The following is a 41238-nucleotide window of genomic DNA, read 5'->3' as shown; positions in this document are numbered from 1 at the left end:
ACGTTTCATAGAGGGGGACGGATTCCTGAGCTAGTGGAGGTGGCTCAATGCCGTTTGCTCTATCTACCACCTTATTCGCCAAACCTCAACAAGATAGAGAAATGTTGGTCGTGGTTGAAAGCCCGCATTCGCCATTGCACGTGAGCAGTTTGATTCTCTCGATGATGCCATGGATTCCGTTATAAAAGCTGAGTCCTAACCACCTTGACTAATGCTATAGATAGATAAATCCTGGGAATTTGGGTAGTATAAAATGGATTAATCTAGGGTTAATAAGTAGGCAATTAATGGTTAATTAAGTTGTAGTAATTATCCCAGACTTGGGTAAATTACAGCTGGTTCACCAGTCGCTTAATACATTGCCCTCACCCTAAATCCCTCTCCCAGGGGGGGGGGAGAGGGACTTGGAGAGAGGAATAGATTGGGTATAATAATACTCAAAGTTTTGGATAAAGTTGATAGAGATGAAACTTAGCTTTTGTATAATTGCCAAAAATGAAGCCCATCAGTTAGGGGAATGTTTACAGACGGTGGGAAAGTTAGTAGATGAAATGATAGTGGTGGATACAGGTTCTAGAGATGGAACGCCGGAAGTTGCTAAAAATATGGGGGCGAGAGTGTATGAGTTTAGCTGGTGTGATGACTTTGCGTCGGCGAGAAATGCGGGTTTAAAATATGTGACAGGTGATTGGGTTTTGGTGTTAGATGCTGATGAGCGATTAATGGAGGGAATTATCCCTCAAATTAGAGGTTTAATTAACCAGGAAGATTATTTGCTGATTAACTTGGTGCGACAGGAAATCGGGGCGGTGCAGTCTCCTTATTCTTTGGTGTCGCGACTGTTTAGAAATCATCCGGATCTGTATTTTTCTCGCCCTTATCATGCTTTGGTTGATGATAGTGTGATGGAGATTTTGCGGCGGGAACCTCAGTGGCGGATCGGTTCTATNCCAGAAATAGCGATCGCTCATTATGGATATAGTTCGGATGCGATCGCGGTAAAGAATAAACAACAAAGGGCTWGTGAAGCTATGGAAAGCTATTTAAAACAGCATCCCGATGACCCTTACTTAGCGAGTAAATTAGGGGCTCTGTATGTGCAATTAGGTAAACTCTCAGCAGGTATTGACCTGTTAGAAAAAGGGCTAAAGCAGGCATCTGGAATTGAGGGGGGGACTATGTATGAATTGCATTATCACCTAGGAATTGCCTATAGCAAAAGGGGACAACTAGAGGCGGCGGAAGCACAGTATCAAAAGGCGATCGCGGTTAATGTATTCCCTCAATTAAAAATAGGGGCTTATAATAATCTGGGAAATCTGCTGAAAGGTAGGGGCAACCTAAAAGCGGCGCTTTGGGCCTATGAAACGACGATAGAAATTGACCCATTATTTAGCTTAGGTTACTATAACCTGGGCATGACTCTACGGGCGATGGGAAATTCCCAAAAAGCGATCGCATCTTATCAAAAAGCGATTTCTCTTAACCCTCACTATGGGGAAGCCTACCAAAATTTAGGGGCGGCGTTGTTAGGTATTGGCAACATTCCCGATAGTCTGAAAGCCTTTGAAAGAGCGATAAGCGTATATGAACAAACCAACCCCCCGGAAGCCAAACGGCTCAAAAAAACCTTGTCAGAAATGGGATGGCGACTATAGACTTCTGCACTATGGGGGAAATTTGATACTACAATGCAGCAACAGAACTAGGATGGGTATGATGTGAAAGTCTCTATCAAGGGTTCTAAAAGGTCTGGGTAGGTCACAAGACTTATCTCAAAAGCTAATCATGTTAGGAGTCATGCAATAGTGCGACCCGTTAGCCTGAAAATAGGGAAAATCCCCTAGGGGAAAGGCTGCAAGGGGATATTAACCCTTGACAACTGAATCTCGCTTGTTGGTGCGGAAGTCTGAGAGGTCCCAATATGGGAAGTATCAGAATCAAAAAATATCCAAGTCCAACCCTCCAAGTGCCGGAGTGAAAACAGTTCCCCACGGTAGCGACTGGTCATCAATCCGTGAAGCGGGAATTGGGCGTAAACCCTTTTAAATGGGGATTTAAGCGCCCTGTAGCTGGCTATGAGTAGGGAAACGAACTTCTGCGAGAACTACCGTTAGACTCCAAATTAGGCGGGTATACGCTGCCTTATATGTATGGGGCAAGAAAGCGTTGTTGTTGCCAACGTTAACAGGTTATTTCTGTAGGGAATAACTCGGCACTCAAAAGGCCCCCGGTAGAAAGGAAGACTCTAAGGCCAGAAACCAAAGCGATTTTCGGAACGGGATAACCTCTAAGTTGCTCTCGGTGGGTTTTTAGCCTATTACTGAGTAGTCAACCAAGGCGGATAACTGGGTATTCCAGGCGGCTTAGGGGAGGGATTGTGTCAGAAGCGAAGGCCCTGACTATAAATCGGGGATATGCAGACGGACACACGGAATTGATTGCTGTGCTGAGTGAGTGAGTTGCTGTGAAGAAGACTAAAGCCAGTCTGATAGGGACGAGGATGGTATGCGTAGATGAGTCGTTGTTGACGGTGAAGGGGGAGATGAAAGGCCGCCGAAACTGTTGGCAACGTTGTCTATGGAAGCTGCAACAACGGATTTACCGCGCCTCGAAACGGGGTGATATTAAGGTGGTCCGTAAACTCCAAAAAATGCTGATGCGTTCGGCTTCTGTGAGGTATCTTGCTAGTGATAGTTGTGATGGGGGTTCTATAGCTGTTCAACAGTGTTTGATGCAATGGGCTTTGGAACCGGAATGGCGGGCTCGTTGGGAGTTGGATGATGCTGTTGGCTCTCATTTTTCATCGGTTGGGGAACTGTTGCAGGCGATCGCTAAAAGTCTGGAAAATGGCCATAAGTTGGTCTGGGTTATTGATTTAACCAGGCTTTGTCAACCGAGAATATTGGCTCAAAGGTTGCCGGATTTACCGCGCTCTATGGGTCTGAATAAGGCTCGGATTGATGGGGCTTTGGGGTGTTTATTAGATGCGATCGCTTTGGGAGAGTTAAACCACCAATTGAGTCGGTTAATTAGGGGACTGAGCAACCCGGAAACTACTCTGATTCGATTCGGCGAAATTATGGTGATTTTAGATGGTGACATGAGGAATATCAACATCTATCAAAAAGCCGTCAGTGAGTGGCTAGACAAATTGGAAATTCCCCAAGTTTCTGATTTTTATGCTGTCACGAACACGGCTAATTGTGTTGAGGAAAACTCTCCGGGTTTTGACCTGTTGGGGTTTCATATTCGCCAGTTTAAAAATCATCATCGCCGAGGGTTAAACTATTATACTACCATCAGCCCTAGTCGAGAATCTGCCCATCAACACTATCGAGAATTGGCGACGATAGTTAGTAGCCATAAAGCCAGTCGTCAAGGGGATTTAATTAACCTGCTGAATCGGAAAATAGCGGATTGGTTTAGTCAATATCAAGGTGCTAATAACCGCAAAATTCATCGAAATTTAGATAGGTTAATTGACCGGAAATTGCGGAGTTGGGCGAAACGTCGTCACCCGGATAAACCTAGGAATTATTGGCGGCGAAAATACTGGCAAGTTACGGAAACAGGTGGCTGTAGGTTTGGCTGTTTCCATAAGGGAAAATGGGTGAGCCTTCTTAAACATAGAGTATAACAGCATGGCTTGATTCTGAGGAGCCGTGTGAGGTGAAAGTCTCATGCACGGTTTTGGAGACGAGTAGGCTGGGTGACTGGCTTGCTTAGTTTAACTGAGTAATCAACGTACACCTATCGGAATTGTGGGTGCATCAGGTTATGGTGGGGTGCAACTGGTGCGCTTATTACAGGATCACCCCCTGGTTGAAATTGTTTATTTGGGAGGAGAAAGTAGCGCCGGAAAACCTTTTTGTAGTTTATATCCCCACCTGGGTCATCAGGTGGAGTTGATGATTGAACCAATTGATTTGGATAAAATTGCTAGTCGGTGTGAGGTGGTGTTTCTATCTTTGCCGAATGGTTTGGCCTGCGAAATGGCTCCGCAACTGTTAGAAAAAGGCTGTTATGTTCTGGACCTGTCTGCTGATTATCGGTTTACTAATTTAAATACCTATACCAAGTGGTATAACAAGGAAAGAAGCGCTGATCTGGATGTGGCTAGGACGGCGGTTTATGGTTTGCCTGAACTATACCGAGATGCGATCGCCTCAGCGCGATTAGTGGGCTGTCCTGGCTGCTATGTGACCGCTAGTTTGTTGGCTTTATCCCCCCTATTAAAACAGGGGCTAATTGTCCCGGATAGTGCCATTATTGATGCTAAATCGGGGGCTTCTGGCGGGGGACGACAGGCTAAAACTAATATGCTATTGGCGGAAGCAGATGCCTCGGTTTCAGCCTATGGTATTGGTGGACACCATCGCCACACGCCGGAAATTGAGCAAGTTTGTAGTGATTTGGCTGGACATGATGTGACGGTGCAGTTTACCCCCCATTTGATGCCTATGGTGCGGGGTATTTTGGCGACGGTTTACGCTAACTTGCGCGACCCGGGTTTGGTGCGAGAAGATTTGCTGACTATTTATAAGGCGTTTTACCGCAATTCTCCCTGGGTTAAGGTTTTACCTGGGGGAACTTTCCCCCAAAGTAAATGGGCCTGTGGCACAAATCTTTGTTACATTGGTATTGAGGTGGACCAACGCACCGATAGGGCGATCGTGATTTCTACCATTGATAACCTGATTAAGGGTCAAGCGGGACAGGCGGTTCAATGCCTCAATATTATGAAGGGATGGTCGGAAACTCTGGGACTACCTCAGTTGAGTTTTTATCCGTAAAATTCACGCTTGGGGCGGGTTAATCAGTCTCTCACCCGCCCTAAACTTTTACCCGGCGTGGCGGGTTAATAACACTGGACAGTTGGCGTAAACTCGCACATAGTCGGATAGGGAGTTTCCGAGTAGGCGATCGATATCAATGAAACTCTTGGCCACGGTGGGGCGGCGATCGGGAGAACCCAGCAACAGCAGATCGGCGTTGAGGTCTTCTGCGATCCGGCAAATTTCCGGGCCGGGTTTTCCGGTTCCGGTTACACAACGATAACTAACTCCCATTTGTTTGGCTTGGGCGACAGCCGGGGCTAAAACCGGGTCGTTTTCCGCAGTGGCGGTGTAATCTTCTGCTGATTTGCCACTGAGATCTTTATTAACATGGGCGATAATTAGTTGTGCGCCCTGGATTTCTTTAACAAAGTCGATCGCCGTTTTTAGGCATTCTTGGGCTTCTGGGGATGAATTATAAGCTACCATGACCCGCCGTAGCTTCTTGACATAGGTATCGTCTTTGACCAACAGCATGGGTCGAGATGTGAGTTGGAAAACGTATTGACTGACTGAGTTTTCTAAGACGGCTTGCAGTCGTCCTAACCCCCGTGAACCCATAATAATTAGATCGGCGTTTTCTTCGTCTGCTACCTGACAAACAATATCTTTGGGATCGCCTTGTTTGAGTCTAGGATTAACTCGGTTGGGATCGACTTTCACGGATTGGACGGCCTGGGCGAGGATTTTGCCTCCTTCTTCTAGTTTGACGGACATTCCCTCGGCCGTGACTTGGCTGGGCACTACATGGAGAAGGGTGATAGATGCCTGTTGCAGAGATGGTAAATCCATCAGCATATTTAGCATCTCTTCGCACAGTCCACGACCCGCAACAGCAACTAAAATTTTATTGATCATAGGTTTTGCCCAAAATTCAAAACAACGCTCATTATCAAACGCACTATTATATAACTTAGGACAAAGCGGCTGATTAACTGATAATTTGTAGAAATGTAGCGTTTTGGAACGAATTGTAAAGTGTCTCGATTAAAATATCCTAGTTCACAAGATCAGCCGACTATGGCCTCAAATTGGTTTGAGTATTTGGTGGAAGTGTTCCCACATCAAACTGATTATGCGGGGGTGGTTTGGCATGGGACTTATGTGGGTTGGATGGAGGAAGCCCGCATTGGGGCGTTGCGGTCTGTGGGGGTTGGTTATGATCAGTTGGTCGCTTTGGGGTTTGAGTTGCCTGTGGTTGACTTGGAAATCCGCTATCATCAATTTGTACACATGGGCGATCGCATTAAGGTTAAAAATCGTATTTCTGGCCTAACTAAAGTTCGTATCCCCTGGGAATTTGAGATTGAGTCCCTAGACGGTAGACAACGATATGTTAGCGCCACTACTACTCTGGTGGTTATCGATCGCCAAACTGGCAAAATTAGACGACAATGGCCCCCTCTTTTAAATCAGGCGATCGCTAAACTCATCGATAATGGTTAAGTTACGCTACCCTGGGAAATTGGGGCGATCGGTAATTCTACCCGAAATTCTGCCCCCTCGCCAGGAATAGAAGATAAAATCAACTGTCCGTTATGTTTTTCTACTACAATTTGATAACTGGTAGCTAGTCCTAATCCCATACCTTGACCCACCGTTTTGGTCGTGAAAAATGGGTCAAATAAACGAGATTGTAACTCCGGTGCAATCCCCATACCATTATCACGAATCCGAATCGCTACCCGGTTAGGATTAACTTGTTCTGTAGTTATCCAAATAGTCGGAACCCAGTCGGACTCATGGGCTTGACTGTCAGCCGATTGTAAGCTATCAATAGCATTATTAATTAGATTCATGATTACTTGATTAATTAATCCAGCATAGCAGGTTATAAACGGCAAGTTTTCCGCCTTTTGTTGAATAACTTTAATCTCAATATTATGATTATTGCCCGGCAATCTATGCCTGATTAAATGCAAAACACTGTTAAGGCATTCATGCAAATCAATCGATTTCATTTCAGCTTCATTAGTGCGGGAGAAAATTCGCAAGGCTAACATAATTTGATCAATGCGTTTGATACCTGTTTTCAGAGATCTGATTAATTTCTGAAGATCCTCTAAGATAAAATCTAGTTCCAGTTTTTCCGCTCGGGCTAAAATTTGGGGGGAAGGATGGGGATATTCTTATCGATATAAATTAATTAACTCGATTATATCTTCAACATATTGATAGGCGGGGTCAAGGTTTCCAGAAATAAAATTAATCGGATTATTAAGTTCATCAAAAATCCCCGCTACCAATTGATTTAAAGCTACCATTTTTTCCTTTTAGATTAGTTCGATCTGGGTGGCTGCTAACTGCTTTTAGGTGGCTTTTAGTTGCTGATTTTGAAGCTATAAATCTCTTGGCAGATTTTGGATTTTGAGTTGATTGTGAATCCTCGCCATCACTTCTTCTACTTGAAAAGGTTTGGTGATATAATCCACTCCTCCTACTTGAAAAGCCTTAATTTTATCTTCGATTTGATTAATAGCACTCACAAAAATAATCGGGATTTACGAAGTTTCTGGATTATTTTTTAAGGCTTCACAAACTTGATAACCATTGATGCCTTGCATATTGATATCAAGTAGAATTAAGTCCGGTTTTAAAGCCTTAACTGCCATGAGTGCCATCTTACCGTTAATGGATTTACGCACCCGAAATCCAAACTCCATTAACATAGTTGATAATAACCTAATATTTTCTGGCACATCATCAACTATTAAAATGTCGGCTGATGCCAAATTCTGATTATTCATAATCCATGGCTTTTGATAATGTAAAGAATTGATTATCGTTAGATCAGACTGGGATGATTTACCAGATTTTATCGGCTGCTATTAACTCCATTAATAAACTTTCGGGGACAGGTTGAGAAAATAAATAACCTTGGGCAAACTCACATTCTAAACCTCTCAATAATGACAGTTGTTCGGAGGTTTCTACCCCCTCAGCAATTACCCCCATTTTCATGGTTTTAGCAATATTAACAATCACGGGAACTAAGCCGCAACTTGAACCGTTATTATCCATTCTTTGAACAAAAGATTTGTCGATTTTGAGAGTGTCAACTTGGAAATTATGCAGATAGCTTAAAGAAGAATATCCCGTGCCAAAATCATCAATACTTAGTCTGACGTTTTGCTTTTTAAAACCTTCCAGAATAGCGACGGCTGTTTTCGGGTTATCCATAATTGCGCTTTCTGTGATTTCTAATTTTAAGCAATGGGGGTCTAGTTGAGTGACTTCTAAAAGTTGTTGTATCTGCTGACTTAGATCCATGTTCGCAAACTGTCTGGCTGAGACATTAACACTGATAAACATCGAATCATTAATCAGTTTACTTTTTTGCCAACTTCGGAATTGTTTACAAGCCTTTTCTAAGACTAAATTGCCAATGGCATTAATTAAACCTGTTTCCTCGGCTATGGGAATAAATAAGACGGGGTGAATCAATTGTTTTTGGGGATGTTGCCATCTAACTAAGGCTTCAAAACCTGCGATTTTTCCAGTTGTTAGATGAATTATTGGCTGATAATAAACCAGAAATTCATCATTCTTAATAGCTCGCCTTAAATCGTTTTCAATTTGTAGCTTTTCGGAAACATTGTGGTGCATACTGGGGTCAAATATATGATATTGACCTTTGCCTAAATCTTTGGCTCGATACATTGCTGTATCTGCATCTCGCAGCATATGTTCGGGTTTTTGATAATCTAAATGTGACCAAGATATGCCAATACTTACATTAATAAATACTTCTTGATTGGGGAGGAAAAAAGGATGAGAAAAACTCTCAAGAACTTTTTGAGCCATGGCTTTTGCTTCCGCCATATCCTCGATTTTATTAACCATAATCGCAAATTCATCACCTCCTAAACGAGCGAGGGTGTCTTCCGGTTTTAGCAGGGATTTTAGACGCTTGGAAATAGCAATTAAGAGTTGATCACCTACGGAATGTCCGAGGGATTCATTAATCATTTTAAAGCGATCGCAGTCTAGCAACAACACCACAAAATTATAATTATGATGTTCCTGTTTGACATCAATACCATCAGCTAGACGTTCCAAAAATAAGGCTCGATTTGGTAAATTAGTTAAATCATCACGAAAAGCCATATCCCGAAGTTTACTGTTAGCGATTTCTAATTCTTGAGTGCGCTGTTCAACTCTGGCTTCCAGTTGGGTATTTAACACTTGTAATTGCTGTTGAATGCGGCGGAGAGTCAGTTGATTTTTTACCCTGATTAAAACTTCCTGAAATTTAAAAGGTTTACTAATATAGTCTACTCCCCCCACTTCAAAGGCTTTTACTTTGTCAAAAATATCGTCCAAAGCACTCAGAAAAATGATGGGTACTTCGGCGGTGTATGGCTCCGATTTAAGCTGATTACAAACTGCATAACCATCTATATCTGGCATCATAATATCTAACAGGATTAAATCAGGTAATTTATTATTTACCTCCTGTAGTGCGGTTTTACCATCGATCGCCTCACGAACTTTATACCCTTTTTTGCTAAGAATTCGTGACAATAGATGCAAATTTCCTGGGGTATCATCAACAATCAAAATATCTGATTCTTGGTAGTTATTTGGGTGGTTATCACTCATAATGTATTTTAACCTAGGTTGTGGGATAAGCTAGTGAACCCACATGGTCAAGGGATTGATAAATAGCAAATATTAACATTGTACTCAACCCAGTTGTTTTTTGGGGTCTATGTTGCTTATTTGGGTACGGATACGCCAAACAGACACCAAGATACCATAGTCTACTGCATTAATTAGCTTTCCCGAGTCAGTTTCAACCCTAAGGCTGATTGAACCTAGTTACTGCTAATACCGGGTGTCTAAATACCCAGGACTGATTCAATGATCTAGTCACCTCAAAAACCACCTTGATTACCTAGTTATCCAGGATAACCATTGAGTTGGATTGTCGCCACAACCTGTCCATGATCTGATTTCCAGGGTTCTATTGATTCATCACTTAGGCTTTGGTCTACTAGATGATCGTTGAATAAGGCAACATAACTAACCCTCCCAACTTGGCGGGAGTTTTCTACAACTAATTCTTGACTCACCAAAATATGATCCAGGGTTTCATAATAACCATTATACATATAAGTATAGTAGCAGTCTCGGTAACTTTGCCTAGCCTGAATATCCTTGACACTGTAAAGCCGTAACTCATCCTGGTTGTGGTTTGGTTTAAATCGGGTTTTTTTCCAAGAAATATCCCCCGCCATAATTTTGGTGGTAATGGCTAAATCACTATCGTTAAAGTCTCCTAAAAGAATAATCGGATTTTGACTGTGGCTCCAAGTCTTGAGCATAATATATCGTAAAGCCGTAGCTTCGGCGGCTCTACGCAGTAAAGACCTGACTTTTCCTTTGGCTTTTTCTACGGGGTCTTGGCTATCTACTCCTTCGGTAATTTGGGGACGCTGGGATTTTAGATGCACCACAAAAACTGTACATTGTAGGCGGTCTTGGAGTTGAATATTAACTGCTAAAACTGGTCGGGAAAAATGGTTGATGGGAATAATAGTTCCTTCTATATCTATTTGAGACTCTGGGGGGAATTTATCATAAATTTGCCAGGATATAATTGGTAATTTGGAACAGAGACCTACTACGGGTTTATCCACACGGGGATTAGTGGTAATTAAATGAGCATTATGATAGGATTCGGTGGCGGCGAGAATTTCTTGTAGTGCTTCGGGGTGGAAGATTTCTTGAAATCCGATGATGTCGGCTTGCATGGTTGCTAACTGATGAGAAATCCAGGCTTTTTTTTGTTGGTAAAGTTCTGGGGTATATTGTCGGATTTCGTAATAAGTTTGATTGGGTAAAACTAAGTTATATAGGTTAAATGTGCCTATTTTAAAGATGTTTCGGGGGATAATTGCTGGGGATTTTACGGGTTTTTTAAAGGTTAAATATTCCAGAAATATTGCCCAACTAGCGATCGCATTGTCTTCTCCCCAAGCCTGTCCCCCCGTTTCCTCGGCTAGACGATTTAACTCTTGACTTGGGCAATTATTTGGGCGGTTAATATAAATAGTGACATCATGGAGTTGACATGATGCGATCGCTTGATTAATCGCCGTTGTCAAACTGGTGGAGTTTGGCTGACATTCTGTGGGTCTACCTTCCCAGCAATAAATCACTCTCATGGCTTGTGGTCGCCATTGAAAGTCACTACAAATATCCCCAATAGTATCAATAGCCGCCATGGTATTTGGGGGGATACCGTCTTCAACCTGTAACCATTCAACACGCCAATTTTCCGATGAACTTGAAGCTACTGTAATCATCACTTCAGCAGTTTCTAAAAAATCGGCAAAGGGAGGTTCCAAATCATCAATAGCATTGATTAAAAGCACTATATCAATTGTCATCATTATTCCACCTTAGACATTCGCTGATCAAGATAATTATTAAACAGTCTAATTATCATGGTAGTGCCGACATTTTCCTGGGAGTCACATTCGAGATAACCACCATGTTGCTCAACAATAGTTTTATGAGCAATAGATAAACCCAAACCTGTGCCGCGTCCCACAGATTTAGTCGTAAAAAATGGATCAAAAATTTTCGACTGTATTTCCTGGGGTATTCCCAGACCATTATCAGCAATTTCGATTTTTACCCCCACATTACCAGACTTAGGATGATGAACAGGTAAAGTCGTGACCGTGAGGGTAGGAATAAAGTCTCTATGGACTTTGATCCGGTCTTCCAAAGCATCGATCGCATTATTTAATAAATTCAGAAATACCTGATTGATTTCACTAGCAAAGCATTCAATTTTCGGCAAATCCCCCCAATGGTTAATCAGTTGAATTTGGCATTTTTTGGCAACCATATTAAAGCGACCTTGTAGCATCATGATCGTACTTACCAAGCCTTCATTAATATCGGCTTTTTTGATTTTAGCCTCATCAAGCCTAGCAAAATTTCGCAAAGATAAAACAATTTTAGTGACTCGCTCGGCTCCCCGTTGCATGGACTCTAAAATATTACCAAAATCTTCCTTAATAAACTCCAGATCTATTTCCTCAATCTTATCTTGAATATCGGGATGAGTTTCGGGATAAACCTGCTGATATAATTCACACAAATCTAATAAATCGGCTAAATATTGTCGAGCCGGATTAACATTACCGTAAATAAAACTAATCGGATTGTTAATTTCATGAGCCACCCCAGCCACTAACTGTCCTAAAGATGCCATTTTTTCACTTTGGATAATTTGCGCCTGGGTACTCTTCAGCTCTTGCAAAGTAGTAGCAAGCTGTTTAGCCTTGCGTCGTTCTCTCGCCTCGGATCTTTGGAGAGCCTCTTCCGCCTGTTTCCGTTCAGCCAGTTCCATTTGTACCTGTTCAAAGAGGCTGCATTGTTGGAGAGCGATCGCCAATTGCACGCCGATTTGTTTAAGGCTAGAAATCTCAAAGGCTTGCCACTTCCGAGTATCCCGACATTGATGAGCAATTAACAATCCCCAAAGTTTACTATTGTCTTTAGCCACATTTTTAGGTTGTAAAATCGGAATTACCAGATTAGCTTTCACCTGTAAACCTTCTAACAGTCCCACATGACAAGCAGTTAAATTAGCATTATAAATATCAGCGATCGCTCTAGTTCTGCCATCTTCATACAACCGCGCATGGGAGGACTCAAAACAATCATCACGGATATCTAAACCCTGCAAAGCCATCCATTCCGCCCCCACGGACTCCACCGCAATAGAGCCAGTAAAATCGGAATTAAACTTATAAATAACAGTGCGATCGACCTGCAAGAAATAGCGGACTTCTTCCACAGCAGTTTGCAAAACTTCTTGTAAATTCAAAGATGAGCGTATCCGCTCCAACATAATACCGACAAATCGTTCCTGTAGTAACTTTTGTTGGAGAGTTTCTTCGGCACGTCGTCGCTCGGTAATATCCGTATGTACAATAATTAATCCAATGGGATTTTGTGTCGGGTCAAAAATACAATCAGCACGGACTAAATTAGGAATAATCACCCCAGAGCGAGTTTTAATACCCACTTCTCCACTCCACGATCGCAAATTTTGGAGAGAAGCCAAAATACTATTACCAACCCGGGTAGAAATATAAAGTTTAATCGGTCCGCCGATCGCATTTAATTCTTGCACAGTATAGCCGTAACTTTCAATCAAAGCGCGATTTAAATATAGTGCCTTTCCTTCCAGGTCAGTCATCACAATAGCATCACTGCTGCTATCTACCGCCGCCTTAACCCGCAATAGTTCAATTTCAGCTTGTTTGCGATCGCTAACATCTTTATAAGTCCCAGTCATCCGCAGAGGTCGTCCCTGTTCATCCCATGTAAATACCTTACCCCGATACAGCATCCATTGCCATTGTTGGGAACTATTTAGCATTCGCACTTCCACCTTATAAACATGGCGGCGACCCTTAACAGAATCATTCAAAGCCTCCACAACCCGTTTTTGATCATGGGGGTGAATTAATTGTTTCCAAGACTGAAAACTATTATCAATTTGGTGTTCATCATATCCTAACATCCGTTGCCATTGAGGGTCAAAATATACTTCTCCCGTGGAGATATTCCAATCCCATAAACCCAAAGCACTACCTTCGAGAGCCAATTCTAATTGTTCCTCACGGCTTTGTAAGGCTACCACGGCTTTTTTAAATTCAATACCCACCGCCATTTGATTAGCAATTACCGCCAAAGTTTCCAAAAATTGCCTACTCAACAACTCCCGACTAAATAAACCAATTACCCCCACACAAGCACCCTCAACAATCAACGGATACCCCACAAAATTAGTGAAACCTCGCTCGGTAATAATTGCAAAATCTTGACTCCACCCATGATGGGATAAATCTAGGCTCAAAATCGACTGTTGCTCACTGACAATTACCCCAATTGGCTGAGAACCCACTTTAATATACGCCAAATTTTCCGGGGGATTTTCTAAGCCAGAAATACCTTGTAATTCTAGTAAAGTTTTGGCGGAATTTAAAGTCCAAATACAAGCAATAGTATCATCCAAATAAGCCGACAAAGTGTTAGCACAATTAGTCAGAACTTCCGATAAACTACCGCCACGGGTCATAGCAAACCCCACCTCAGATTTGAGGGCCGTTAATTGTACGCGACGTACTAACTCAGTCGTGGCTCGTTTTGGTTCGGTAATATCCCTAATTATGGAAATGACGGTTTGGGAGTTACCAGAGACAATGCGGGTTTCATATTGCCTCCAATCCTCCCCATTATTCGCCGGTAGTTTATATTCAATGGCTTGAATTTCTGAGGAAAATAAAGCGCGATTATGAGCATTTTGGAGATGATTACCCACTTCATTAGGCAAAATCTCTAGGATATTTCTACCTAACAATAACTCTGGTAACATCCAGTCAGAACTATCACGGGGCGGTTTCACATCAACTATTGTACCATCCCTCTGACATTGGATAATTAAATCAGGAATGGCATTTAATAAGGCTCGGTTAGTGGCTTCGCTTTCCCGCAGAGCCGCTTCTGAACGTTTGTGGTTGGTGATATCTGTAGCCAGACAGCAAATAGCTGCCGGTTTTCCGGTATCATCTTCTAACAGAAAACGATGGGATAGGTAGGTGTTACAACTGTTATGAAACCGGATTTCTTCTTCCCATTGGATAGGTTTTTCACTCTCCAACAAAGCTGTATCAGCCGATTGAAAAGCTAGGGCTATATCGGGGGTAAACAAATCATAGTCAGTTTTACCAAGTACCTGGTCACGGTGCAAATTAAACCGCTTTTCATATTCTCGGTTAACTAGGAGATAGCGCCCGCTATTGTCTTTCATGTAAATTATGGCAGGAGCGTGATCGAGGATGTCTTGTAGTTGCTTTTGGCTTTGGTGTAGAGCTTTTTGGGCGATCGCTCTTTCATGAGCCTCTAAAGTTAGAGTTACCCAGTCCGCTAGGTAGGTGGCAAAGTTCTGTTGTTGCAGATCCCAATCAATCACCTCTCCCTGATTTTCTAAACACAGAACCCCGATAGTTTCCCCTGATAAACGAATCGGAATATCTAACATAGACCTAATATCCAGAGGCTGGAGATAGGCGGCGGTAAATTCCCTAGTCCTGGGGTCATTTTGGGCATCGAATGCCACAATTATCTCTTCCCTTTCCAGGGCGGCAAAATAACTAGGATAGTCGGCAGCTTCCAGTTTTATACCCTGAGAATAGCAGTTTTTTTCCTGTTCATATAACTTGACACACTCAATGCCATTATGGTATTCTGTATAAAACCAAATACTTGCTCTACTTACTTGCAAAGTTTGGGCAGCAATAGCAGTCAGGGTCTCAAATGCTTGGTCAATATCTCCGTGATAAAATTCCCAAGACCGAGCCAATTGCATTTGTGCCTGTTGTTGTTTCCTAAGAAACTGCTGTCGCTGTTTTTGGGTGTCGATCGCTGCTTGTGGTAGTGGTCGCACCATTGCCAAAAATCCCATCAATTGCCCATTTTCGTCTCTCACACCGCTGATCAACACAGATACGGGGAGGGTAGTACCATCACGGCGAATATAGGTATGTTGCTGTTCGTCAGTGTCCCCTAAAATTACTCGCTCTATCAGGGTTTGATGTAGCTGTTGTTGTTGGTCAGAGTGGCTAGTATTTCTGTGGTCTTGGTGATGAAATTCGGTCCAGTGAATATGGTCGATCGCCTCCGAGGCTGTATATCCTAGGAGGTTTTCGGCCGCGCGATTAAATGTGCAAACCATACCATTGCGATCGGTCACAATGATAGCCATATCAGCGCAATTAATAATAGCTTGCTGAAATTCAGGACTCGATGGATAAATTATCTGAGTAACCATCACAGTTTAATAGAAGTTTAACCAACTCGGCAGGTTCAAATCAAGATGCTGAACCCATAGGGTAGATGCAGGCTTTAAGGAAGTTTGCTATTAAAACTTTGTATTATCATCTAGTGTAGCCTGATTAGCCCTAAATATGGTAAAAACTAGCTGCTGTGGGACAAAACTACTCAGAAATCAACCGGAAAATCACCTCTGGTGTTAGTTGTTGTACACCATGGACTACTTGAGTCGCTCCGGCTTTTTTCAGGGTCTGGGTGTAGGATGCTATACTCTCCGTAGTCTGTTGAATATGGGGAGGTAATACACCCACACCCACCCAAGTCCGGGTGCTGTCCTGTTGTTGAGCTTTAGCCACTGTATACATATCCGCCACCGTGTCACCCACATAAATCACGGGTTTGGGGGACTCTGGGGGTTCCAATTGACCCACCACAGCCAGCAACCCCGTGGGGTCTGGTTTTCCCGGTGCGTCTTCCATAGCAATTAGGGGAATATTGGGCAGATTTAGTTTCCCCTGCAATACATATAATGCCTCATCTCGCATGGCTCCGCTAAAAAAACCCCAGGCGATCGCATGATCGGTTAACTCCTGGAAATATTCGGGGGTACACAACAGGGGTTCAGAACAAATATAACCCGTCCAATTATCTGGGTCTGGCCCTTGATAGCAGGATTGGAAAAACGCTACAATTTGCCCATAGTCCAGGTTAATGGCATCGCGATGTTGACCCTGACTCTCAAAATAGCGATAAATCAACTCCCTGGACGCTTCCCAGTCATTATTCCAAACCCCTTCAGATTTGAGGCGATCGATATCTGAGACCGTGGGACGATAGAATTTAGTAAACAGTTCTACCGTATCTGCGATCGCCCGACGATAGGACCCTCCCACGTCTCTAATTACCCCGTCAATATCAAAAATTACAATAGCCTTCATGTCAACCCATCAAAAATGTTACAAACAACAGATACTGCGATATAATAGAGTGTTGTGTATTTTTTGCAATTAACTCAAATTAGCCCGGAGGTGTAATTGTCAAGATTCATTCTAAAAGTTCTCTGGCTCGATGATAACGTCGCGCTGGCCGTTGACCAAGTAGTGGGAAAAGGCAGTAGTCCACTGACCTCCTACTTTTTCTGGCCACGCAAAGATGCCTGGGAAGAACTCAAAAATGAACTAGAGTCCAAGCGCTGGATCAATGATGTCGAGCGCATTGAGTTACTCAATAAAGCTACCGAAGTCATCAACTACTGGCAAGAGGAAGGCAGACGGCGGCCCCTTGGCGAAGCCCAATCCAAATTCCCGGAAGTGATTTTCACCGGAAGCAGTTGATAGCGCGCGACAGTTATTAACATTATAGCGAGTTTGAGCCTACAGCATTCGGTTGTAGGCTTTTGCTCTCTTGGTAACATTGTATATACTTTTTTTTGAGCGATCGCCTAAGCTAAACTGGAAATATCGAGCGCTAGGATAACTAATGAATAGCATCGCTGAATCCACCCAATACACAAGTGAACAGACTCTCGCCTGGATGAGAGGCTTACTGGCCTTAGCTTGGGCCGACGGTCAGTTCCAAGAAGAAGAGCAGGAATTAATTGCCAGCATCACCCATGACATCCTCGCAACAGATATCGATGTTAACACCCTCGAACCCATTTCCCCCCAGGAATTAGCAGAAGTCCTAGGAAAAAACACAATTCTCGCCGAGAACTTCCTACGAACCGCCGTCATGGTCGCCCTGGCTGACGGCATTTATTCAGTCTGTGAAGATGATCTTCTCCACCAGTTTTGTCAAGCCTTGGGTTTAGAGGTTAAAGCCTTAGACTCCCTCAGACACACCTTAGAAGATTTATCAGAAGGTTACTGCAAAGAGCCCAAACAGCCATCACATCACCACCATCATATAGATGTTTTAGCTCCCGTCAAGCATTGGCTAGATGACTGGCAATTACATGATCCCAAAGTAGCCAAATTTATTTGTAAAATGGTTCCTCCTCAGTGTCCCTTTGAACGGGATATTAAGCTCTTTGGTCACAAAATTGTTCATATCCCCCCCATGTGCAAGATTAACCCCCTCTATGAGCAATTAGTCGGCTTACGCTTTCGGGCTTTATCTTATCTGGCTGATGAGTGTCACGAGGATATCTCCAAGTATTGTTAGCTAATCACCAGAGGCAATTATTTTCCGCTGTCAGTTGTTGATGATTGCCTCATCCTGACTCCCCAACCAAAACCACATTTAAACCCCACCCTTTATGTATCATTTATGTATAATGTAGGGGCGGGTTATCCTGTGAATTTATATTCCACACCGGAAGATGAATAAACCCGCCCTCTTTCTCCTGTGAATTTATAGCGTTTCTCATATCCATAAGGTACAGCCCACTCAAAGAGAAGCCGCTGCGCGTCTACACCCCAAACCCCTCTCCCAATAGGGGAGAGGGGCTTTGAAAAGTACCTCACCAATCCACCGAACCCCTATATCTCGCACACCGGAAGATGAATAAACCCGCCCTCTTTCTCCTGTGAATTTATAGCGTTTCTCATATCCATAAGGTACAGCCCACTCAAAGAGAAGCCGCTGCGCGTCTACACCCCAAACCCCTCTCCCACTAGGGGAGAGGGGCTTTGAAAAGTACCTCACTAATCCACCGAACCGCTATATCTCCCACACCGGAAGATGAATAAACCCGCCTTCTGGAGAGACGGCGAGAGGGGGTTATTTAGTGGTTTTAAGAGTGGCTTTTTGCCATTGGCGGACAGAATTAATGATATAAATATCCTCCGATTTTTGGAGGGTTTCTATATCAATAATAGCCTCTTTTATCTTACCCTGTTTGAGTAAGCTACCCCGAAAAGTTCCGGGAAGTAAACCACTGGTTACTGGGGGGGTAAGCCAATCATCATTGATTTTAATGATTAGATTAGCAATGGTAGTTTCTGTAACCTCTCCCCGTTCATTCCATAAAATCACATCATCACAGTCGGGACGGGAATTACGGGCGGTTTCATAGATGCTGCGGTTGGTGGTTTTGTGATATAAAAAAGGGTTTTGGGAATTAATGGGGGTGGGAGATAAACCTAAATAAATCTGTCGGTTAGGTGGGTATTTCTCAATGGCAGAAATTTCGCAATTTAGAACACCCTGGCGGTCTACTAATAACCTAACTCGATAGGGAATTGACCAGGATTTACTTATATCTATTAATTGTTGATTGATGTGTTCTACGGATAACGGAATCCCAAAATAAATGGCTGAATCGGATAACCTTTTTAGGTGGTCTTCCCGGAGAAAAAATCCTGCTTCTGGTGTCCAAAGCATGGTTTCTAATAGGGAAAAATCAGAGCTATTATTGAGGCTCAGAAACTTGGCTTTGGTTTGACATTCTTGGTATTCATCCTGGCTGTCAGAATCCCAAAGAATACCGCCACCCACGCCATACTCGGCTTGATGATTTTGGCGGTCAATGATAACTGTACGAATGGCTACGTTAAACTGGGTTCTATAATTATTGGGGCTATTTTCGGGTTCGATAAAGCCAATGGTGCCAGTATAAAGGTGGCGGGGAGTTGTTTCTAACTGGCGAATTAACTGCATGGTTCTGGGTTTGGGTGCGCCTGTAATTGAGGCACAGGGGAATAAAGCGGCGATAATTTCTGATGGTAAAGCCTGGGTTTTTGCGGTTACTGTGGAGGTCATTTGCCACAGGGTTGGGTATTTTTCGACTGTAAATAATTGGGGAACTTGGACGGTTTTAATATCGCCAATGCGGCTAATATCATTGCGGATCATATCCACAATCATGACGTTCTCGGCGCGGTTTTTGGGGGAATTTTGCAGCCCTTGGGCTATGGCATTATCTTCGGTTAAAGTGCAACCACGGGGGGCGGTTCCTTTCATGGGACGGGCGACCAGTTGACGGTCAGAGAGTTGGAAAAATAGTTCCGGGGAAGCAGAACAAATGGTAAAGCGATCGCCACATTCGATATATGCTGCATAGTCGGCTTGTTGCGATCGCACTAATTGCCAAAACCAAGCCAAAGCATCCCCAGAAAACTCCGTCCGTAGGCGAAAAGTATAATTGACCTGATAGGTTTCCCCCCTAGCAATATAACCTCGAATTTGCTTAATAGCCTCCTGATATTCAGTGGGGGTGACAGAAGATAACCACTCACCCACAGTATAATCTGATGGGGAACAGAGGCGGGGTGGGGTGATAATTTGTGGTTGTTCATATAGCCCAAACCAGAGCAAAGGAAACTCATCTGGGGGATAGGTAGTCAAAGCCGAATCCCAAGCGCTAGAGGCTTCATAACTGATAAAACCCGCCGCCCATAAATGCTGTTGTTGGAGGCTTTGGTTAACCTGTTCTAAGCCAGGAATCACCTGTTCGAGGCGATCGCAATTAACAATATAGCAGGGATTTTCAAATAGTAACCACTGCTGATTTTTCGCATCATGGATGATTACTCTGTTCATAGTCCACTCAACTAACTTCATCCTCCAAAAGCGATCGCAAAGCCTCCTTCATTTCCGCTATAGAAGTCGTAGCCGTCCCAAACTGACGCACCACCAAACTAGCCGCCAAATTACCCAAAACCGCCGCCTCCCAAAAACTCGCCCCCACAGATAAAGCCAAAGTTAAAGCCGCCACCACAGTATCTCCCGCCCCCGTCACATCAAAAACATCCAAAACATTAAACGGAGGAACATGGCTAACTTGTAGGGTGTGATTTTCCCCCCATTCAAAAAGACTCATCCCCTCCTCACCCCTAGTAATTAGTACCCGTTTCGCCTTAGTCAAATTCAGTAAATCACTCCCCGCACGTCTGAGACTCTCTTCATTAGCGATCGCATATCCTACCGCCTTTTCCGCTTCCGGAACATTAGGAGTAAACAACATCGCCCCCTGATAGCGTTGTAAATCAACTTGAGCATCCACCACCGAAAACCCATGACCCAAAGCCGCACCAATAACCGGGGAAGTTAACACCCCATCCCCATAGTCCGAACAAACCACCCCATCAACATTATCTCTGTGTTGTTCGATATATTCAGCCAACCGCAATTGAAGTTCTAAGCTGGGTAAATCATCCGATTTGCGATCGACCCGGACAATTTGCTGAGTCACCGACTGGCGTGCGTGTCCAGAAATCCTAGTTTTAGTCACCGTAGGGCGGTCTGGGTCTGTCAGAATACCCGTCGTATCAATTCCCGCCTCCCGAAAAATCCCTTTGAGAGTCTCCCCCTGGTCATCCTTTCCCACCAACCCAGCCACCGACACCGCAGCCCCCAACTTAGCCAAATTGTAAACCGCATTAGCTCCCCCTCCTGGGATTTGTTGAGTAACTTCATGGCGCAGAATTAGCACTGGTGCTTCCCGCGACAGCCTCTCCACCTGACCAGTCAGAAACTCATCCAGAGTCAGATCCCCCACCACCAAAACTCGCACCCTGGAAAAATTATCCAAGTGTTTCATGAGGGTATCCGCCGCCGCCTCAAGCTGATTAAAAAACGAAGATTCTAGGGTCATCATCAAAAGTTACTCACCCCTACTTGACCTTTTTGAGTACAAAAGCCTTGATTTGAGCCACCTGTTTTTTCAGGGCGATCATTTCCTTCTGCATAGCGACAATTTTCTGTTCTAAAGCCTTAATCTTAGCCGCATCCGCCCCCGTTGTCACCGCAGCCGGAGGAGGGGCTGTCTCTTTAGCCGGTGCAGGTGGGGGAACCACTTTCAGAGGTTGGCGAGGTTTCTTAGCCTTTTCAAAAGCCGACTTGATCGCATCTACCAATTGTCCTTTCTCAAAAGGCTTTTCGATAAACTCAAAATACTCGAAGGGTTCAGCAATTTTCTCCGTCACTTCCTCTTTTCGACCCGACATCAACACCAGAGGGATTTTCCTAAGTTCTTCACTACCTTGGATTTGCTGAAAAACCTCCCATCCGCTGAGTTTGGGTAACAGGAAATCCAGCATAATCAGGTTGGGGTGTTCTTGGCGCACTAGGTCTATGCCTTCCTTCCCGTCTTTGGCTTCTAGCACATCAAAGTTACCCTGGGGTAACATCTCCCGAACTTTGACCCGAATTACCTTACTATCATCAATAACTATAATTTTCCGACCTGCCACGGCTTACTCCCCCGGTGATGAATACATAATCTGAATATTGGTGCAGTATTTAACCTTCTCAAATCTGTTCATAGATTAACAAAACCGAGAATAGTATGGTATCACCAACAATGGTCAAGGATGCTGTCATAAAAGCTAATCCTTATCAAGAATTAGCGCTAATTTACCTTTCTTCTCCTTTGAAATATGAAGAATTGTTCTCAGAAGGGTAGCGCTGGGCTCCCGGCTTACTTGATCCGGGCAGCTAATCTACCTAACTGTTTCCGAAAGGAATGTAAACTTGTACATTTTACCAGATGCAGCCACATATATAGCGTTTTGCACAAGTCTAGGTTGCAGCCCTCACGCCCAACCCTTCTCCCAAGGAGGGCGAGGGGCTTCCGAATGTACTCGATGGCTTGAGAAACTGTTATAGTAAGTTCCCATATAATCAGCATCGCAGAAAACTGCTTTGTGTTCTAAAAAATAGCTATCCTAGATATCAATACATTATGTCAAGCACTTCTGATTCTATTTCATCACGTCACCGAGACGCAATTAAATCTATGCCTGAGTGGTTGCGTCGTCCTATTGGTGCCGCGAGTCAACTATCACAGGTGCAACGGATTATCAAACAGCGACAAATTCATACTATTTGTGAGGAGGGGCGCTGTCCTAACCGGGGTGAATGTTATGCTCAGGGGACCGCTACTTTTTTACTTATGGGGCCTACTTGTACCCGATCCTGTGCTTTTTGTCAAGTTGATAAGGGCCATGCTCCCATGCCACTTGATCACGATGAACCCCGCAAGGTAGCCGAAGCAGTCCAAATTTTGGGGTTGCGTTATGTGGTGTTAACTTCTGTGGCGCGGGATGATTTGGCTGATGGCGGCGCGGGGTGGTTTGTGGCTACTATCGAGCAAATTCGCTCTTGTTGTCCCCAAACTCAAATTGAGGTGCTCACTCCCGATTTTTGGGGGGGAAAGGCTGAAGATACTCAACAGCAACAATATCAGCGTATTGATTTGGTGGTGAGAGCAAAACCTGCTTGTTATAACCATAATATTGAAACCGTCCGGCGGCTTACTGGTCCGGTGCGACGGGGGGCGAAGTACGATCGCTCTGTTGACCTGTTGCGCCACGTCCGAGAAGTTGACCCGACTATTCCTACTAAGTCCGGTCTGATGTTGGGACATGGGGAAACCGAAGACGAGATTTTACAGGCTTTCGCTGATTTACGAGAGGTTAAATGCGATCGCCTCACTATCGGTCAATATATGCGCCCTTCCCTCGATCATCTCCCCGTCCATAAATATTGGACTCCCCAAGAGTTTGACCGTCTAGGGGCGATCGCCAAAGATATGGGTTTTTCTCACGTTCGCTCCGGTCCCCTGGTTCGGAGTTCCTATCATGCTGGCGAATTTTAGCCTCCTACCCTCCCACCCATCACCCCAATTTCCCTAATCATTTAATCATTAAATAGGGAACCGAGTTGCTCCAATCAGAAATTATCCCTCAACTCTTGTTCGGTTATCTTCGCCGATTGTAAAATGTTTTTGAGGATACCGTAAGGCACATCTTTGGCATGATGGGGAACCCTACAAACAAGGGTTTTTTTGAGGTGAACATGGCTCCCTGTTTGGTGGTCAGTCACAAATTCCAAGCGATGTAGACCTCTGATTACCTCAGAACTGGACAAAGAGGGTATGGTGGATCTACTGAGGTTGGCTGGGGTAAAGCAATCTTCAGGTTCGATCGAGTCACTGACATGGTGATCACCTACCTCCCTATCCTCTAGGCGACTTTTCAGGTACAAAATTCTCGATCTATGTTCCCCCAGTTCATTTTCTAACTGTCTGATTTTGGCTGCCAAACTCTCATTTTCTTCGGTGATATAGACTTCAAAATCTCGGGACTGTTCTTTGATACACTCTGATTCTTCCCTAGCCGATTCCAAGGCTCTTCTCAACTGCTCAACATCAGCTTGTTCCCTCAGTTGGCTTTGCAGGTCTGCCGATTGCTGTATCGCCTGATCATACTCGCGCGTCAGTTCCGCAATCTTTTGATTCAGGCTCACTATCTGCTCATTGGTCCTCTTTTCCCGATCTTCGGTTTCCTGCAACTGGCGCTGCCACTTTTCCAGGGTGCGCGTCATTTCCTGCTGTTCCCTGTTCTGGCTATTCAGGCAATTTTCCAGGTTGGCGATCGCCTCAGAGCGTCTGTCAATTTCCTCTTGCGCCTCTACCTGATATTCCACCGCCCAGGCTAATTGATTCCGCAGTTCTTGCAGAGAGGTCTGGCTATCATCCTGTTGATGTTGGAAATCCACGATTTTCTGTTCGTAGTCCGCGATCGCTATTTTCAGTTCCGTTGCGATCGATTGCTGTTCCCTTCGGTAGTCCTCCAACTCCTCCCGCCCCTTTTCCCTAACAGCGATCAGAGCTTCATTTTGTTTAACTTTCTGCTGCAACTCTTCCCGAATATTCCGCGCCTCTTCCAGTAACTGTTTCCTCTCTCGGCGCTTTCGGTACAACACAAATTCGATCAGCAACCAAACCACTGCACCCCCCGCCAAAAATATACCCGCAGTCAGCGAGAAAATACTAGGACTGTGCTGGAACCTCAGCAACCCCCTCGCCCATTTCGCGTAACTCTCCGCGAAGGTTGGCGGCACCCGCCGGACGTAATATACCCGCCCGATGATTTCCCCTCTGTTGACCATCCCCGTCGGGTCAGCTTCCGGTTGATAACGCCGTTTATATTTGCGTTCCGCAAACAATGGCGGCGGGTCCCGTAGGAGATCGTAAGGCTCATTAGTTAGGTTTTCTACCTTAAAACCCTCTTTCCCAAGGCGACGGGAATTGGAATAGTAGAGGATTTCCTGCTCTGGACAATCGGCGATCGCACTTTCGCAGTTCGTGACTACTAACCCGAACAACCCGTAGTTACTGTCCAGAGTCCGCTGCAACTCCTCCGTTTCTCCCTCTAGCAGCGCCAGGGAAAGTTTCGTCGGCAAAGTGTGAGATAAAATGTTAAAATCTACTGTCTGCGTCGCAAAAATTGTCCGCTCCCAGTAGTTTTTATGATTTCCATAGTTGTTAATCGTTGCCATAACCAAAGATATGACGCTGATTATGCTTAATCGACCCAACATTAGCAGCGCGATTTTGACATTCACCTTGCCCAGCAGTTCTTTCGGTCTTCTGAATCTCATAAATTAACCTACCCCTATAATTATTTATCAATTGTCCTCAAACAATTTACGCAAATTCTCAGGAAAAATATTCCCCCTACTGCGATCGCATCATCGCCATCACTAGCTAATTATGTTAACTTTTGTAACAAAAAATTAAGTTTTGTTGCGAAAAAATTTTTTTGGGGGGGGTGGGGTTGCCTTTTGGGGGGTTCTGGGCTATACTTTAGATAATGGGAATAGTTGATTTTTTTTATTTTTGCATACATTCTTATTATAAAACAATATGTCAATATTCTATCATGAGTTCCCGGCTGTTGTCAACCCTCACCCGTTGTCTATAATGAATAAAACGATATTTTTGRGGGTTCCCAATCATGGCAGATTACCATATAGAAAATAATCAGGAATGGTGGACCCAGCAATGGTTAGACATTCTGAATCGCTATCGGTTTAAGAAACGATTGGAAAGGGCGAGAAATTATGCCAGACAGGGTAATGTTCTCAATATTGAATTTACTGGTCAGCGGGTTCTGGCGCAAGTTCAGGGGACGCAAGCCGAACCTTATCAAGTGGAATTGTGGTTAGATACTTTTACCRAGGAAGAATGGGGATATGTGATTGAAACATTATCCCAGCAGGCGATTTTTTCCGCCAAGTTGTTAGCAGGGGAAATGCCTTATAATATTGAGGATGTATTTGCTAAAAATGGCTGGCGGCTGTTTCCTTTTAATTTGGATGAAGTACATTCTCGCGCTCTGTTGTCCAGATCCGGCTAACCCCTGTAAACATATTGGTGCAGTTTATTATATGTTAGGCGATCGCTTTAGTGAAGATCCATGTGTCTTATTTCAACTGCGGGGACGCTTGAAAGAAGAGATTATCGCTAAATTGCGAAATATACGGAAACCTATAGGGTTTCCGAGCATACAAGGAGGTTTGTTTGATCTAAAAAAATTGGGTAGTGCCTAATATGTAATGATAGAGGTGTAGTGCGAGACGTTCAGGCATGAAATAAGGCTGCAATGCCAGAAATAACCGCCTGGTGGGGACTTCAACCCCTTGGTTGAATATAAGGAGCGCACTCGTGGCCATCCTCATAACTGTTTATATGTCCCGACGTTGGGAGGAATCCAAACAAGGCAGGGAACTCAAGGTCAAGACTGAACGCTGGTGTTATGTACAGCAGGAAGTTGAGAGTAAAGGCGATAGCCACCCCCAGTTTCAGGACTCACAACCCGTCAGATTGAAGCGGGGAACGGAAGGCGTGAGGGAAACCTGTTCCCAATAACCCGACCACTGCCAATCATCTATGATTAGGGAAACCGAATGTCCGGCTTGAACCATCGTCAATTTATAGTAGCGAAACAGGTTGAAACGCTGCGCTCAAAAGAGCAAGGGGAAAAGTAGGAGTTTACTTACACTACCTACACAGACCTTGAAAATACCCCGGTGGATAGGACAAATCTAAAGATGGAATGCCCATATAAACGGAACGTTTAAACCCCTCTTAGGCTCTGCTAATAAACAAGTGAGCAATATTACTCGCAAGCAGAGCGTGAAAAGTGTAAGCGTATGCCTCCTAGGGGAAAGGATGTGACTGAAAGCTAATGCCTAACTGTAATGGTTAGGATATGCCCACTAGTCACGGTGTGGATATAGAGACCGCGACAACTAAGAGTGTTTATGACCAGAGCGAGTTAATGACTACGTGGTTGTATATAGCTCCGAAAGTTGAGGTCATAAAGCAGGGGGTTGTAGCCCTGTTCCCAATGACAAAAGGGGTATCCACATCAGGAGCCGTATGAGGTGAAAGTCTCAAGTACGGTTTGGAATTGGAGTTGGGGAAGGCGACTTCCCTTTCGACCATAACAAAACCGACTCGGGTTCAATTTCCATACCTGCCYGCCCAACTTGTACATCTACCCACACCGTCAAAAATGGACGGATTCACAACGGCAAACAACGGTTCAAGTGTCGTGATTATGGACGACAGTTTGTTGAACACCCCCACCAAAAAGGTGATTGACCAAGAAACACGGTCTCTGATTGACCGTTTGCCGATGGAGAGAATTCCCCTTGCCGGAATAGCACGGGCCGTCCAAGTGTCTGAGCCCTGGCTGCCAAACTACGTCAATCAGAAATATGCCTCTGTGCCCCGCCAAGTCCAGGTGAGGCGCAAAAAACGGGAGGTTAACGATTCCATGTGATGAATTGTGGTCATTTGTCAACCATAAAGGAAACAAACAGTGGATTTGGTTAGCTCTCGACGTAAAAACCCGTGAGATTGTCGGTGTTGACATTGGTGCACGGGATGAAGCCGCAGCCCGCCAATTGTGGGAGTCATTGCCCCCAGTGTATCGCCAATGTGCGGTGGCTTATACAGATTTCTGGGGAGCCTATGAGGCTGTTCTACCGAGTAAACGTCATCAAGGGGTTGGGAAGGATACAGGTTTGACCAGCTACATCGAAACGTTTAACAATACCTTGAGACAACCAGTGTCTCGCTTAGTACCCAAGACCTTGTCCTTTTCCAAGTGTTTGCAGAATCACATTGGTGGCATTTGGTATTTTATCCATCACTACAACGCATCATTACCTCTTTAGCACTACCCACCCCGGAGCGGCTCCCCCACCAGTTGCTTTCACTGAACACTAGTAAGCCACTGCCGACTAGGACCGAGCGGTATTTGGAGCCCGCGCCCGCGATCACCTTTCCTGAACACTAGTAACTTTCGTTTTGGCGCGCGGCGATTACGAGAGGAGCGCCACCACTAAACTTCACTGAACACTAGTAAGCCACTGCGCCCAATAACCTGGCATCCCCATAAGTCAACCCCTCTTGTGCAAAGCACCCAGTAACTAGGCATCCCAACCAAGGCACGCCAAGGACTATCCGCGCCGGCGATCGCCCGAGAATCTAAAAAAACAGAAAACCTTGCCTCCCCACAAATCAACCGCCTCTAAAAACCAGCCAACCGCACCTCCCCACAAGTTAGCCCAAACCAGCCAACTGTCCGCGCCGGCGATCGCCCTACCTCTCAACTCACCCCGACTAAGGAGCATTCCAAAACCCGCCACCCGAAAAGCGATCGCCTCAAGCTCCCCCCATTGGCGGCGGCGGAACCCACCCACCCACGGTATTAAGGGCTTGGTCTACCGCTGCGCCCTTAATCCCTCCCCCGGCGCCGCCAAACCCCCGCCACCCGAAAAGCGATCGCCCTACCTCCCTACCAGATTAGAAAAACAGTCAACCGTCCGGAAAAGCGATCGCCTAACCTCCCCGGTAATCTCTAAACTGCAAATACTTTCACTTTAGGAAAATCTCCCCGGTGTCTCTAAACTGGTTATGGTCGAAAGAGAAGTCACCTTCCCCAACTCCAATTCCAAACCGTGCTTGCGAGTTTCCCAGCACACGGCTCCTGATGTAGATACCCCTTTTGACATCGGGAACAGGGTAACAACTTCCTGCTTTGTGACTTCAACTTTTAGAGCTAAATACAACATCGTAGTCTTTAAACTCGCTTTCGTCGTAAACACTCCTAATTGTCGCAGTCTCTATATCCACACCGTGACTAGTGGGCATATCCTAACCATTACAGTTAGGCATTGGCTTTCAGTCACATCCTTTCCCCTTAAAGGTATACGCTTACACTTTCACTACTGTGCAGGTACATCCTGCCACTTGAGAGCCTAAAAGGGGTTTAAACGTTCCGTTTATACGGGCATTCCATCTTTAGATTTGTCCTCAGAACCGGGGTACTTTTAAAAGTCTGTGTAGGTGATGTCATGATTACCCTACTTTTCCCCTTGCTCTTTTGAACGCAGCGTATCAACCTGTTTCGCTGCTAAATCATTACGATGGTTCAAGCCGGACATTCAGTTTCCCTAATCATGGATGGTTGGCAGTGGTCGCATTTGGTAGTAGGTTCTACTTCACGCCTTCCGTTCCCCGCTTCAATCCTGGGGTTATGATTCCCAAAACTGGGGGTGGCTATCGCCGTTACTCTCAACKTMCTKMTKTAGGAATCRTTAAKATTTCCRRTATTTCGTTTTTACCTTGAGTTCCCTGCCTTGTTTTGTATATTTCTATACCCAACTTTGGGACATATAAACAGTTGTAGGATGGTCAGGGTATGAGKTCCTTATATTTCACCAAGGGGTGAAAGTCCCACTAGGAAGTTATTTCAGGCATTTCAGCCTTATTTGATTCCTAAACGTCTCGCACCTTAGCACTCTTTAGATTAGAAAAAGCTATCCTAGATACTTCACCTATTATTGTTGGACCGGAAACTAAAATAATGGATGCGATCGCTCTAATGAAGGAGTTGGACGCACAGGTGGTTTTAGTTGTCAATGACAGTACCCCCATTGGTTCATTCAGCGCCAAGGAGGTAGTCGATGTCGTGTCGAAAAAAATAGATCTAAATGAGACTAAAGTGGCAGAAGTAATGAAGGAATTACCACTGGTCTTCAAAAAGTCACATTTGCCGAATATCTCTAGCCTAATTTCATTCTTTAACAATGCTAAAACTGATTTTTGTGTCGTAGTTAATGACGAAAATCATTTATTGGGATTAATTTCGAGTTACCGACTTTTACAAATTCTGAACAATCCCATATTATATCAATCAGTTTCTCAACTCCAAGAACAGATTGATAGTCTGAGAAGTGAAAATCATGATTTGCGGGATTATAGCCAAAAACAAATCGACCAAATTCAGGCAGAATTTCAAGACCTTAAAACTAGTTTAATTACGACAATTTCCCATGAATTGAGGACTCCCTTAACTACGATTTCTTTTTCGGCTGGATTATTAGAAAGTTATAGTCAGAGAATTTCCGATGACAAAAAACGCACCCATTTTCAGAGAATCAGGGTAGGAATCCAGCAAATGACAGAACTTTTAAATGATATTCTAATCATTGAAAAAGCGGAATCTGGCAAGTTAATCCCCCATCCCGTGCTGGTGAATCTGAAAGAGTTTTGCGCTAACTTAATTGCGGAAATTCAACTAACCACGGATAAACACAATTTAATTTTTACCTGTCCTAGCAGTTTCCCGGATACCAGACTTGATGAGTATTTAATCTCACAAATACTAACTAACCTGATTTCTAACGCGATTAAGTATTCCCAGGCGGGGGGGGATATTAAAATAGACTTGACTTGTGAGGATGATCGGGTTATATTGGCGATTAAGGACTCAGGTATTGGCATTCCTAAGTTGGATATAAAACGCCTATTTGAGCCGTTTCACCGTGGTAGCAATGTGGGGAATATATCAGGAACAGGACTGGGGTTGTCTTTGGTGAAAAAAGCGGTAGATTTACAGCTTGGTGAAATTCGGGTGGAAAGTGAAGAAGGAATAGGAACAACTTGTACAGTTATCTTGCCATCTAAATTAGAGGAATGAAAAAAATTCTGATTATTGAAGATGAAAGATTGGTCAGAGAGAACTTGGTGGAACTGCTAACATTTGAGAATTTCCAAGTGTTGGAAGCTACCGATGGTCTGCGGGGTGTTAAACTGGCTGAACAGGAGCATCCTGATCTGATTTTGTGTGATGTAATGATGCCGATACTTGATGGTTATGGAGTTTTGGCACAGCTTCGACAGAACCCGAAAACGGCAATTATTCCGTTTATTTTTATGACGGCTTTAGCCGATCGCATGAATACCCGCAAGGCTATGGAGTTGGGTGCTGATGATTATATTACGAAACCTTGTTCAGCAGCGGAGCTAATGCGATCGATTACGGTGCGTTTAGAAAAACATTCCAATATGCAACAGTATTATCAAAATAATCAAAGTCCAATTGTATCTACAGAAGAACAGGTTAATCAACTGGTGGACTGGGACGGAATCACTAATTTACCGAATCGTTTGGCTTTGCGCGATCGCTTTGAAAAAATTGTAGAGAATTTACCAAGTTACGATTCGGGATTAATTCCAATTGTCTGTTTGAGTGTAGATAGATTTAATCGGATTAATGACACCCTCGGTTATGAGTCGGCGGAAGCACTACTGAAGCAGGTGGGAGAAAGGTTAGTTAAAGCTATGGATAATCAGGGTACTGTGGCTTCTTTAACCAGTGGAGAGTTTGCGATTATTGGTCAGTTGGCTGGCTCGGAAAATCAAGTAAATGAGCAAGCTAAATTACTCAGGGATGCTGTAGCTGAACCTTTATTAATTAATGGTCAGGAAATGGTGATTATGGCTAGTATGGGAATTGCTCTTTATCCTATTCACGGTCAGGACATTGATTGGCTTTTAAAAAATAGTCAAATTGCTTTAAATTCGAGTCGCAGTTATGGGGGAAACCGCTGTACTCTATATCGAGATAGTTTACAGGTACTGTCATCGGAGAGTCTAGCTTTAGAGGCGGATCTGCAAAAGGCGATCGCCAGGAATGAGTTACAACTGTATTATCAGCCAAAAGTCTGCTTAAAAACTGGTAAGATTGTGGGTGCTGAGGCTTTGCTGAGGTGGAATCGGTGCAATAATGGTTTGGTGTCACCTGGGTTATTTATTCCTTTGGCTGAAGAAACAGGTTTGATTGAAACTATTGGAGAATGGGTAGTTAAAACGGCTTGTCGTCAAATCAAAACTTGGACAAATTTAGGCCTGTTAATTCCGGTGGCGGTGAATGTTTCAGCCTATCAGTTTAATCAGGCTAATTTTTGTGAACATTTAATGGAAATTTTAAATGATCAAGGGGTGGATCCGGCTTATTTAGAACTAGAGTTAACGGAAAGCATCTTGGTTAAAAATGAGGAGTTATCTATCCGCAAGTTAAAGGAATTAAAGTCTCTGGGTGTCAAGGTCTCCATTGATGATTTTGGGACGGGTTACTCGTCTCTTAACTATTTAAATAAGTTTCCGTTTGATACTTTAAAACTAGACAGGTGCTTTGTGAAAGATGTTCATCAAAATCCGAAAACTCAAGCTATTGTTAAGGCGGTGACTATGATGACCAAACAACTTAACTTAAAAGTGGTGGCGGAAGGGGTAGAAACCGCAGAAGAACTGGCGTTTATTTATGACAATTTATGTCATGAAATTCAGGGTTATATTTTCAGTCCCCCCCTGACGGATGCTCAGTTTGAAGGCTTATTAAAAAGCGACCCTGAACTTAACTTACCCAATTAATTGGTGGCTGATTTTGAAAGAAAGCGATCGCCTCTTTTAAATCCACATTACCGCCACTAATAATCACCCCTACACGACGATTAGCAGCGGGGACAATTCCCGATAATAAAGCGGCTGTGGCTAATGCTCCGGTGGGTTCTACCACCAATTTTAACCTTTCCCATAAAAACCACATCGCCTGAATAATTTGAGTTTCGGAAACGGTTACCATATCATCAACTTTAGCTAGGATAATCGGAAAGGTGAGACTTCCTAAATAAGGTGTTCTCGCGCCATCAGCAATAGTTTGGGGGTTGTGAATAGTATGGAGAGTTTTAGTCTTAAATGACCGGGTAGCATCGTCTGCTAAAGCGGGTTCAACCCCAATAATTTGACAAGCGGGAGAAAGTTGGCGCGTGGCGATCGCACAACCAGAAAGCAAGCCACCGCCGCCACAACAAACTAACAATAAATCCAACTCTCCTACATCCTCAATTAATTCTAATGCTGTAGTTCCCTGTCCGGCGATAATATCGGGATGATTATAGGGGGGAATAATGGTAGCATTTCTTTCCCCTGCTAGTTGTTGACAATATTTTTCTCGCACTACTTCTGAGGGATTATACAGGACAATTTCCGCGCCATAATTAGCTGTAGCCGATCGCTTGACAGCGGGGGCATTGTCTGGCATAATGATAGTGGTGTTGATTCCTAAAATTGACCCAGCTTGTGCGATCGCTTGGGCATGATTGCCGGAGGAATAGGTAAACACGCCGCCCTGTTGTGATTTAGGATCTAGCAAAGATAGGGCATTGAAAGCACCACGGAACTTAAATGATCCAGTACGTTGGAAATTCTCGCACTTAAAAAAAACCGTCCCCCCGGTTAGTCGGTTCACAGTGGTAGATGTAACCACTGGGGTAGGCTTTAGGTAGCCCTTGAGACGTGCGGAGGCGGTAGCAACTGCATCAAAGTTAACTGGTAACTGGCTATCCATGGTTAGTGCTGAATTTGACCGTCTTCGAGATGTAGAATGCGATCGGCGACATCAATAATGCGGGGGTCGTGAGTGACCATTAACACTGTCGCGCCGTCTTCTTTGGCCAACTTCCGTAATACATCAATAACGGCGTGACCGCTGGTGGAGTCTAGGGCTGCTGTAGGTTCATCAGCCATAATTAGTTTAGGATTTCCCGCCAAGGCGCGGGCGATCGCTACCCGCTGTTTTTGCCCCCCAGAAAGGTCGCGGGGTCGCAAATGCTTCTGGGCAGCCAAACCCACTTGATCGAGCCGTATTTCGGCTTCATGGCGGGCTCTACGTCCACGAATGCCTTTGATATTTAGGGCAACTTCCACATTTTCCGCCGCCGTGAGTGCTGGAAACAAGTTAAACCCCTGAAAAATAAAGCCAATATTCCTTAGCCGAAACTGTGCTAATTGCTGGCGGGACATTTGGGTGATATTTTGGTCTAATAACATGACTCGCCCGGCTGTGGGGGTGAGAAGTCCGGCCAAAATTGAGAGTAAGGTGGTTTTACCAGAGCCACTTGGTCCCATCAAAAGTTGTATGTCCCCAGAGCGAACTTGCAGATCAATACCTTTGAGGACTTGAAAATTTTGCCGTCCAGATTGATAAATCATTTGAATACCACAGGCCCAAATCGCGATCGCTTTGGGATAATGGTTGCGTTCAGCCATGAGGCTTTTGCTTTTGGCTAAGTTAGTCCAATTTAAGTTAGAAGTGATCATTGATGACCCTCGTTCTGAGATTAGCGACAGCTTACTGGCACGGTCTTTAAAACTTTACTGGTAGTTGTGACATGATCGGAAAAAAATCTGGTTTCAATTTAATTATGACCTATTGGATAGTGGTAGTTTTGTATAAATATGACATTTAGGGAACTGTCACTGTCGGGTTAAATGTTTCCCCAGGGGTCAGGGTGGAGTCCAATTAACTTGATTCGGGCAATTCTATATATAATAGCCTGAAACCCGGTGGGTCTGTCTAGTGGTAGCCTTGACCAAATCTGGATCGCTGGTTCTGATCTGGCTGTTGCTGCTAACATAGCTGGGGTAACTTTACCCTGGCATGACAAGTTTATGGAATGGTTATATACGGCTGAGAATGGACTCAAACTGCTAGTTGATTTGGCGAAGTTTGTATTAGAGACCATTTCGGTTTTTTGTGTGTTGTTTGGTGTAGTGAAAACCGGACAACTGGCGATTAAATTTTCTCAATTTCAATATGATGAGTTTCTGTTTATCGAGTTACGGATTAGGTTTGGGGTGTGGTTGGCATTAGCCTTAGAATTTCAACTGGGGGCTGATATTCTGGCTACCACTGTCGCCCCGACGGAGGAAACTCTAATTAGATTGGGGGTAATTGCTTTGATTCGGACGTTTTTAAACTATTTCCTGAATAAGGAACTTGAGAAGGAGTTTGATTTAAAAAAAAATCATGTAGAATAAAGGGGGTTTGAGTGATTAATAAATTTGTGAAATTGAGGAAGGATTGAACAGATGAATGAGGCGGTGATATTGTCTCTGGTTGATGCGATCGCCACCCAAGCTGTGGGGGTGAAATTGGGGCGATCGCTTGGTGCTAATAGTTTAATTCTACTAGAGGGTAATCTAGGGACGGGTAAGACTACTTTAGTGCAAGGTATCGCTAAGGGTTTGGGTATTTCGGAATCAGTGGATAGTCCGACTTTTACTTTGATTAATGAGTATACAAGCGGACGGATTCCTCTGTATCATTTGGATTTATATCGCCTGAATGAGTCGGAAATTGAGGGGTTGAATATTTCCTTGTATTGGGAGGGGGTGGAGGTGGAACCGGGTATTGTGGCGGTGGAGTGGTCGGAACGTTTAGCCTATCGTCCGGCTGATTATTTGCAGATTATTTTGAGTCATACTCCCCAAGGCGATCGCCAAATTAAATTAATTCCTATGGGGGAGTTTGTGATAGAATTGGGTGGGTTAATTGACCCGGTTTAACCAAGCTGAGTAAAGTTGTTCATAAATTGGCGATCAATATGGTCTTTCCATTGCCAAATTAGGGGATGGGGACCTAGACGAAAACAGCCACGTGAGGCGATCGCCTGTTGGTCCCCTGTACTAATTAGGATTAAAAATTCTTTCTGGGGTCGATAGGGTTTTAGGGTTTGTTGGTTGGCTTTGCGTCCCAGGTTTTCGGCGAGGGGTTTTCCTTGACGGACTGCGAAAACTCCGGCTTTGGGTCGGGGATGGTTTAACATGGTGGCGATATCTCCAGCGGCGAAAATATCAGGGTGAGAGATAGACTGAAGGTAATCGTTAACGAGGATAAATCCTTGATCGTCGGTGGCTAGTCCTGCGTCTTTTAACCAGGTGGCGGCGCGGGCTTGTGTCACCCAAAACAAGCGATCGCACTTTACCGTTAATCCTGATTCACAATGGATGCTATGGGGGGATTTTCCCTCGATTTCGGTGACGGTTTCCCCTAGGTGTAGGTTGATACCTCGACTGCTGATCAGTTTTTGCAAACGCTGACTAACTCCTGGGTGGCGTTGGGGAATTAGGCGATCGCTTTTTTGAAATAGATGTAACTCTAGGTGATTTTCTGGTAGTTGGCTGTGGAGACCATAAATCTGTTGGAGACGGGAAAATATGGCTAGGGTTAATTCCACTCCCCCAGCGCCACCGCCAACCACTGCTAATCGCATTTTCTCCCTCGGGTTTTCCCTCACCGTTTCGACAATTTTATCCCAGTGGTTGAGAAATTTAGCAATGGGTTTCACCGGAATGGCCTGTTGTTGGACACCGGGAACCGTCATAGTGCCGGGGGTACTACCTATGTCTATAGATAGAATATCGAAGGGGACGGGGGGACGGTTGGCGCACAGGACTTGATTGGTTTGTAGGTCTAAACCCATGGCGCGATCTATCAATAGTCTGGCTTTCGCCAAATTGGCTAAGGCTTGCACATCTATATGGCAATCGTTAAACTTATATAGTCCGGCTATATATCCCGGTAGCATCCCCGAATAGGGAGTATGGTACACATCGGAAATTAGGGTCAGGCGTAGTCTGGGAATGGGATTAATGGCCAATTGTTTGAGGACGATCGCATGGCTGTGACCCCCTCCAATTAGTACCAGGTCTTTAACAGGGGTAACAGAAAACATGACTTAACTAGGGGAAACTCCGTTGATTTTCGTCTTTTATTGAAATTAATCGCCAGCAAACCTAGGTTAAATATCAGCTAGTTGGCGGATGAAATCGGTGAGACTGAGAGCCAATTAATTTTACCATAAACTGATGGCAAATTTTACTACATCTTTCTACGGATGGCGATCGCTATGTGGTTGGGGGAATCTTGACTAGGTAGACAGTTAAGCACTGATTTTCTGCTGCAACCACCCCAGCCATAGACCCTAAGAGTCCATAGGGGATCAGGGATTTTAAGCTGTTGATGGGGTAGATTTAGTTTTTCCTTAACTCATCTGCCGGGAATTTGTGTATAATACTATTACAGTCAGCCGTCACGAATGTGGGCGAAATTTTAGGGAATAGGGAAATTTATATATTGGTGTAATTGAATACAAATCTTGTTGGCATATTTTGAGATCAATTAGCAACTGTGAGCAGTGATATGGCGCATCCGAAAATGTGGATAATACTTCACAACTTATTCACAAAGGCTGCTTAGACTAAGTAAAGTGAGCTAAAGAAATCCGTGTTAAGCCTCAACCTTTGATAAACTTGGAGTTTAAAATTATGAGTACCTGTCCTTGCTGCGGTTCATCTATGTTAAGGCATATCAACCATAATGGAATTTATTGGTACTGCCAACACTGTCACGAAGCAATGCCTAACCTGTCTTTTCTAGTCAGCCTTCAACGGTCTGCAAGTCGGATATCTAACCCCCTTGTGGCTCTTAGTTTTGAGGAAACTAGCCTAGAAATGCCTGTCCTGGCTTAGTTTTTCAAACTCAAAGGCAGTAGTATCGCTAATTTATATATACGATACCTTTTGGCTAAATCCGGGTCCTATCCACAAAAGGCTGCAATATACCCTCGCAGGGTCATTACCATCTCACTCCATTAGCAAAACCATCAACTCCAACTAATCACGAGGGTATTGGGGATCTACAATTTTCGGTGGTGCGGAAAATTGATAAGTGGCGATCGCTAAGGTAAATTGAGCGATAGCTACTATGCAGCAGCCTTGATGGAAACTCCAATATGTCTACGGAACGATCGCAGCCTTCTCAACCCAAGGGACCTCAACGCTATTCACCACCGCCAAGGTCTCAACGTCACCCTTGGCGGGATTTGGCGATCGCATTATTACGGAAAATCATTAAAATTTCAGAAGCCACCATTGACCAATTGGAAGCCGCTCCTCAAGGTCCCCGTCGCCGCCGTGGTTCCGTTTGGTGGTGGGGTGCAATTTTATTAGTAATATTTGGTATAGGACTACTGCTGTTCTCTAAGTCTGGACCGGAAACAGCTACCAATTATCAGAGAGTTGAGGATATCCCACCAGTGACCACAACGGAGACACCACCGGCTCCGGTCACTGCGGAAACTATTTCCGAACCCGAAACCGAACCCGAAACCCCAGAAGTTCCTGAAGCCGAACCCCTTAACCCGGAAACCGAAATAGATCCGGGTCGTTTACCTCCAGAACTAATTACCCCCAAGGCGGCGGAACCTGTGGGTTTGATGGCATCTACTTTGACTGTGGAACCTTCTTTAACTAACTCAATTCGCGATCGCCTTGCTAAACTAAGTAAGGCCTATGGCGAGGATTTGATTGGGTCAGTTAAAGCGAATTTTGCCGGGAGTTTATTAGAAGTTGAAGTGAGCGATCGATGGTTTCAGCTAGAATCTAAGTATCAAAGTCGTTTGGCTAATAAATTATTTAACCAAGTGCGATCGCTTGATTTTACTCGTCTGGAAATCCGAGATAGTCATGGTCAGCTTGTAGCTCGTAATGCCGTGATTGGATCTGATATGATTATATTCAATCCCTGGAAAGCTGGTGTTTTGGAACTTTCCGACCCTCAATAACCGGGGAAAAAATCATGCCAATGTATCTTGTAGCTATAGTTTGGGGTTCATCTCATTATGATCGAGGGTGGCGACCTCAAAACGAACTTGGATGATTAGTAATCAATCAGATTTGATCTAACATCCTGTGATTTCATCCCTTTGTAATCTGAACCTATGTTAATCAAATTCTTGCAGCAGAGAACCTCTAACCTATTTGAGCAAGTCCCTCTCAAACAGATAATTATTGTCCCTTTTGTGCTTCAGCTATTCGCTACAGTAGGAGTCACCGGATATCTATCTTGGCGCAACGGTCAGCAGGCGGTTATGGATCTAGCTAACCAACTTAGTTATCAAGCAACTGCTCGCGTCAAGGGTAATCTGACCCAATTGTTACAACGTCCCCATCTTCTGTCTCAAATTCTGATTAAAGATACTATTCAAGGAGATATTAGCTTTGCTGATATCGAGGGTTCCGAAAAGGTCTTATGGAGAATTATACAACTTTTTGATAATGTCTATGCCGTCTATATTGGCAATGAACAAGGCCAATTTATTTATGTTAGTCGTGAATCTGACGGTTCTTTTCGAGCCAGAAGTGTCGAAGAATCACCGAATCGCTTATATTATCTGATCACACCTGAAGGCGATCGGGGTGATTTATATAACCAAAATATCTATGACCCGAGAAGGCGACCTTGGTACACTAAAACTCTCGCCTTAAATGCACCAAATTGGAGTCCCATTTATACCTTTACCAATGGTCAATTAGGGATTACCGCATCCCATCCCCTTCAGGACAGTCAAGGTCAATTTATCGGGGTGATTGGGGTAGATTTTGTACTAACTTTAATTAATGATTTTTTAGCTAATTTGGAAGTGAGCCCCCATGGAGAAATTTTTATTGTTGAATCCTCCGGTTTATTAGTCGCTTCCTCCACCGAGCTACCTCCCTATAAAATCGATGATCAAAATGTAGCCGAACGCCTGCATATTTCCCAGGTTAATCACCCCATAATTAGCGGCACAGCAGAATATTTTAGCCAAAGATTTCAACATTTAAGCGAGATTAAGACCAAGCATCAAAGTAGCTTCTATATCAACGGAGAAAAGCAGTTTCTTGATGTGGTGCGTTATCAGGATAAATGGGGGTTAAATTGGCTGATTGTCGTAGTGATGCCAGAGTCGGATTTTTTGGGCATAATTAATGATAATGCTAGAATCACTTTTATGCTATCTCTTGTGGCTTTAGCTATTACTATTTTTATCGGTATGTTCATGGCTCGTCGCGTCACTAGACCCCTAGTTAACTTAAATAAAGCTGCCCGGAAATTTGCCCAAGGTGATTGGGAACATAGCGTCAATATTTCCCGTTGTCAAGAAGTCGGAGAACTGGCTCAATCTTTTAATCAAATGGCGGCGCAGATTCGGCAATCTTTTAGTGAATTAGAAGAACAGAATAACATCAGCAAAGCCTTAAATCGCCAGCTTTATGACCGAGAATATTGGCTTAAACAATTCCTGGAAGCCTTGCCAGTTGGGGTTTTAGTATATGATAAAAATGGCAATATATATTATGCCAATCAAAAGTTAAAAGATTTATTCAGGCATGAACATATACCAGAGGTATCCTTAGAAGATTTTGCCGGCATAAATAATTTATATTTAAATGGCACAGACCAGGTTTATCCTACCAAAGCATTACCATTAATTAGAGCATTAAAAGGCAAAAGTGTTCCCATTGAAAATATAGAAATTCGTCACCCAGATCAAACTATTTGCTGTTCCCTAATGGCTACACCAATTTTTGATAGTGATGAAGCTATTGTTTATGGAATTGCAGTTTTTGAAGATATTACTCAGCGCCGACAAGCCGAGATAGAACGTCAAAACTTTACCAAGCAATTAAAAGAGAAAAACGATGCTCTCAAGCGTATGGATGAACTCAAAGATGAGTTTCTCGCTAATACATCCCATGAACTGCGTACTCCCCTTAATGGTATGATTGGCTTGTCTGAATCAATGCTTGATGGTGTGGGGGGACCTTTAACAGAACTTCAGCGCCAAAACTTGTCTATGATTGCTAAAAGTGGACATCGTTTATCTACTCTAGTTAATGATATTCTTGACTTCTCTAAATTGCGCCATCAAACCTTAGAGCTAAAACTGCAACCTTTAGGTCTTCGCGAAATTGTGGAAGTGATTGTAGTGCTAAGTAAACCTCTAATTGGCAATAAAGATATTGAGTTAATTAATGAAATACCTGCTGATTTTCCGGCGGTTAATGCTGATGAAAATCGCCTGCAACAGATTCTGTATAATTTAATTGGTAATGCCATTAAGTTTACGGATTCGGGAACTGTGAAAATTACCGCCTCGGTGTTAGATACAGAGGTAAATCACTCCACTGCTGTGATTAATATTTATGATACTGGCATTGGTATTCCCCCAGACAAACATCATCGTATTTTTGAATCCTTTGAACAGGGTGATGGCTCAACGGCGCGACAATATGGCGGCACGGGTTTGGGTTTAGCTATTACTAAACAGTTGGTGGAATTACACCAGGGTAAAATATGGTTAGATTCAGTGGTGGACTCCGGTTCTACTTTTTCCTTTACCCTTCCTATAAGTGAGGAAATACCAGAAACTATTGTTAAGCCGGACTCACTACTGGTTAATGAGGCGGCGCTGGTGAATGCTGATGTATTGTGGGATGCTGCCATACCAGAAACTGAAAATCATCAATCTATGGCGGGGTCTAAGTTGTCTCCAGATAGCAATCAGTTTAAAATTCTGATTGTTGATGATGACCCCATTAATTTACAGGTTTTGGCGAATTATCTTTATTTGGAAAATTATGCTGTTACTCAGGCTACTAATGGTATGGAAGCACTGGAAATTTTAGAGTCTGGTTTTATTCCAGATCTGATTTTATTGGATGTGATGATGCCTCGGATGACTGGTTATGAAGTGACGGAAAAAATTAGGGAAGATTGGCCGCCGCATCAACTGCCAATTATGATGTTAACAGCGAAAAATCGGATTTCTGATTTAGTGGTGG

At 43.9% G+C, this 41238-nt stretch carries 31 protein-coding genes and 4 pseudogenes; 19 read left to right on the top strand and 16 right to left on the bottom strand.

Annotated features, from left to right (window positions below):
- The 4 genes and pseudogenes from B9T16_RS06070 to argC all read left to right on the top strand — a co-directional run.
- Positions 1-199, top strand: a pseudogene (locus tag B9T16_RS06070) (transposase); the annotation flags it as partial.
- Positions 200-464: 265 nt separating this feature from the next.
- On the top strand, positions 465-1658 hold the full coding sequence (locus B9T16_RS06065) for a glycosyltransferase (protein ID WP_410244315.1): 1194 nt from the start codon (positions 465-467) through the stop codon (positions 1656-1658).
- A gap of 809 nt (positions 1659-2467) precedes the next feature.
- On the top strand, positions 2468-3640 hold the full coding sequence (locus tag B9T16_RS06060; protein WP_410244314.1) for a group II intron maturase-specific domain-containing protein: 1173 nt from the start codon (positions 2468-2470) through the stop codon (positions 3638-3640).
- Positions 3641-3764: 124 nt separating this feature from the next.
- Positions 3765-4796, top strand: coding sequence for an N-acetyl-gamma-glutamyl-phosphate reductase (gene argC, locus B9T16_RS06055; RefSeq protein WP_014275501.1), 1032 nt, complete (start codon positions 3765-3767; stop codon positions 4794-4796).
- A gap of 48 nt (positions 4797-4844) precedes the next feature.
- Here argC and B9T16_RS06050 read toward each other — a convergent pair whose 3' ends face one another.
- On the bottom strand, positions 4845-5696 hold the full coding sequence (locus B9T16_RS06050) for a universal stress protein (RefSeq protein WP_410244313.1): 852 nt from the start codon (positions 5694-5696) through the stop codon (positions 4845-4847).
- Between the two features lie 162 nt (positions 5697-5858).
- Here B9T16_RS06050 and B9T16_RS06045 point away from each other — a divergent pair, with 162 nt between their 5' ends.
- Positions 5859-6284 (top strand): acyl-CoA thioesterase, encoded by a 426-nt coding sequence (locus B9T16_RS06045; RefSeq protein ID WP_199318180.1) that lies wholly within the window; start codon positions 5859-5861, stop codon positions 6282-6284.
- Here the strand turns inward: B9T16_RS06045 and B9T16_RS06040 are convergent.
- From B9T16_RS06040 to B9T16_RS06010, 7 genes and pseudogenes are all read right to left on the bottom strand, one after another.
- Positions 6281-6841, bottom strand: coding sequence for a sensor histidine kinase (locus B9T16_RS06040; protein ID WP_410244312.1), 561 nt, complete (start codon positions 6839-6841; stop codon positions 6281-6283). The genes B9T16_RS06045 and B9T16_RS06040 overlap by 4 nt on opposite strands.
- A gap of 126 nt (positions 6842-6967) precedes the next feature.
- The gene (locus B9T16_RS06035; RefSeq protein ID WP_410244311.1) at positions 6968-7102 is read right to left on the bottom strand and encodes a hypothetical protein; all 135 of its coding nucleotides are present in this window, start codon (positions 7100-7102) and stop codon (positions 6968-6970) included.
- A 75-nt stretch (positions 7103-7177) separates the two neighbouring features.
- Positions 7178-7501, bottom strand: a pseudogene (locus B9T16_RS06030) (response regulator).
- A 142-nt stretch (positions 7502-7643) separates the two neighbouring features.
- Entirely contained in the window at positions 7644-9440 is a 1797-nt protein-coding gene (locus B9T16_RS06025) for an EAL domain-containing protein (RefSeq protein WP_410244310.1), read from the bottom strand.
- Between the two features lie 299 nt (positions 9441-9739).
- A complete protein-coding gene (locus B9T16_RS06020; protein WP_410244309.1) occupies positions 9740-11236 on the bottom strand; it encodes an endonuclease/exonuclease/phosphatase family protein in 1497 nt (498 codons plus the stop codon).
- On the bottom strand, positions 11236-15699 hold the full coding sequence (locus B9T16_RS06015) for a PAS domain S-box protein (RefSeq protein WP_410244317.1): 4464 nt from the start codon (positions 15697-15699) through the stop codon (positions 11236-11238). Before B9T16_RS06015 ends, B9T16_RS06020 begins: the two co-directional genes overlap by 1 nt.
- Positions 15700-15865: 166 nt before the next feature.
- Positions 15866-16639 carry a TIGR01548 family HAD-type hydrolase gene (locus tag B9T16_RS06010; protein WP_410244308.1) on the bottom strand — a complete coding sequence of 258 codons (774 nt, stop codon included), beginning with the start codon at positions 16637-16639 and terminating at the stop codon, positions 15866-15868.
- Positions 16640-16735: 96 nt separating this feature from the next.
- Between B9T16_RS06010 and B9T16_RS06005 the strand changes: the two genes are divergently transcribed.
- Entirely contained in the window at positions 16736-17035 is a 300-nt protein-coding gene (locus tag B9T16_RS06005) for a 30S ribosomal protein PSRP-3 (protein ID WP_006619075.1), read from the top strand.
- A 145-nt stretch (positions 17036-17180) separates the two neighbouring features.
- A complete protein-coding gene (locus B9T16_RS06000) occupies positions 17181-17864 on the top strand; it encodes a Mo-dependent nitrogenase C-terminal domain-containing protein (RefSeq protein ID WP_410244307.1) in 684 nt (227 codons plus the stop codon).
- Positions 17865-18422: 558 nt separating this feature from the next.
- Here B9T16_RS06000 and pabB read toward each other — a convergent pair.
- From pabB to B9T16_RS05985, 3 genes are read right to left on the bottom strand one after another with little or no spacing between them, the layout of a single operon-like run.
- Complete coding sequence (gene pabB, locus B9T16_RS05995; RefSeq protein WP_410244306.1) at positions 18423-20183, bottom strand: aminodeoxychorismate synthase component I; 1761 nt, start codon at positions 20181-20183, stop codon at positions 18423-18425.
- A gap of 7 nt (positions 20184-20190) precedes the next feature.
- Positions 20191-21237 (bottom strand): bifunctional heptose 7-phosphate kinase/heptose 1-phosphate adenyltransferase, encoded by a 1047-nt coding sequence (locus tag B9T16_RS05990; RefSeq protein WP_043469024.1) that lies wholly within the window; start codon positions 21235-21237, stop codon positions 20191-20193.
- Positions 21238-21256: 19 nt separating this feature from the next.
- A complete protein-coding gene (locus B9T16_RS05985; protein ID WP_410244305.1) occupies positions 21257-21835 on the bottom strand; it encodes a response regulator in 579 nt (192 codons plus the stop codon).
- A 491-nt stretch (positions 21836-22326) separates the two neighbouring features.
- Between B9T16_RS05985 and lipA the strand changes: the two genes are divergently transcribed.
- On the top strand, positions 22327-23241 hold the full coding sequence (lipA, locus tag B9T16_RS05980) for a lipoyl synthase (RefSeq protein WP_410244304.1): 915 nt from the start codon (positions 22327-22329) through the stop codon (positions 23239-23241).
- Positions 23242-23315: 74 nt separating this feature from the next.
- Here the strand turns inward: lipA and B9T16_RS05975 are convergent, their stop codons facing one another.
- On the bottom strand, positions 23316-25028 hold the full coding sequence (locus B9T16_RS05975; protein WP_006619069.1) for a type II toxin-antitoxin system HicA family toxin: 1713 nt from the start codon (positions 25026-25028) through the stop codon (positions 23316-23318).
- Positions 25029-25384: 356 nt separating this feature from the next.
- On the opposite strand from B9T16_RS05975, the pseudogene B9T16_RS05970 reads away from it, so the two are divergent.
- The 4 genes and pseudogenes from B9T16_RS05970 to B9T16_RS05955 all read left to right on the top strand — a co-directional run.
- Positions 25385-25913 (top strand): annotated as a pseudogene (locus tag B9T16_RS05970) (hypothetical protein); the annotation flags it as partial.
- A gap of 205 nt (positions 25914-26118) precedes the next feature.
- A complete protein-coding gene (locus B9T16_RS05965) occupies positions 26119-26298 on the top strand; it encodes a hypothetical protein (RefSeq protein ID WP_035736381.1) in 180 nt (59 codons plus the stop codon).
- A 606-nt stretch (positions 26299-26904) separates the two neighbouring features.
- Positions 26905-27614: pseudogene (locus B9T16_RS05960) on the top strand (IS1 family transposase).
- Between the two features lie 331 nt (positions 27615-27945).
- Positions 27946-28326, top strand: a complete 381-nt coding sequence (locus B9T16_RS05955) for a hypothetical protein (protein WP_315643253.1) — start codon at positions 27946-27948, stop codon at positions 28324-28326.
- On the opposite strand, the gene B9T16_RS05950 is transcribed toward B9T16_RS05955, so the two are convergent.
- Positions 28323-28514: a hypothetical protein gene (locus B9T16_RS05950; protein ID WP_200874943.1), complete on the bottom strand. Its 192-nt coding sequence runs from the start codon at positions 28512-28514 to the stop codon at positions 28323-28325. The two genes, B9T16_RS05955 and B9T16_RS05950, sit on opposite strands and share 4 nt — an antisense overlap.
- Positions 28515-29263: 749 nt before the next feature.
- On the opposite strand from B9T16_RS05950, the gene B9T16_RS05945 reads away from it, so the two are divergent.
- Both B9T16_RS05945 and B9T16_RS05940 read left to right on the top strand, forming a co-directional pair.
- On the top strand, positions 29264-30424 hold the full coding sequence (locus B9T16_RS05945) for an ATP-binding protein (RefSeq protein WP_410244316.1): 1161 nt from the start codon (positions 29264-29266) through the stop codon (positions 30422-30424).
- Complete coding sequence (locus B9T16_RS05940) at positions 30421-32160, top strand: EAL domain-containing response regulator (protein WP_006617611.1); 1740 nt, start codon at positions 30421-30423, stop codon at positions 32158-32160. Before B9T16_RS05945 ends, B9T16_RS05940 begins: the two co-directional genes overlap by 4 nt.
- Here B9T16_RS05940 and B9T16_RS05935 read toward each other — a convergent pair.
- Both B9T16_RS05935 and B9T16_RS05930 read right to left on the bottom strand, forming a co-directional pair.
- Positions 32144-33136 carry a threo-3-hydroxy-L-aspartate ammonia-lyase gene (locus tag B9T16_RS05935; RefSeq protein ID WP_006617612.1) on the bottom strand — a complete coding sequence of 331 codons (993 nt, stop codon included), beginning with the start codon at positions 33134-33136 and terminating at the stop codon, positions 32144-32146. The two genes, B9T16_RS05940 and B9T16_RS05935, sit on opposite strands and share 17 nt — an antisense overlap.
- 2 nt (positions 33137-33138) lie before the next feature.
- The gene (locus tag B9T16_RS05930; protein ID WP_410244303.1) at positions 33139-33888 is read right to left on the bottom strand and encodes an ABC transporter ATP-binding protein; all 750 of its coding nucleotides are present in this window, start codon (positions 33886-33888) and stop codon (positions 33139-33141) included.
- Between the two features lie 246 nt (positions 33889-34134).
- Here B9T16_RS05930 and B9T16_RS05925 point away from each other — a divergent pair, with 246 nt between their 5' ends.
- The gene (locus B9T16_RS05925) at positions 34135-34608 is read left to right on the top strand and encodes a DUF1622 domain-containing protein (RefSeq protein ID WP_410244302.1); all 474 of its coding nucleotides are present in this window, start codon (positions 34135-34137) and stop codon (positions 34606-34608) included.
- Positions 34609-34659: 51 nt separating this feature from the next.
- Entirely contained in the window at positions 34660-35136 is a 477-nt protein-coding gene (gene tsaE, locus B9T16_RS05920) for a tRNA (adenosine(37)-N6)-threonylcarbamoyltransferase complex ATPase subunit type 1 TsaE (protein ID WP_410244301.1), read from the top strand.
- Here the strand turns inward: tsaE and B9T16_RS05915 are convergent.
- Positions 35133-36305 (bottom strand): FAD-dependent oxidoreductase, encoded by a 1173-nt coding sequence (locus tag B9T16_RS05915; protein WP_410244300.1) that lies wholly within the window; start codon positions 36303-36305, stop codon positions 35133-35135. The genes tsaE and B9T16_RS05915 overlap by 4 nt on opposite strands.
- A gap of 592 nt (positions 36306-36897) precedes the next feature.
- On the opposite strand from B9T16_RS05915, the gene B9T16_RS05910 reads away from it, so the two are divergent.
- The 3 genes from B9T16_RS05910 to B9T16_RS05900 form a co-directional block, all read left to right on the top strand.
- Positions 36898-37101 carry a zinc ribbon domain-containing protein gene (locus B9T16_RS05910; RefSeq protein WP_410244299.1) on the top strand — a complete coding sequence of 68 codons (204 nt, stop codon included), beginning with the start codon at positions 36898-36900 and terminating at the stop codon, positions 37099-37101.
- A 263-nt stretch (positions 37102-37364) separates the two neighbouring features.
- Positions 37365-38195, top strand: a complete 831-nt coding sequence (locus tag B9T16_RS05905; RefSeq protein WP_410244298.1) for a hypothetical protein — start codon at positions 37365-37367, stop codon at positions 38193-38195.
- 156 nt (positions 38196-38351) lie between these two features.
- On the top strand, positions 38352-41238 hold a 2887-nt coding region (locus tag B9T16_RS05900; RefSeq protein WP_410244297.1), incomplete at its 3' end, for an ATP-binding protein.

It is taken from the genome of Arthrospira sp. PCC 8006, assembly GCF_046480465.1.
Classification (GTDB): domain Bacteria; phylum Cyanobacteriota; class Cyanobacteriia; order Cyanobacteriales; family Microcoleaceae; genus Limnospira; species Limnospira platensis.
The sequence above is the reverse complement of the archived record's forward strand: the minus strand, read 5'-3'. Positions and strand labels throughout refer to the sequence as shown.

Excerpts from the sequence above, each read along its gene's own strand:
- B9T16_RS06050 (WP_410244313.1), bottom strand. The coding sequence starts at position 5,696 with ATGATCAATAAAATTTTAGTTGCTGTTGCGGGTCGTGGACTGTGCGAA.
- B9T16_RS06045 (WP_199318180.1), top strand. The coding sequence starts at position 5,859 with ATGGCCTCAAATTGGTTTGAGTATTTGGTGGAAGTGTTCCCACATCAA.
- B9T16_RS06040 (WP_410244312.1), bottom strand. The coding sequence starts at position 6,841 with ATGTTAGCCTTGCGAATTTTCTCCCGCACTAATGAAGCTGAAATGAAA.
- B9T16_RS06035 (WP_410244311.1), bottom strand. The coding sequence starts at position 7,102 with ATGGTAGCTTTAAATCAATTGGTAGCGGGGATTTTTGATGAACTTAAT.
- B9T16_RS06025 (WP_410244310.1), bottom strand. The coding sequence starts at position 9,440 with ATGAGTGATAACCACCCAAATAACTACCAAGAATCAGATATTTTGATT.
- B9T16_RS06020 (WP_410244309.1), bottom strand. The coding sequence starts at position 11,236 with ATGATGACAATTGATATAGTGCTTTTAATCAATGCTATTGATGATTTG.
- B9T16_RS06015 (WP_410244317.1), bottom strand. The coding sequence starts at position 15,699 with ATGGTTACTCAGATAATTTATCCATCGAGTCCTGAATTTCAGCAAGCT.
- B9T16_RS06010 (WP_410244308.1), bottom strand. The coding sequence starts at position 16,639 with ATGAAGGCTATTGTAATTTTTGATATTGACGGGGTAATTAGAGACGTG.
- B9T16_RS06000 (WP_410244307.1), top strand. The coding sequence starts at position 17,181 with ATGAATAGCATCGCTGAATCCACCCAATACACAAGTGAACAGACTCTC.
- pabB (WP_410244306.1), bottom strand. The coding sequence starts at position 20,183 with ATGAACAGAGTAATCATCCATGATGCGAAAAATCAGCAGTGGTTACTA.
- B9T16_RS05990 (WP_043469024.1), bottom strand. The coding sequence starts at position 21,237 with ATGACCCTAGAATCTTCGTTTTTTAATCAGCTTGAGGCGGCGGCGGAT.
- lipA (WP_410244304.1), top strand. The coding sequence starts at position 22,327 with ATGTCAAGCACTTCTGATTCTATTTCATCACGTCACCGAGACGCAATT.
- B9T16_RS05975 (WP_006619069.1), bottom strand. The coding sequence starts at position 25,028 with ATGAGATTCAGAAGACCGAAAGAACTGCTGGGCAAGGTGAATGTCAAA.
- B9T16_RS05965 (WP_035736381.1), top strand. The coding sequence starts at position 26,119 with ATGTCCCGACGTTGGGAGGAATCCAAACAAGGCAGGGAACTCAAGGTC.
- B9T16_RS05950 (WP_200874943.1), bottom strand. The coding sequence starts at position 28,514 with ATGTTGTATTTAGCTCTAAAAGTTGAAGTCACAAAGCAGGAAGTTGTT.
- B9T16_RS05940 (WP_006617611.1), top strand. The coding sequence starts at position 30,421 with ATGAAAAAAATTCTGATTATTGAAGATGAAAGATTGGTCAGAGAGAAC.
- B9T16_RS05935 (WP_006617612.1), bottom strand. The coding sequence starts at position 33,136 with ATGGATAGCCAGTTACCAGTTAACTTTGATGCAGTTGCTACCGCCTCC.
- B9T16_RS05930 (WP_410244303.1), bottom strand. The coding sequence starts at position 33,888 with ATGATCACTTCTAACTTAAATTGGACTAACTTAGCCAAAAGCAAAAGC.
- tsaE (WP_410244301.1), top strand. The coding sequence starts at position 34,660 with ATGAATGAGGCGGTGATATTGTCTCTGGTTGATGCGATCGCCACCCAA.
- B9T16_RS05915 (WP_410244300.1), bottom strand. The coding sequence starts at position 36,305 with ATGTTTTCTGTTACCCCTGTTAAAGACCTGGTACTAATTGGAGGGGGT.
- B9T16_RS05910 (WP_410244299.1), top strand. The coding sequence starts at position 36,898 with ATGAGTACCTGTCCTTGCTGCGGTTCATCTATGTTAAGGCATATCAAC.
- B9T16_RS05905 (WP_410244298.1), top strand. The coding sequence starts at position 37,365 with ATGTCTACGGAACGATCGCAGCCTTCTCAACCCAAGGGACCTCAACGC.